55 protein-coding genes, 1 tRNA gene and 1 pseudogene are annotated in these 55,962 nt (G+C 60.7%); 23 read left to right on the top strand and 34 right to left on the bottom strand.

The features are described from left to right. Window positions 1-56: 56 nt before the first annotated feature. The 5 genes from ACWGTO_RS23685 (at window position 57) to ACWGTO_RS23665 (ending at window position 4,162) form a co-directional block, all read left to right on the top strand. Window positions 57-818, top strand: coding sequence for a 3-hydroxyacyl-CoA dehydrogenase (locus tag ACWGTO_RS23685; RefSeq protein WP_454577213.1), 762 nt, complete (start codon window positions 57-59; stop codon window positions 816-818). Between the two features lie 6 nt (window positions 819-824). Next, window positions 825-1,997 (top strand): CaiB/BaiF CoA transferase family protein, encoded by a 1,173-nt coding sequence (locus ACWGTO_RS23680; RefSeq protein ID WP_454577212.1) that lies wholly within the window; start codon window positions 825-827, stop codon window positions 1,995-1,997. Between the two features lie 36 nt (window positions 1,998-2,033). Further along, a complete protein-coding gene (locus ACWGTO_RS23675; RefSeq protein ID WP_454577290.1) occupies window positions 2,034-2,804 on the top strand; it encodes a HugZ family pyridoxamine 5'-phosphate oxidase in 771 nt (256 codons plus the stop codon). A 158-nt stretch (window positions 2,805-2,962) separates the two neighbouring features. Beyond that, a complete protein-coding gene (locus ACWGTO_RS23670) occupies window positions 2,963-3,301 on the top strand; it encodes an ArsR/SmtB family transcription factor (protein ID WP_454577211.1) in 339 nt (112 codons plus the stop codon). A gap of 57 nt (window positions 3,302-3,358) precedes the next feature. Further along, window positions 3,359-4,162, top strand: a complete 804-nt coding sequence (locus tag ACWGTO_RS23665) for a TrmH family RNA methyltransferase (RefSeq protein ID WP_454577210.1) — start codon at window positions 3,359-3,361, stop codon at window positions 4,160-4,162. 35 nt (window positions 4,163-4,197) lie between these two features. Here the strand turns inward: ACWGTO_RS23665 and ACWGTO_RS23660 are convergent, their stop codons facing one another. Further along, window positions 4,198-5,355: a hypothetical protein gene (locus tag ACWGTO_RS23660; RefSeq protein ID WP_454577209.1), complete on the bottom strand. Its 1,158-nt coding sequence runs from the start codon at window positions 5,353-5,355 to the stop codon at window positions 4,198-4,200. 155 nt (window positions 5,356-5,510) lie between these two features. Beyond that, window positions 5,511-6,047 carry a DUF1134 domain-containing protein gene (locus tag ACWGTO_RS23655; protein ID WP_454577289.1) on the bottom strand — a complete coding sequence of 179 codons (537 nt, stop codon included), beginning with the start codon at window positions 6,045-6,047 and terminating at the stop codon, window positions 5,511-5,513. Between the two features lie 391 nt (window positions 6,048-6,438). Here ACWGTO_RS23655 and chpT point away from each other — a divergent pair, with 391 nt between their 5' ends. Both chpT and ACWGTO_RS23645 read left to right on the top strand, forming a co-directional pair. Then, window positions 6,439-7,068 carry a histidine phosphotransferase ChpT gene (chpT, locus tag ACWGTO_RS23650; protein WP_454577208.1) on the top strand — a complete coding sequence of 210 codons (630 nt, stop codon included), beginning with the start codon at window positions 6,439-6,441 and terminating at the stop codon, window positions 7,066-7,068. A gap of 260 nt (window positions 7,069-7,328) precedes the next feature. Then, entirely contained in the window at window positions 7,329-7,697 is a 369-nt protein-coding gene (locus tag ACWGTO_RS23645) for a response regulator transcription factor (protein WP_454577207.1), read from the top strand. A gap of 85 nt (window positions 7,698-7,782) precedes the next feature. On the opposite strand, the gene ctrA is transcribed toward ACWGTO_RS23645, so the two are convergent. Then, window positions 7,783-8,478, bottom strand: coding sequence for a response regulator transcription factor CtrA (gene ctrA / locus ACWGTO_RS23640; RefSeq protein WP_006203583.1), 696 nt, complete (start codon window positions 8,476-8,478; stop codon window positions 7,783-7,785). 450 nt (window positions 8,479-8,928) lie between these two features. On the opposite strand from ctrA, the gene ACWGTO_RS23635 reads away from it, so the two are divergent. Beyond that, window positions 8,929-9,306: a flagellar export protein FliJ gene (locus ACWGTO_RS23635; RefSeq protein ID WP_454577288.1), complete on the top strand. Its 378-nt coding sequence runs from the start codon at window positions 8,929-8,931 to the stop codon at window positions 9,304-9,306. A 100-nt stretch (window positions 9,307-9,406) separates the two neighbouring features. Here the strand turns inward: ACWGTO_RS23635 and ACWGTO_RS23630 are convergent, their stop codons facing one another. Continuing rightward, window positions 9,407-9,811 carry a winged helix-turn-helix transcriptional regulator gene (locus tag ACWGTO_RS23630; protein ID WP_454577206.1) on the bottom strand — a complete coding sequence of 135 codons (405 nt, stop codon included), beginning with the start codon at window positions 9,809-9,811 and terminating at the stop codon, window positions 9,407-9,409. Between the two features lie 91 nt (window positions 9,812-9,902). On the opposite strand from ACWGTO_RS23630, the gene ACWGTO_RS23625 reads away from it, so the two are divergent. Continuing rightward, complete coding sequence (locus ACWGTO_RS23625; protein WP_454577205.1) at window positions 9,903-10,829, top strand: NADP-dependent oxidoreductase; 927 nt, start codon at window positions 9,903-9,905, stop codon at window positions 10,827-10,829. A 66-nt stretch (window positions 10,830-10,895) separates the two neighbouring features. Here ACWGTO_RS23625 and sciP read toward each other — a convergent pair whose 3' ends face one another. Beyond that, window positions 10,896-11,171 carry a CtrA inhibitor SciP gene (gene sciP / locus ACWGTO_RS23620; RefSeq protein WP_013529904.1) on the bottom strand — a complete coding sequence of 92 codons (276 nt, stop codon included), beginning with the start codon at window positions 11,169-11,171 and terminating at the stop codon, window positions 10,896-10,898. Window positions 11,172-11,428: 257 nt separating this feature from the next. On the opposite strand from sciP, the gene mnmA reads away from it, so the two are divergent. Next, complete coding sequence (gene mnmA / locus ACWGTO_RS23615; protein WP_454577204.1) at window positions 11,429-12,619, top strand: tRNA 2-thiouridine(34) synthase MnmA; 1,191 nt, start codon at window positions 11,429-11,431, stop codon at window positions 12,617-12,619. A gap of 55 nt (window positions 12,620-12,674) precedes the next feature. Here the strand turns inward: mnmA and ACWGTO_RS23610 are convergent, their stop codons facing one another. Continuing rightward, window positions 12,675-13,634: a Gfo/Idh/MocA family protein gene (locus ACWGTO_RS23610; protein ID WP_454577203.1), complete on the bottom strand. Its 960-nt coding sequence runs from the start codon at window positions 13,632-13,634 to the stop codon at window positions 12,675-12,677. A 73-nt stretch (window positions 13,635-13,707) separates the two neighbouring features. Here ACWGTO_RS23610 and ACWGTO_RS23605 point away from each other — a divergent pair, with 73 nt between their 5' ends. Together ACWGTO_RS23605 and ACWGTO_RS23600 are read left to right on the top strand one after the other, a co-directional pair. Continuing rightward, window positions 13,708-13,947 (top strand): hypothetical protein, encoded by a 240-nt coding sequence (locus ACWGTO_RS23605; protein WP_454577202.1) that lies wholly within the window; start codon window positions 13,708-13,710, stop codon window positions 13,945-13,947. Window positions 13,948-13,974: 27 nt separating this feature from the next. Next, a tRNA-Met gene (locus ACWGTO_RS23600) sits at window positions 13,975-14,051 on the top strand. On the opposite strand, the gene ACWGTO_RS23595 is transcribed toward ACWGTO_RS23600, so the two are convergent. The 4 genes from ACWGTO_RS23595 to ACWGTO_RS23580 all read right to left on the bottom strand — a co-directional run bounded on the left by ACWGTO_RS23595 (window position 14,008) and on the right by ACWGTO_RS23580 (window position 16,820). Further along, a complete protein-coding gene (locus tag ACWGTO_RS23595; RefSeq protein WP_454577287.1) occupies window positions 14,008-15,282 on the bottom strand; it encodes a recombinase family protein in 1,275 nt (424 codons plus the stop codon). The two genes, ACWGTO_RS23600 and ACWGTO_RS23595, sit on opposite strands and share 44 nt — an antisense overlap. 88 nt (window positions 15,283-15,370) lie before the next feature. Next, window positions 15,371-15,697, bottom strand: coding sequence for a recombinase family protein (locus ACWGTO_RS23590; RefSeq protein WP_454577201.1), 327 nt, complete (start codon window positions 15,695-15,697; stop codon window positions 15,371-15,373). Beyond that, window positions 15,694-15,924, bottom strand: a complete 231-nt coding sequence (locus ACWGTO_RS23585) for a hypothetical protein (protein WP_454577200.1) — start codon at window positions 15,922-15,924, stop codon at window positions 15,694-15,696. Before ACWGTO_RS23585 ends, ACWGTO_RS23590 begins: the two co-directional genes overlap by 4 nt. A 227-nt stretch (window positions 15,925-16,151) precedes the next feature. After that, entirely contained in the window at window positions 16,152-16,820 is a 669-nt protein-coding gene (locus tag ACWGTO_RS23580) for a hypothetical protein (protein ID WP_454577199.1), read from the bottom strand. A gap of 12 nt (window positions 16,821-16,832) precedes the next feature. Here ACWGTO_RS23580 and ACWGTO_RS23575 point away from each other — a divergent pair, with 12 nt between their 5' ends. Next, window positions 16,833-17,231: a helix-turn-helix transcriptional regulator gene (locus ACWGTO_RS23575; RefSeq protein WP_454577198.1), complete on the top strand. Its 399-nt coding sequence runs from the start codon at window positions 16,833-16,835 to the stop codon at window positions 17,229-17,231. Window positions 17,232-18,458: 1,227 nt separating this feature from the next. Here the strand turns inward: ACWGTO_RS23575 and ACWGTO_RS23570 are convergent. Beyond that, on the bottom strand, window positions 18,459-18,668 hold the full coding sequence (locus tag ACWGTO_RS23570) for a hypothetical protein (RefSeq protein WP_454577197.1): 210 nt from the start codon (window positions 18,666-18,668) through the stop codon (window positions 18,459-18,461). A 421-nt stretch (window positions 18,669-19,089) separates the two neighbouring features. On the opposite strand from ACWGTO_RS23570, the gene petA reads away from it, so the two are divergent. The 3 genes from petA (at window position 19,090) to ACWGTO_RS23555 (ending at window position 21,360) form a co-directional block, all read left to right on the top strand. Further along, window positions 19,090-19,572 carry a ubiquinol-cytochrome c reductase iron-sulfur subunit gene (gene petA / locus ACWGTO_RS23565; protein WP_454577196.1) on the top strand — a complete coding sequence of 161 codons (483 nt, stop codon included), beginning with the start codon at window positions 19,090-19,092 and terminating at the stop codon, window positions 19,570-19,572. Window positions 19,573-19,588: 16 nt separating this feature from the next. Next, window positions 19,589-20,860: a cytochrome b gene (locus ACWGTO_RS23560; protein WP_454577195.1), complete on the top strand. Its 1,272-nt coding sequence runs from the start codon at window positions 19,589-19,591 to the stop codon at window positions 20,858-20,860. A 185-nt stretch (window positions 20,861-21,045) separates the two neighbouring features. Beyond that, a complete protein-coding gene (locus tag ACWGTO_RS23555) occupies window positions 21,046-21,360 on the top strand; it encodes a hypothetical protein (protein WP_454577194.1) in 315 nt (104 codons plus the stop codon). Between the two features lie 11 nt (window positions 21,361-21,371). On the opposite strand, the gene ACWGTO_RS23550 is transcribed toward ACWGTO_RS23555, so the two are convergent. After that, the gene (locus ACWGTO_RS23550; RefSeq protein WP_454577193.1) at window positions 21,372-22,022 is read right to left on the bottom strand and encodes a sensor histidine kinase; all 651 of its coding nucleotides are present in this window, start codon (window positions 22,020-22,022) and stop codon (window positions 21,372-21,374) included. 267 nt (window positions 22,023-22,289) lie between these two features. Beyond that, window positions 22,290-22,937, bottom strand: coding sequence for a hypothetical protein (locus tag ACWGTO_RS23545; RefSeq protein ID WP_454577192.1), 648 nt, complete (start codon window positions 22,935-22,937; stop codon window positions 22,290-22,292). A 576-nt stretch (window positions 22,938-23,513) separates the two neighbouring features. On the opposite strand from ACWGTO_RS23545, the gene ACWGTO_RS23540 reads away from it, so the two are divergent. The 5 genes and pseudogenes from ACWGTO_RS23540 to ACWGTO_RS23520 all read left to right on the top strand — a co-directional run bounded on the left by ACWGTO_RS23540 (window position 23,514) and on the right by ACWGTO_RS23520 (window position 29,034). Continuing rightward, on the top strand, window positions 23,514-23,726 hold the full coding sequence (locus tag ACWGTO_RS23540) for a DUF680 domain-containing protein (RefSeq protein ID WP_454577191.1): 213 nt from the start codon (window positions 23,514-23,516) through the stop codon (window positions 23,724-23,726). Window positions 23,727-23,906: 180 nt separating this feature from the next. Then, window positions 23,907-25,094 (top strand): annotated as a pseudogene (locus ACWGTO_RS23535) (ABC transporter ATP-binding protein/permease); the annotation flags it as partial. A 349-nt stretch (window positions 25,095-25,443) separates the two neighbouring features. Then, window positions 25,444-25,806: an SPW repeat domain-containing protein gene (locus ACWGTO_RS23530; protein ID WP_454577190.1), complete on the top strand. Its 363-nt coding sequence runs from the start codon at window positions 25,444-25,446 to the stop codon at window positions 25,804-25,806. Window positions 25,807-26,430: 624 nt separating this feature from the next. After that, complete coding sequence (locus ACWGTO_RS23525) at window positions 26,431-27,141, top strand: response regulator transcription factor (RefSeq protein ID WP_454577189.1); 711 nt, start codon at window positions 26,431-26,433, stop codon at window positions 27,139-27,141. Window positions 27,142-27,192: 51 nt separating this feature from the next. Further along, window positions 27,193-29,034 (top strand): PAS domain-containing sensor histidine kinase, encoded by a 1,842-nt coding sequence (locus ACWGTO_RS23520; protein ID WP_454577188.1) that lies wholly within the window; start codon window positions 27,193-27,195, stop codon window positions 29,032-29,034. Between the two features lie 18 nt (window positions 29,035-29,052). Here the strand turns inward: ACWGTO_RS23520 and ACWGTO_RS23515 are convergent, their stop codons facing one another. The 20 genes from ACWGTO_RS23515 to ACWGTO_RS23420 all read right to left on the bottom strand — a co-directional run bounded on the left by ACWGTO_RS23515 (window position 29,053) and on the right by ACWGTO_RS23420 (window position 52,551). Further along, window positions 29,053-30,042 carry an ABC transporter permease gene (locus tag ACWGTO_RS23515; RefSeq protein WP_454577187.1) on the bottom strand — a complete coding sequence of 330 codons (990 nt, stop codon included), beginning with the start codon at window positions 30,040-30,042 and terminating at the stop codon, window positions 29,053-29,055. Then, window positions 30,043-30,906 (bottom strand): ABC transporter permease, encoded by an 864-nt coding sequence (locus tag ACWGTO_RS23510; RefSeq protein ID WP_454577186.1) that lies wholly within the window; start codon window positions 30,904-30,906, stop codon window positions 30,043-30,045. After that, entirely contained in the window at window positions 30,903-32,705 is a 1,803-nt protein-coding gene (locus ACWGTO_RS23505; protein ID WP_454577185.1) for an oligopeptide/dipeptide ABC transporter ATP-binding protein, read from the bottom strand. The genes ACWGTO_RS23510 and ACWGTO_RS23505 overlap by 4 nt, the downstream gene beginning before the upstream one ends. Before the next feature lie 49 nt (window positions 32,706-32,754). Next, window positions 32,755-34,311: an ABC transporter substrate-binding protein gene (locus ACWGTO_RS23500; protein ID WP_454577184.1), complete on the bottom strand. Its 1,557-nt coding sequence runs from the start codon at window positions 34,309-34,311 to the stop codon at window positions 32,755-32,757. 638 nt (window positions 34,312-34,949) lie between these two features. After that, on the bottom strand, window positions 34,950-35,933 hold the full coding sequence (locus ACWGTO_RS23495) for an alpha/beta fold hydrolase (protein ID WP_454577183.1): 984 nt from the start codon (window positions 35,931-35,933) through the stop codon (window positions 34,950-34,952). A gap of 163 nt (window positions 35,934-36,096) precedes the next feature. Then, window positions 36,097-36,372: a hypothetical protein gene (locus ACWGTO_RS23490; RefSeq protein WP_454577182.1), complete on the bottom strand. Its 276-nt coding sequence runs from the start codon at window positions 36,370-36,372 to the stop codon at window positions 36,097-36,099. Between the two features lie 218 nt (window positions 36,373-36,590). Beyond that, window positions 36,591-37,280: a response regulator transcription factor gene (locus tag ACWGTO_RS23485; RefSeq protein ID WP_454577181.1), complete on the bottom strand. Its 690-nt coding sequence runs from the start codon at window positions 37,278-37,280 to the stop codon at window positions 36,591-36,593. Beyond that, window positions 37,270-37,659: a response regulator gene (locus ACWGTO_RS23480; RefSeq protein WP_454577180.1), complete on the bottom strand. Its 390-nt coding sequence runs from the start codon at window positions 37,657-37,659 to the stop codon at window positions 37,270-37,272. Before ACWGTO_RS23480 ends, ACWGTO_RS23485 begins: the two co-directional genes overlap by 11 nt. Continuing rightward, window positions 37,646-38,302: a response regulator transcription factor gene (locus tag ACWGTO_RS23475; RefSeq protein WP_454577179.1), complete on the bottom strand. Its 657-nt coding sequence runs from the start codon at window positions 38,300-38,302 to the stop codon at window positions 37,646-37,648. The genes ACWGTO_RS23480 and ACWGTO_RS23475 overlap by 14 nt, the downstream gene beginning before the upstream one ends. Next, entirely contained in the window at window positions 38,299-41,934 is a 3,636-nt protein-coding gene (locus ACWGTO_RS23470; protein WP_454577178.1) for a PAS domain-containing protein, read from the bottom strand. The genes ACWGTO_RS23475 and ACWGTO_RS23470 overlap by 4 nt, the downstream gene beginning before the upstream one ends. Before the next feature lie 324 nt (window positions 41,935-42,258). Beyond that, window positions 42,259-43,869 (bottom strand): MDR family MFS transporter, encoded by a 1,611-nt coding sequence (locus ACWGTO_RS23465; protein ID WP_454577177.1) that lies wholly within the window; start codon window positions 43,867-43,869, stop codon window positions 42,259-42,261. Between the two features lie 130 nt (window positions 43,870-43,999). After that, entirely contained in the window at window positions 44,000-45,244 is a 1,245-nt protein-coding gene (locus ACWGTO_RS23460; protein ID WP_454577286.1) for an HlyD family secretion protein, read from the bottom strand. Window positions 45,245-45,981: 737 nt separating this feature from the next. Continuing rightward, window positions 45,982-46,419: a CBS domain-containing protein gene (locus ACWGTO_RS23455; protein WP_454577176.1), complete on the bottom strand. Its 438-nt coding sequence runs from the start codon at window positions 46,417-46,419 to the stop codon at window positions 45,982-45,984. A 38-nt stretch (window positions 46,420-46,457) separates the two neighbouring features. Further along, window positions 46,458-46,868 carry a cupin domain-containing protein gene (locus ACWGTO_RS23450; RefSeq protein ID WP_454577175.1) on the bottom strand — a complete coding sequence of 137 codons (411 nt, stop codon included), beginning with the start codon at window positions 46,866-46,868 and terminating at the stop codon, window positions 46,458-46,460. A 90-nt stretch (window positions 46,869-46,958) separates the two neighbouring features. Then, on the bottom strand, window positions 46,959-47,795 hold the full coding sequence (locus tag ACWGTO_RS23445; protein WP_454577285.1) for an alpha/beta fold hydrolase: 837 nt from the start codon (window positions 47,793-47,795) through the stop codon (window positions 46,959-46,961). Between the two features lie 487 nt (window positions 47,796-48,282). After that, window positions 48,283-49,041 (bottom strand): SDR family oxidoreductase, encoded by a 759-nt coding sequence (locus ACWGTO_RS23440; protein ID WP_454577284.1) that lies wholly within the window; start codon window positions 49,039-49,041, stop codon window positions 48,283-48,285. Window positions 49,042-49,796: 755 nt separating this feature from the next. Next, on the bottom strand, window positions 49,797-50,711 hold the full coding sequence (locus tag ACWGTO_RS23435; RefSeq protein WP_454577174.1) for an MBL fold metallo-hydrolase: 915 nt from the start codon (window positions 50,709-50,711) through the stop codon (window positions 49,797-49,799). Window positions 50,712-50,813: 102 nt separating this feature from the next. Next, window positions 50,814-51,293: a VOC family protein gene (locus ACWGTO_RS23430; RefSeq protein WP_454577173.1), complete on the bottom strand. Its 480-nt coding sequence runs from the start codon at window positions 51,291-51,293 to the stop codon at window positions 50,814-50,816. Window positions 51,294-51,346: 53 nt separating this feature from the next. After that, window positions 51,347-51,559 (bottom strand): (2Fe-2S)-binding protein, encoded by a 213-nt coding sequence (locus tag ACWGTO_RS23425; protein WP_454577172.1) that lies wholly within the window; start codon window positions 51,557-51,559, stop codon window positions 51,347-51,349. Window positions 51,560-51,621: 62 nt separating this feature from the next. Continuing rightward, on the bottom strand, window positions 51,622-52,551 hold the full coding sequence (locus ACWGTO_RS23420; protein WP_454577171.1) for an MBL fold metallo-hydrolase: 930 nt from the start codon (window positions 52,549-52,551) through the stop codon (window positions 51,622-51,624). A 508-nt stretch (window positions 52,552-53,059) separates the two neighbouring features. On the opposite strand from ACWGTO_RS23420, the gene ACWGTO_RS23415 reads away from it, so the two are divergent. Further along, window positions 53,060-53,890 carry an alpha/beta hydrolase gene (locus ACWGTO_RS23415; RefSeq protein WP_454577170.1) on the top strand — a complete coding sequence of 277 codons (831 nt, stop codon included), beginning with the start codon at window positions 53,060-53,062 and terminating at the stop codon, window positions 53,888-53,890. A gap of 201 nt (window positions 53,891-54,091) precedes the next feature. Continuing rightward, window positions 54,092-54,967, top strand: a complete 876-nt coding sequence (locus ACWGTO_RS23410; RefSeq protein WP_454577169.1) for a DUF5996 family protein — start codon at window positions 54,092-54,094, stop codon at window positions 54,965-54,967. 215 nt (window positions 54,968-55,182) lie between these two features. On the opposite strand, the gene ACWGTO_RS23405 is transcribed toward ACWGTO_RS23410, so the two are convergent. After that, window positions 55,183-55,608, bottom strand: coding sequence for a hypothetical protein (locus tag ACWGTO_RS23405; RefSeq protein WP_454577168.1), 426 nt, complete (start codon window positions 55,606-55,608; stop codon window positions 55,183-55,185). Window positions 55,609-55,962: the final 354 nt, after the last annotated feature.

Genomic DNA, 55,962 nt, shown 5'->3' with positions numbered 1-55,962 from the left:
TTGCACCATGCCGGCGACCTCCGTAGCATGATCAGGAACAGCACGGAGGACGCCACATGAACCCGAACGGCCAGATTGCGATCGTAACCGGTGGCGGCTCCGGCCTCGGCGAGGCAACCGCCCGCGCGCTGGCCGACAAGGGCGCCCGCGTCGCCATTTTCGATATCGGCATCGACCGGGCGGCGAAGGTGGCGGGCGACATTGGCGGCACGGCCATCCAATGTGACGTCAGCAGCGCCGAAAGCGGTGCGGCCGCGGTCGCCGAAGTGGAAAAAAGGCTTGGGCCGGCGCGCATCCTGGTCAACTGCGCCGGCATCGCCATCGGCGTTAAAACCATCGGCAAGGACGGTCCGCACCCGCTCGACCAGTATCGCAAGGTGATCGAGATCAATCTGATCGGTACCTTCAACATGATCCGCCTCGTCGCCGACCGCGCCGCCAAACTCGAGCCGCTGCAGGGCGGCGAGCGCGGCGTCATCGTCAATACGGCATCGGTGGCCGCCTATGACGGCCAGATCGGCCAGGCCGCCTACGCCGCCTCCAAGGGCGGCGTCGTTGGCATGACGCTGCCGGTCGCCCGCGATCTCGCGCGTTCCGGCATTCGCGTCTGCACCATCGCACCCGGCATCTTCAAGACGCCGATGATGGCCGGCATGCCGCAGGAAGTGCAGGATTCGCTTGGCGCTGCCGTGCCTTTCCCGTCTCGTCTCGGCGAGCCGTCCGAATATGCGGCGCTCGCCCTGCATATCGTCGAAAACCAGATGCTCAACGGCGAAACCATCCGCCTAGACGGGGCGATCCGCATGGCGCCGAAATAGACGGCCATGGTGGCCGGCGCAGCGGTGGTGAAGACCGGCCCCCTTGCCGGCCTCAAAATCATCGAGATGGCCGGGCTCGGGCCGGTGCCGTTGGCCGGGCTGATGCTGTCGGAAATGGGCGCCGAGGTGCTGCGCGTCGAGCGTTCAGGTTCGGACCAACCGCTGCTGCCGCTCTCCGATGCGCACAATCTCGACCGTCACGGCCGCTCCATCCTGCGCCTCGACCTCAAGCAATCATCGGGGATCGAGCTGGTGCTGCGTCTCGTCGAGAAAGCCGATCTGCTGGTCGAGGGCTTTCGTCCCGGTGTCATGGAGCGGCTAGGCCTCGGCCCGGATGCCGCGTTGGCGCGCAACCCGGCGCTGATCTACGGCCGCATGACCGGCTTCGGCCAGGACGGGCCGCTCGCAGGCCGCGCCGGCCACGACATCACCTACCTCGCCTATTCCGGTGTGCTGCATGCCATCGGCCGGGAGGAAGGCCGGCCGGTGCCGCCGCTGAACCTGATCGCCGACAATGGCGGCGGCGCCATGATGCTGATCGCCGGCGTGCTCGCCGCGCTGTTTGAGCGTTCGCGCTCCGGCAAAGGCCAGGTGGTGGACGCGGCGATGGTCGAAGGCGCTTCGATGCTGGCGGCGCCCATACACGCCTTCATGGCGGCCGGTCTGTGGAACGACCGGCGCGGCGCCAACCTGCTCGATTCCGGTGCGCCCTTCTACGACACCTATGAGACGGCGGACCAACGTCATGTCGCGGTCGGGTGCCTGGAGCCGCGCTTCTTCGCCGAATTCGCCAGCCTGCTGCCGCTCGACGCGCATTTTATCCGCGGCCAGTACGACAGGGCGTTATGGCCCCAAATGCGCGCCGCCATTGCCGACCGCTTCCGGCAGGAGACACGCGACGACTGGGATGCACTGTTTGCCGCAAGCGACGCTTGCGTCGCGCCGGTCCTGTCATTGACCGAAGCCAGGGATCATCCACACGTCAGCGCCCGTCACGCATTTGTGAAGACAGGCGCGCTTGAGCGCCCGGCGCCTGCGCCACGCTTCTCGGCCTCACAGCCGGCGCTTGCCACCATGCCGGACAATGATGACCAGCGGCCGCAGGCCGTGCTGACGCGCTTCGGCTTTTCGGCTGATGAGATCAAAGCGCTTGTCAAATCCGGTCTGATTGGCCAATAACTGGACGAGGAAAATCAACTTAATCCGGTGAGCATCTTGGACGAGCCGAAGAAGGACGTCATTCGCGCGACGGACGCCGAGGCGGTCAGGCTGGCTGGCACCTTGATTCGCAGCGCCCGTTTCGGCGCCCTGGCGGTGATCGAGCCGAAAACCGGGTCGCCGCTGGCCTCCAGGGTGGGGGTCGCCACCGACACCGACGGCGCGCCGCTGATCCTGGTCTCGGCGCTCTCCGCCCACACCGGCGCGATCCTTGCCGAGCCACGCTGCTCGCTGCTTGTCGGCGAACCCGGCAAGGGCGATCCGCTGGCGCACCCCAGGATAACGCTTGTTTGCCGGGCCCGGCCGCTTGAGCGCGGCTCGAGCGCGCATGCCCGCGCCGAGCGGCGCTATCTCAACCGCAATCCCAAGGCAAAGCTCTATTCCGGGCTCGGCGATTTCTCGATCTTCCGCCTCGAGCCTGAGCGCGCCAGCCTGAATGGCGGCTTCGGCAAGGCCTATCTGCTCGACCGTGCCGATCTCGTCACAGATGGGCCGATCGTCGACGAGCTGGCGGCCAGCGAACAGTCCGCCCTCGACCACATGAATGCCGACCATCTCGACGCGATCGCCGTCTATGCGCGTCATTTTGCCAGGGCCGAAGGTGATGGCTGGACCGTGACCGGCTTCGATGCCGACGGCATGGACCTGGCATCGGGCGACGCCGTTTGCCGGGTCTATTTTCCGCAACCATTGAAGACTGCGCGCGACCTGCGGCCCGTCCTTGTCGACATGGCCAGGGCCGGACGTGCGCCGGCTACGCAGGGTTAGCAAGGATAATCGTCATGAATCAAAAGCATGTCTTGAGATTTGGGCGAAATCATCTACGATTCATACGACGCTGAATCAGCAGCGCGATCCATCGCTGAATTATAGCACCTAACGCTATTTGCCCCCATAGCGTTCGGATGAGCAGGGAAACATGGGGCATGGTCTCGACCAAACTAATCGCCAATGCCGAATCGGCGGCGACATTTCTGACCCTTATGGGCAACGAAAAGCGGCTTTTGATCATGAGCTATCTGGCCGACGGTGAGATGTCGGTCGGTGCCATCGCCGAAAAGGTGGTGCTCAGTCAGTCCGCTTTGTCGCAGCATCTGGCCAAGCTCAGGGCGCTCGATCTTGTCGAGACCCGCCGCGACCGGCAGATGATCTACTATTCCTGCAAGTCGGAAGCCGTGCGCGAGCTGTTGCGCATGCTGGACGGCGTTTTCGGGATAGGCGACTTGTCCCAGATGGCAACGCGTCTGCGCCGCGCCGGGACTTGACCTGCGGCTCCGATCGCTCCTTACCTCGCTGACGATTTTTCGCCGGCCGAGGTATTGATGGATCCGATCCAGATCGACGACGCGCATGATCCGCGGGTCGCCGCCTATCTCGACATCCGCGAGCGCGATCTCACCGGCCGCCATGGCCGGTTCGTCGCCGAAGGCAAGGTGGTGCTGGACGTCCTGCTGTCGACCGGACGCTTTGCCGCGGAGTCGATCCTGGTTCTCGAAAACCGGCTGGCCGGGCTCGACGACATTCTGCGCAAGGCCCCTGCGGACCTGCCGGTTTACGTTGCGGCAAGCGACATCATGGACAGGATCGCCGGCTTCCACATGCACCGCGGCATATTGGCGATCGGCAGCAAAGGCGCGCCGCAGGCCGCGGAGGCCTTGCTGGAGACGTTGCCTGCGCATGCGTTGGTCGTGGTGCTCGTCGGCATCGCCAACCATGACAATATGGGATCGATCTTCCGCAACGCCGCCGCCTTCGGCGCCGATGCCGTGTCTATCGACGCCACCTGTTGCGACCCGCTGTATCGCAAGGCGATCCGCGTCTCAGTCGGCGCCGCGCTGAAGGTCCCCTTTGCGTCCTTCGGCGACACCGAAGCTTTTATCGCGAAGCTCGACGAGTTGGGCTTCGGCCAGGTCGCTTTGTCGCCGCGCGGTGAGGCTGACATCCGCGATGCCGCGAGGCCGAAACGACTGGCGCTCTATCTCGGCACCGAAGGCGAAGGCCTGCCCGAGAGCCTGCTTAACCAGCTACGTACGGTGCGGATCGCGATGTCTGAAGGGTTCGACAGCCTGAATGTCGCTGCCGCCTCAGCGATTGCGCTGCATCATTTTTCGACTGGCAAATCGTAGTCGCCCAGGATTTTCGAAAGCCAGCTACCTGAAGCTCAGCCCGCCGAGTCTGCCCTCTGCAGCGCCCGGACGCGATCGGCGAGGCTGGTGGTGCCCGACCGCGCTTCCTGTGGCGCCGCCAGCGCCTTGGTGATCGGCGATTCGGGTCCTTCGAGCTTGGCCGTAAGGCTGACGACCTCTGCCGCCAGGGTGTTCATCTGTTCGCGCAACGCATCACCGGCGCTGCGCCTGTCGTCGCCATTTCTCGTGGTTTCGGAACCGCCAAGCTCCGTCTTCAGCCGCTTGTTCTCACGGGCCAGCGTGGTCAGCCTGGCTTCCAGCCGCTCGCGATCGCCTTCCAGCTTGGCTAGCACTTTGTCGAATTTGTCGACGTCTTCGCTCCTGGCGGGGGCACTGTCCTGCGCGCCAACCACGCCGGCAGCCACGACGCCCGCAGCCTCGCCCTTCAATCGTTCGCGAAGCCGCGCCAGCTCCTTTTCGCGGCGATCGAGCTTGTCCTCGCGATCGGCAAGCGTGGCGAGCAGGCGCTCGAGCTTCTTCTCGAGATCGGTGGTTCTTTTCTTCTCGGCCTTCAGGGCGTCGCGCGTGGTCTTGCCCTCGGCGACGACTTCCTGATAGCGCTTGTCGGCCTCCTTGCGCTGGCCGCGCAGCACCGAAATGTCGTTGGCAAGCTTTTCCAGCTCGGATTCGCGTGCCACCAGTTCGATCTGCCGGTTGCTGGAGGAGAAGGAGGCGTCGTCATACATTTGCTCGAGCTTTTCCAGCTCGAGCGCGCGCTTTTCCATCATGCGCTCGGCTTGTACGAGCTTGTCCATCAGCTGCTGTATCTGCTGCTCGCGATGCTGCAGCAGATCGTTTTTCTCTCCTAGCTCCGAAAGCGCCTGCTTCTTGTCCTTGCGCTCGACCGCCAGGCCTTTCAGCGCCTCGTGCCCGCGACCGATCTCGACGAGTTGCTCATTCACCTGCTCGCGCAGCGTCTTGACGCTGATTTCGAGCCGGCGTGTCGTCATGGCGAACTCGGCCCGCAAGCTGTCCTTGTCGGCCTGGATCTCGGCCAGCGTTCGCGGCACCGACGCCTCGACACGCTTGCGCGTCAGCGCGACCGCCCGCCGCCAGATGGCCGGCGCAACCAGCAGCGCCAGAAAGCCGGCGCACAGAAAGCCGAGGGCGAAGAACAGGATCGACTGAACCAAGGTGACTACCCGTTACGGGCGGGCCGCTATCCGGCAACCGCCAAGTCTGGACTTTGCCACGTTCGCATGACGCAAATCCAGCGCTGCGGCAAGAGTATGCCGCAGCTTGATCGGGTCAGAACCTGTTGATCGGGTCGAACTGTGGTCGGAATCGCTCAGAAGGGATTCCAGGTCGGCCCCTGCGTCAGCTTCAGATAGCCGAGATTGACGCCAAGCCGCGCGCCGACGCCGGTGCGGATCGGCACCAGCAGTACCCGGTTGTTCTGCAGCACGTTAAAGCCGACGCCTGCCACGACATAGGCAGAACCGGCGACGCCGCCGAACCGGTTGTAGAGATTGCTGACGTCGTCGAGATTGTAGACGAGCATCATCACCCGCGATCCCTCGCCGCCGAAATCCCAGCCGAGCGACGGACCTTGCCAGAACACCTTATGGTCGCCGGCATTCTTGGTGTAGAGCGTGCCCTCGCCATAGGTCAGGCCGCCGATCACCGCGCCAGAACCCTCTTCGCCGAGCAAATAGCCATTGGGCAGGCCGTAGGAGGCAAAAATCTTCTCGACGACGGTGGCCAGACCGCCCGACGTCGCGCCGAAGAACTTGTGGCCGGAATCGACGATCTCCTGAGCGGTGTATTCCTGCGCCCGCGACGCAGAGGTTGAGAAGGCGAGAGCGCCCATGAGGGCAATCGCCATGAAGAGGACACGGACAAAGGTCCGGTCGTAGAATCGGGAAACCATGCTTCCAATCTCCGTCAGGGAGCACTTTCGCCGACGCCTCGTACCCCGTACGGCTCTTTAGGCGGCCGTTAAGGATGACTGTTACGGGCAAACTATGCCGTAATCCTTTTTCAACCATTAACCTTCCACATGAACATGGCGGTTCGAAGGCTGTCTGACCGTCTGTGCGGGCTCCCATCCTGTGCAAACACGCCATTTTTGCTAACGAAAATTGTGGATTTGTTGCTGCACGCTCGGGCGCTGTGTATTCAGAAGCGCTGGGGAAAAAGCGTGATTCGGGTGGGTGAGGCGCGGCGGTAGGCCCCGTGGCCACCAGGATGTGAATTTTTAGCAGGGATTTTCGCCGATGGCCGAGCTTTTCTCTCTCTCCGCACCCGATCTCGCAGCCTTGTTGTGCAGCCGAGTCTGCCACGACATCATTTCGCCGGTTGGGGCCATCAACAACGGCCTTGAGCTCCTCGACGAGGGCGGCGCCGACGAAGACGCCATGAAACTGATTCGCCAGAGCGCCAGAAACGCTTCGGCCCGCCTGCAATTCGCCCGCATCGCTTTCGGCGCCGCCGGTTCGGCCGGCATGATGATCGACACCGGCGATGCCGAGTCCGTCGCGATCGCTTTCCTGAAGAACGAGAAGCCGGAACTGATCTGGAACGGGGTTCGCGCCCTGCTGCCGAAAAACAAGGTCAAGCTGCTGCTCAATTTGCTGCTCGTCGCCAACGCTGCCATCCCGCGCGGCGGCAAGCTGGTGGTTACGCTGGAAAACCTCGAGACAGAGCCGCGCTTTGCGCTTGCGGCAAGCGGTCCGATGCTGCGCGTCCCGCCGAAATTCCTCGAACTGCATTCCGGCAACAAGCCCGAGGAGCCGATCGACGCCCATTCGGTCCAGCCCTATTACACGCTGCTCTTGGCGCGTGAGGCCAATATGACGATCTCGATCCACGCGACCGCCGAAGAGATCGTGCTGTCCGCGGCCTGACGATCCGAAGCCGTTTGCCGGCTCGTCCGGCTGCCAAGAACAAATCAAGTATCTTTTGCCACTGATATTTGCGGCTTTGGCCGAAATTCAGAACAGCGAAGTTTCATCGTCGGTGACGCGCCCGCTGGGGACCGCACGCAAACGGCATTTTTGCAAAAACTTTACCTAACGGCTTTTCGGCTTCTTTACCAGATCGGTCTAAGGTGCATCCCGATACCCCGGATGCCGCCGGTTCGCACCAAGACAAAGAGGACCCGGAAATGAAGCGCTGCATGTTTGTCGACGATTCAAGTGTGATCAGGAAGGTCGCAAAAAGAATTCTTGGCGGCTCCGACATGGTGGTGATCGAAGCGACCACCGGACTTGACGCGGTCGAGATGTGCGCGGCCGAAATGCCCGATGTCATTGTCATCGACGGCGCCCTGCCCGACATGCAGGCGGTCGATGTCATCCGCCAGGTCCGCGCCATGGAAAGTGCGATCAAGCCGCAGATCCTGATTTCGCTGGTGGAGGTCGACGTCGCCTCGATCATGAAGGCAAAGCGCGCCGGCGCCCAAGGCTATCTCCTGAAGCCGTTCAACCGGCCGCAACTGCTCGAGCGCTTTCGTACTCTGAAGATCGCCGCCTGATTCGGGTCATACTCGAACGGAAGGGACAGAAAAAACCCGGCCTGAGCCGGGTTTTTTGCATTGAATTCAATCAGATGCTGTTCGTTCAAGCGCTGACGCGAATGTCTTCCGGCTCGCGCAGCACATAGCCGCGGCCCCAGACGGTTTCGATGTAGTTCTGGCCACCGGACGCAGCGTCGAGCTTCTTGCGCAGCTTGCAGATGAAGACGTCGATGATCTTCAGTTCCGGTTCGTCCATGCCGCCATAGAGGTGGTTGAGGAACATTTCCTTGGTCAGCGTGGTGCCCTTGCGCAGCGAGAGCAGCTCCAGCATCTGGTATTCCTTGCCGGTCAGATGCACGCGCTGGCCGCCGACTTCGACGGTCTTGGCGTCGAGATTGACCACCAGGTCGCCGGTGGTGATGACCGACTGGGCATGACCCTTGGAGCGGCGCACGATGGCGTGGATGCGGGCGACCAGCTCGTCCTTGTGAAATGGCTTGGTCATATAGTCGTCGGCTCCGAAGCCGAGGCCGCGCACCTTGTCCTCAATGCCGGCCATGCCGGACAGGATCAGGATCGGCGTCTTCACCTTGGAGAGGCGAAGTGTCCGCAAAACTTCATAGCCGGACATGTCGGGAAGGTTGAGATCGAGAAGAATGATATCGTAATCATAAAGTTTACCGAGATCGACACCTTCTTCGCCGAGGTCGGTCGTATAAACATTAAAACTTTCGGATTTGAGCATCAGCTCGATGCTCTGAGCGGTTGCACTGTCGTCTTCTATCAGCAGAACGCGCATTTCATTCCCCTTTTCTGCCGCCGGACCATGTCACGACCCATCCGGGACCGGAGCAGTGATTGCCTGAACAGAAGGCTGCCATCGAATGGTTAACAAAACCTAATTCCGCACCCAGGACGGTACCAGATTTTTTAACCGCTTTCTACACCCTCTTGAATCTAATGATGAATCACAGAACCAAATCGCTAATGCAACACATTAATAAGTTGGACTAAGTGACTCAAGGGACTCGCTGGCCGGCTTCCGTATCGGGAGCCGGAATTTTTACCCGGCCTTAAGTCCTCGCCCTTATGATTAACAATGCCCGTAAACGAATGGTTACCGTCGGCAAAAAACTTTAGGAATTTGTTTCCCATAGTTCGGGGAATGCCGGTGGATACGGGTGGCGCCAGACCCTGGCGGGCGGATTGGACGATATGTGCAGGTGTGCGTTTCCGGGAGTACCGAATCATGAAGTCACGTGAAAACCTCGTTCGGCTGAAGCAATTTCAGGTGAATGAGAAGCGGCGGCAGCTGCTGCAACTCGACACGATGATCGCCGAGTTCGAGCGCATGGCCGTCGAACTGGAGCTTCAGATCACCGCCGAAGAAAAGAAGGCCGGCATCACCGACATCAATCATTTTGCCTATCCGACCTTCGCCAAGGCGGCGCGTCTGCGCCGTGATAACCTCAGAAATTCGCAAAGCGACCTCGCCCAGCAGCGAAGCGCTGCCGAATCATTACTCGGCGAAGCTGAAGCGGAGCTTTCCAAGGCCGAGATGCTGGAATCGCGCGACACCAAGATCCGCGACGCTGAACTCGGCGGCCGCAGCGCCATGATCGGCTGAAGACCGGGTTTCACCCAACCGGCGCCTGACACCATGCTTTGAGTGTAGCCGCGCCAAAAAAGCCGGGCGCTGCTGATCTGGCCGCAAGGCGGCCGCAGCTTCAGGCCTGCGCCTGCAAATCTCCCCCCTGCTCCGCCGCTGCCCGCGCCCGCGCTTCCTTGATGTCGGGCACGTGCTCTTCCGACCAGGACCGTATTTGGGTGAGCAGCCCCGCCAGGTTCTGGCCAAGTTCCGTCAATTCATATTCGACCCGCGGCGGAATGACGGGAAAGACTTCGCGCCGCACCAGCCCGTCGCGCTCGAGGACGCGCAGCGTCTGCGTCAGCATTTTGGGCGTAATGCCTTCGAGCTTGCGCGCCAGTTCGCCATTGCGCATCCGGCCACGGCGCAGCGCGCAAACCGTCAGATAGACCCATTTGCTGGCCAGCATCTCAAGCACGGCGTGCGAAGGACACGTCCGCTGGAAGGCGTCATAGCCGGAGCCGCAATCATTATCACTATCCATGAGGTACCTATATATGGAAAAGGTACATACTAGACAAGGGAAATATTACTATCCAAATGATAGTGGCATCAACAGAGCAGGAGAGAATTCCATGCGTGCCGTTATCCAGAATTCCGTCGGCGGACCCGACGTCCTCGTCATTGCCGATCGGCCCAACCCGACGCCAAAAAACGGCGATGTGCTTGTCCGCGTCAAGGGCGCCGGCATCAATCCGGTCGATGGTGCCGTACGCGGCGGCTACTACCCGCTTCTCGGCGAGCCGCCCTTCATCCTCGGCTGGGATATTTCGGGGACCGTCGAAGCGCTCGGCGCGGACGTGACGGGCCTCAAGGTCGGCGACGCCGTGTTCGGCATGCCGCATTTTCCCAGACAGGCAGCGGCCTATGCCGAATTGGCCGTCACGCCCGCCGATGAAATCGCACTAAAGCCCGCAAGCATCGATCACGTCCATGCCGCAGCATTGCCGCTGGCCGGATTGACAGCCTGGCAAGGCCTTGTTCGCCATGGCGGATTGAAGCATGGCCTGCGCGTGCTGATCCATGCCGCCGCCGGTGGCGTCGGACACCTGGCGGTACAGATCGCCAAGGCGCGCGGCGCCTACGTCATCGCCACCGCCAGCCCGGAAAAGCTCGATTTCGTCCGCTCGCTCGGCGCCGACGCGGTGATCGACTACACCGAGAGCGATTTCATCGCCGAAGTTGGCGACATCGACCTGGTGCTGGAGCCGGTGGGCGGCGACCATGCAGACAAATCGCTGGCGGTGCTGAAGGACGGAGGCGTCCTGGTGTCGCTGCTCGATGTCCACGATACCACCCGAGCCAAGGCCAAGGAGCGAAACATTCGCGTTGAGCGCATGTCCGTGGTGCCCGACCGCGAGGGCCTTATAGAACTCGCCAAACTGGTCGATGCGGGCAAGCTCGCCGTCCATGTGGCAAAGGCGTTTCCGCTCGAACAGGCGGGAACAGCGCATGCCTTTCTGGCCACCAGGCCGATCGGCAAGGTCGTGCTGACGGTCTGAAGCCAACGTAGCGGCAAAGCAAAAAAGGGCGCGGTTACCGCGCCCTTTTTTCCGCTGAGATCGGCTCTAGTGCCGGTATTGCTGGATACGCGTCGTGCGCAGCCCGGCAAGGCCATATTCGTCGATCGACGCCTGCCAGGACAGGAATTCCTCGGTGGTCAGCTTGTAGCGCTGGCATGCCTCATCGAGGCTCAAAAGCCCCCCGCGCACCGCAGCAACCACTTCCGCCTTGCGCCGGATAACCCAGCGACGTGTATTCGTCGGCGGCAGATCGGCAATCGTAAGAGGGCTGCCGTCAGGCCCGATAACATATTTGACTCTCGGTCTAACAAGATCGGTCATCGTACTCTCTACAAAAAACTCAAAGACCCAATCCCCACCACATTACCGCCACAGCTTTAAAAATTGCCTAAGCGAACCCTAATGACTAGGTAAGGATCATGAACGCCGCGTTAGTCTTTTCGTCGGCATTTGAGTGAGCGGCCGGCAGACGCACAATTTTCCCGCCAAATCGGCGCTGCCGCAAAGCTGGCGCCGCTGATGTGGTTGACCTATATTCGCGCCACTGCCATTGAAGCGCCGCGCAGAACGAAAGAACCATGAACAGCCTCGATCTTCCCGCCAGCCCGCAAAACACCCGCGTCGTCGTCGCCATGTCGGGCGGCGTCGATTCGTCCGTCGTTGCAGGCCTTTTGAAGCGCGAAGGCTATGATGTCGTCGGCGTCACGCTGCAGCTCTACGACCATGGCGCGGCAACGCATCGCGCCGGCTCGTGCTGCGCCGGCCAGGATATTGACGACGCCCGCCGCGTTTCCGAGACGCTGGGCATCCCGCATTACGTGCTCGACTATGAAGAGCGCTTCCGCAAGGCGGTGATCGACCCGTTCGCCGAGAGCTATGTCGCCGGCGAAACGCCGATCCCGTGCGTCTCCTGCAATCAGACGGTGAAGTTTGCCGATCTCCTGGCGACCGCCAAGGACCTTGGCGCCGATGCGCTCGCTACCGGCCATTATATCCGCTCCGGCGCCAACGGCGCCCACCGCGCACTGTTCCGGCCGGTCGATGCCGACCGCGACCAGAGCTATTTCCTGTTTGCCACCACGCAGGCGCAGATCGACTATCTGCGCTTTCCGCTCGGCGGCCTGTCGAAGCCGGCGGTGCGGGCTATCGCCGAAGAGATGGGACTGACCGTCGCCGCCAAGCAGGACAGCCAGGACATCTGCTTCGTACCGCAGGGCAAGTATTCCGACATCATCGCCAAGCTGAAGCCGGCTGCCGCCAATCCGGGCGACATCGTCCATATCGACGGCCGCGTGCTTGGCCGCCATGACGGCATATTGCGCTACACGATCGGCCAGCGCCGGGGCATCGGCATCGCTTCCGGCGAGCCGCTTTACGTCGTCCATCTCGATGCCGACCAGGCCCGCGTCATTGTCGGCCCGCGCGAGGCGCTGGAGACGCACAAGATCTACCTGCGCAACATGAACTGGCTGGGCGATAGCGCGCTGTCCGACATTCCGGCGGCCGGCATGGAACTGTTTGCCAAGGTCCGCTCGACGCGGCCGCCGCGGCCGGCGGTGCTGCATCACCGCGCCGGCAGCACCTTTGTCGAACTGGTCGACGGCGAGTCCGGCATCGCGCCAGGGCAGGCCTGCGTGCTCTATTCCGACGATGGCAACGAAGCCCGCGTCTTCGGCGGCGGCTTTATCGAGCGCTCCGAGCGCGGCGCCGAGGCCGAGGCCATGCTGACGCGGCTCGCCGCCAGGCCGGCGCAGGTTCCCGCGGAATAAGCGCCATCCTCTCAGAGACTGTCTCTCTGGCCTTCAGCGCAGCTTCCAAACGGTCTCAGGATTTGGTGTGCGTGACCGTGCCCGCGGTCAGGATGCGCAGCACCCTGATCGCTTCCTCGCCGCTGGTGCGCGGCTCGGCCCGCGTCTCGATGCACTGGATGAAATGCTCCAGCTCGCGCGTCAGCGGCATGCCCTGGCCGACCGCGACATAGGACGGCTCGTTGGTGGTAAAGGCCCACTGGCCGCTGTCCTGCCACACTGCGTGGCGGTAGACGGCAAGCTTGCGCTCCCATGGCTCGACATCGTCGAACACCGCCATCGCCTTGGTGCCGACCACGGTCAGCCGCCGCTCGCGGTAGGGATTGAGGCGCGAGGTGAAGAGATGGCTGCGCAATCCGTTGGGAAAGCGCATGTGCAAATGCGCGAAGTCGCTGAGGCTATCGAGCAGTGCCGCACCCTCGCCTCTGACCTCGATCGGCTCGGTGCCGGTGATGGCCAGGATCATCGACAGATCGTGCGGCGCCAGATCCCACAGCGCGTCGTTCTCGGTGTGGAACTTGCCAAGGCCGAGGCGATGCGAATGGATGTAGCGGACTTCGCCAAGTTCCCCATTGTCGATCAGCGCCTTCAGCGTCTCGAAGGCGGGATGGAAACGCAAGACATGGCCGACCATGAACACGCGGCCATTGTCTTTTGCCGCCTGCACCGCGCGCTCAGCATCTGGCACCGTCAGTGCGATCGGCTTTTCCACCAGCACATCCTTGCCGGCCTCAGTGGCGCGCACGGCGAGATCGGCATGAAATTGCGGCGGCAGCGCCATGACGATGGCGTCGATATCGTTACGCACGAACAGCTGGTCGGGCTCGATCGCCAGGCAGTCCTGCTCGCTGGCAAAACCTTCGGCCCGCGCCCGGTTGGCATCGGAAACCGCATGCAGCGCGCCAAGCGCCTTGAGGGTGCGGATGTGGTTTGAGCCCCAGTATCCGCAACCGAGGACTGCAATGCGCGGCTTCATCAGCTTAAAACTCTAATTTCTTGGCCGAGACATAGCGACGTGCCCCGTCGAACTCAACCCCGGCGACCAGAGCATGGCCCCAAAAGTGGGAACCGGTTTTTCGGAAAAAGACCATTCTCAAACAAAAGACCAGAGCCCCATCCCCGTCTCCATCGGGATTGAACAGGCTCTTGCCTCAGATGTCTGCCCGGCAAAGCTTTTCGCCAGCGGCAATATGCCGGCGCGCCTGACGCATCGATGCTTGACAGGCTCGCCCTCCCAACCTTATATCCGCGCGACCTTGGCGAACGCCCCGAAATGCCTTTCGATTTAAGGCGGATTTCGGGCCTTTCGCCGCCCTGGCGGGGTAGCTCAGTTGGTTAGAGCACGGGAATCATAATCCTGGGGTCGGGGGTTCAAGTCCCTCTCCCGCTACCACTTCAAACCCACTATCGTACGTAACGTTTGGGTTGCGGCGGCCGCCTGATGAGGCCCGCTTTTCAGCATAGCGCGCGTTGGGAAATGCCGCCCCTCCAATAAGGGCGGCAAGCTTGCCCTTGACCTCTATCTCGAAGCCCTCTCGGGCAGGCTTGGGGTGCACCGTGACACTGTGAACAAGCCCCCGAAAATTTTGGGTGAGCGGGCCACGGTCATCGGCGGCAGTTGCGTGGTCAGCCAGCACCTTTGAAAGAGTATCGACGGTTTCTGTATAATGCTGCAGGGTCGCTGGGTGGAGAGCCACGGTCGAGGGCGGTTCATCGAGGCTGTCGAGCTGTGCCTCAATCTGAAGGAGCTGTGTTTTGAGTTCAGCAATGCGTTCTTTGGCATCCTCTTCAGCAATAACACTCCTGATCACTAGGTCGATCGTGCGCTGTCGTTCGCCTTCTACGCGATCGCGCTTGATCTCCAGTCCTGTGCGCATGACGTTGGCTTGCGCAGCCAAGCCCCGACGCTCATCATTGTATTTGCGGATGTAAGCTTCGATAAGTTCCGGTGCTTTCAACTGTTCGCCCATGCCATCGAGGACGGCCTTCTCGATGTCGGGTAGGTAAAGCAGGCGCCGGTTGGAGCAACTCCCGCTTTCACGGACCGCAGAGCACCGGATACGTGTCTTACCGGTCTTATCACGATCATGAACCGACAGGCCCGATCCGCAGACGCCACAACGAAGCAATCCGGACAAAAGATGCGTGGGTCGGGCCTTGAAATGAGAAAATTGCTTCGCCCTCGTGGCCTTGAGCGCCTGGGTCTTCTGCCACGTTTCGTCATCGACGATCCGCAAGTGCGGAACTTCTTTCGCCTGCCATTGGTCCTTGGGATTTGGCCGAGAGACGCGCTTGCCAGTATCGGGGTTCTTTACCATCCGGACCTTGTTCCAGACGATACGTCCAACATAGAGTTCGTTGAGAAGCAGCCCTACCCCGCGTTGAGTGTTCCCGTTGATAGTGGAACCGTTCCAACGTGTTCCCCGGGGTGGCGCTACCCCTTCCCGGTTGAGATCGCCAGCCAAGTCGCGCGGGGCTCGACCTGCCGCGTAGGCGGCAAAAACGCGCCTGACAACTTCTGCCTCCTCTTTGACAATCTCCAGTTCCCCAGGGCGGCCCAAGATTGCTCGATAGCCATAGGCGCGGCCTCCGGCGTGACGTCCGTCCCGGACGACTCCAGCCATGCCCCTACGCACTTTCTTGGCGCCATCTTCCCTCTGCATCTGACCAACAAGTCCTCGAATGCCGATCAGGACCGCATCGGCAATACCGTCATGGACGGCCTGGATTTCTATACCCAGAAACCAGAAAAGAGAGCCGTTTGTGAAGGCCTGCGAGATCCGCCATGTCCCGTGACAGGCGATCGAGCGCTTCTACGACTAAGGTATCAAACCTATTTTGGCCCGCCGCCTCCATCAGTGCCAGCAGCCCGTCACGACCAAACATCGACGCTCCGGAGCGCGCCCTATCCTCATAGACGGCAACAACATCAAGGCCGTTGCGAACTGCGTAAGCACGGCACAACGCAATCTGGTCTTCGGTGGACCTTTCGTTCTGCAGCTCCGTCGAAAAGCGAGCGTATATAGCTGCCCGGGTCATGTCTTGTGAGCCTTCTTGACGTGCGATGAATCAACCTTGAAATTTTGGTCAATCGAGTCACGGTCGGCAAGAAGATGATCGCGTCTGGCATCCGCGATGGCAAGCGCTTCGACGAACTTAAGCATGGCAACACGAAGCTCCCCCGGCGCCAACGCTAAGACGTTTTCGCTGGGAGGTGGACCATCGCAGATGTCTTGTGCCGGCTTCACGAAGCCGAGCATCTTCATAACACACGGCGAGGAAAGAGCCGCGTTCTACAGATCGTGCATTGGGAATGCTGCAGCGTAGAAATCGGATGGATACTGAACTAATGAAATTGGCCCGCGAAGGTGGTCGCAGTCTCGTGCGGAACCCTATGGGAGCGATTTGCGAAGCGCCTATCAGCGTTTTCATCCACTGCTCTCATCGCAATGACACGCAACAGTGAAGTCGGCCTTCCCCAGCCATCCGCGATCTAATTGCTGACGGGTTCTTCGGGAAACACCTGCTCGGGCACCATGTCCTTGCCGATCCGGATCAGGTCATCGCGCACCGAGCAGATCAGTGGCCAAGACAAATCACCAACGTCTTCCGAAGCTTGTCCGTCGAGGAGCACAGCATCGAGCTTCGCCAGCACGCCGGCAAGAGATGTGGCTGGGGTCCTGGACAGAATGCCGAGCAGTTCCTCTGCTCGCTCGCCCGCTTCACGTTCGGCACTCAAGGTTGCAGAATAGCCAATCTCCTTGTCAGCGACATCCCAGCGCGCCTGATGAGCCGTGAAGTCACTTTCAGCCTTTGCCCGAGCTGGGTCTGAGGGATCATTGCTCCCTATTCTGCGAAGCATCTCAAGAGAATGCAGCGTCACGCGCTCACCACCGGCCAGCTGGATTGTCACATGAGGAAATCCGACAGACTTGACGAGCCTTGTCTCTAAACGCTGTTGCTTGCGGCATAGGCGATAGGTCAACCGGTGAATATTTTGCCACACGCGCCAGACTTCCACAGCGGGATCGAACGGCGCGGCTATTCCCACCCCCGGAGTGACCGCATTCTCACGCAGGGTCAGCATTGCAATTGAGGCTCCGGTCAGTACCTTCCTGCGGGTGACGAAAGACAAAGGCATGCTATTAACGGAATCAGCCATGATCCGAGCTCCTTGCAGCTTGATTGTGGTCAGGCTGACCAAGGTGTTCGCGCACCTAGTCAGCCGGATGAGGCCAGTTTGGAACGGGCTCAAAATATTGATAGAAAAAATATCAATTCGGTCGTGTGGATGTCAATAGAAAATCTATCAAATCGAGATGTGCCCGTGACCACAAGGCAGGTAAAGGCCGCCCGCGCACTGTTAGGATGGTCTCAAGGCGATTTAGCTGAGCACTCGGATATTTCTGAACCAACGATTGCGCGTTTAGAAGCTGAGGACGGGCCGCTGGGTGGCCGCCCTGAAACGACAGCGAAGATCATAAATGCACTGGTTGGCGCAGGCATCGAGTTCATCCCGCAAAACGGTGGCGGGGTTGGCGTAAGGCACTCGCGTAGGTCTGCAGTCAAGTGAAGGCGATTTTAACCGTGCAGTCGTGGCGAAACTGGAAAGCAGTTTGGTGAGAAGCCTCGCCTTCGCAAACCACATCAACTTGCCACCCCCTTGCTAATCGGATCCCTTTTTTTTGACGCAGCATCGGGACTGTCGGCATTTAGCCGATGGCAGGTGAGGGACCAGGCTGTGGGTTTAGTTTCCGTAGCAGCCAGCTCTAGGATCCGGTTTGGAGGACCGATTTGGGGCCTTGTATGGACGGCTCTCCGTTGGCAAGGGGATATCTGAGCTTCGCCGTTGCTGGTTGGTGCGGCCATGTATCCGACCTATAGATGCTGCCTTTCACGCGCCGCCGGCCATAATGCCATTCACGCGGCTCAGGTCCCGATCGAAAGCTCGCACTCGAAGTGCACGACCTCAGTGGGTTTTCCCGATCCGGCGGTTTCAACCGGCTTTGTGCATTAGCTCCTGTCCGCCCTTTCCAACCTCGTCGGCGATTGCTCGCCTTGTTTATGCGATGACCGGCTCCCTGTAGCGCTCACCGCTGGTCATCAAAGCCCAGACCATCCGGGCAGTCTTGTTGGCGAGCGCAACCGCTGCGACCGCTTTTGGGCAGGTGTGCACACCGCATCTGGATACTACTCTGGTGACCCCTTGAGGGGTGAGGAGCAATGATTTTATTGGTTTTTTCGTGGGCCTGAACCCTCAAATCTCCCCCATTGTTCCGTATCATCCGTCAACGAATTGGCGACTGGAGGGGATCGAGGAAACGCTATCGCCTCGCGCCGCGGGCAACTCGCCTCGGAATCTAAAATTCGAATGCTAAGCTTGCTGCGCCACGATTGTCCCTGGCGCCAAAACTTATGAACTAGCGACGCCAAATGCAGGAGACGATGCCTCAGATATTGGCCAGCGTAGCCAGCATCGCGATAGTCCGTAATGAAGGTATCGAGATCGGCACGCTTGGACGCGGCTTCCACCTCGTGGCCCTTGCGTTGCAACTTCTTGACTGTGCTCGCCCTGACGTAATGTGAGCCACCAATGACTACAATTTTCATATCGAAGCTCCTTGTGACCATTGAGTCTGAGAGTGCTCGAACGACGATGCGGCTAACGGTGGCCGGCGGCTCCGAACAACATGGTCTGTCGCGAGCAAAGGACGCGAGTGCGTCAACCCCAACAGAGGTGCCGCCATTGCGGGCCCCGCAAAACCGGCCTCGATGATCGTCATCGCCGATTGACGAACTGTCAGCGATAACGCTCCGCATATTTCGAACTCGAACCCAACGCCGTCACGGTTGTTACGCCCTCTTCCTCAACCAAGCCGGCCACCGGCTGTTGATTGTCCAGCAAATCCAGGTTGAGGACGTCCTCGATTTGTCTCCGCAGAAATTCGGGGCGCAATCCATCGCCGCGCTTGGCAGCGATTGGATGAAGTGCCTGCAAGAACGCCAGCATGGCGTAACCTCCTTGTTTGGCGCCGGTCATCCCAGATGGCGCACCGAAAACTGGCACTTGGCAGGGAGGACGGCTACGACGCCGACAGGTAGGCACGCCTGTGCCGAGGTGTGATCGGGCTGAAAACAATTGTTCTTTGATTGCCGCGCACCTACGCCCGACATGAGGAATGGTACCTGGAAGAATCGAGAACCCCCCTCACCACGCATGGCATCCTGCGGTTGCATGCCAGTCGTTCGCTCAGGAAATTATAAACGAAAGTATTGGACGCCCGTGCCCTTGGCACGATGGCTCACATCCCGCCACGGCCTGCATGGTTCAACCAGGCATCAGGAAACTCGAGGGCGACGGCTGCAGCCTTGCTTGCTCGATTGCCGCCGGCGCGAAGAAGCAGCTTTTCCAGCAACAGGACTCCGTCATCATGACCGATCCTTCCGAACTCGAAAGCGGCTCCGCCGAGCTCGCATTGCCTGCCGAGGCAATTACCTTGGTCGAGGTCGACGTCTCTTCGCTGACGCCTGGAATGTCGCTGGTCGTGCAATGGCGCAGCAAGCCGGTCGTCGTGCGTTACCGCACCAGGCAGGAAATGAAGGACGGCGAGGCCGTCGATCTTGCTACCCTCAAGGATACGATTGCCCGAAACGCCAATCTGCCCGCCGATGCGCCCGCCACGGATGCCAACCGCACCGCGCCCGGCAAGGAAGCCCGGCTGGTGATGGTTCAGGTCTGCACTCACCTTGGATGTATCCCGATTGGCCAGGACGGCGAATTCGGCGGCTGGCTCTGCCCGTGCCACGGCTCCCGATACGACAGCGCGGGACGCATCCGCAAAGGTCCGGCGCCCGAGAACATGGCGGTGCCGGTGTTCCGGTTCATTTCCGATGCCAAGATCCGTATCGGCTGACGCAAAGGACATTTCGATGAGCGAGGGACATTCGACCTACAAGCCCAAGACAGGAATCGAGCGCTGGTTCGACGCCCGGCTGCCGCTGCCGCGGCTGGTGCATGATTCCTTCATCGTCTATCCCGTGCCGCGCAACCTGAACTACGCGTATACGTTCGGTGGCATTCTGACGATCATGCTGGCGTCGCAGATCATAAGCGGTGTCGTGCTGGCGATGCATTATGCTCCCGATACGGCGCTGGCCTTCAATTCGGTCGAGAAGATCACCCGCGATGTGAATTCGGGCTGGCTGCTGCGCTCACTGCATGCGAACGGTGCATCATTCTTCTTCATCGCCGCCTACATCCACATCTGCCGCGGGCTCTATTACGGTTCGTATAAGTCGCCGCGCGAGCTTCTGTGGGTGCTCGGATGCACCAACTTGCTGTTGATGATGGCGACAGCCTTCATCGGCTATGTGCTGCCCTGGGGCCAGATGAGCTTTTGGGGCGCCACTGTGATCACCAGCTTCTTCAGCGCCATTCCGGTGGTTGGCGACTGGATCCAGCAGTTGCTGCTTGGCGGCTTCGCCGTCAGCAACCCGACGCTGAACCGCTTCTTTGCGCTGCACTACCTGCTGCCATTCTTGCTTGTCGTCGTGGTGACCCTGCACATCTGGGCGCTTCACGTAGTTGGCCAGAACAATCCAACCGGGATCGAGGTAAAATCGACAACCGATGTCGTCGACTTCACCCCCTACGCCACCGTCAAGGACGCCGTCGGCATTATCGTGTTTCTGTTCTTCTTTGCCTATTTCGTATTCTACCTGCCGAATTTTCTCGGCCATCCGGACAACTACACGGTCGCCAACCCGCTGAAGACGCCTGCGCATATCGTGCCGGAATGGTACTTCCTGCCGTTTTACGCGATCCTGCGCGCCATCACCTTCAATGTCGGACCGATCGATTCCAAGCTCGGCGGCGTGCTGGCGATGTTCGGCTCAATCGCAGTGCTGTTCCTGGTGCCGTGGCTCGACAGCTCCAAGGTTCGCTCGGCGGTCTATAGGCCTTGGTACAGGCTGTTCTTCTGGATGTTCGTGGCCGACGCGCTCTTTCTCGGCTGGCTCGGCTCACAGCCGGCAGAAGGCGCCTACGTCACGATGTCGCAGTTGGCGACGCTCTACTATTTCGCTTTTTTCATCATCGTGATGCCGCTGCTTGGGCAGATCGAGACACCGCGCCCTTTACCGCGCTCGATCACCGAAGCGGTTCTCGAAAGCAATGCGGTGCGCTCCAAGGCAAAAGAGTAGAGATTGCGGTCACGGCGATGTGGTCTGATAAGCTGTCGACCTTTGGCGGTAGCAGCATTCCAGGGCAGTAGCACACGAGTTCCAAATCTGCGCTGCTCAAGGCCATTCAGACGGTCTTTTCGCACTGTTCCGTTCAGCAGCGTTTGAGCAACTCGTCGACGGGACATGTACAAGGATCGATATCCATGACTAACCGCCAAAGCAGCATCGCTGGCATCGACACCGCCATTCTTCCAGAAACCCGTGACCTGACCGATGGATTCAAGGTGCAGCGCGCAGTGCCGCCTTCCGCGAATTGGCGCATGATCGGACCCTTCATCCTATTCGACATTTTGGTCCCGAAGAGCTTCATGCAGTTCATGGTTTCGACACGCGGCCACATCCTTCGGCGGCGATCGGCAGATCGAAGCGATGCAGCCGAATATTTTCAACCTCTGCATGCATCTTGTGATACGCGATATTGCGCGGCGGGCCGGTCCGAGTATGGGATATTCATCTGAGGCGCCGTTATCTATCGTATCGCAGGCAATCGCAACGTCACCGTCGTGCCAGCCCCGAGTGTGCTCTGCACAACGACGCTTCCGCCCGACTCCTCGGCAAAGCGCTTCACCATCGGCAAGCCAACACCGCCAAGGCCTTCTCCTTTTGTGGTGAAGAAGGGATCGAATGCGCGAACCATGGTCTCGCTGGTCATTCCAATTCCGTTGTCCACGACACGAATATCGACCTGAGTGGACCGTTCAGAGACCAAGGCGTCCACCGAGATCAGACCGCCGTCAGGCATCGCATCGCGCGCATTGAGCAGAAGATTCAGAACCGCGTTTTGCAACCCGATCCGATCGCACCTTACCAAGGGCAGATCGGACCCGACCTGCACCTCGAAACGGATCTTAGTGTCCCAAGCGCTTCGAATAAGCGTTTCGATCTCAGCCAGGCAAACGCCCACATTCGCATGCTCGATTTCCACGTGGCTTTCTTGAGCTTTGCTGATGGTCTGCCTGACAAGGCCGCCAGCTCGCTCCAAGGCGGTTCTCGCACCGGCAATAACGGGACGAAGGGCGGGAGCCGACGAGATGCTGGGGTCACGGGCCAAGTGGTTCAACGCGGATGAGGCCACCTGAATGAGATTGCCTAAATCATGAACGATGCCGACGGTCGACATCTGCCTGGCTGGGCTACCTCGATGAGCACCGGCCGGGAGGTCGGAGACATCCACTTTTGGCTCTAAGCGTGACATTCCCTAGCCCCGTTTCTCGGTTGAAATTTGGCTTGCCAGAAGACGCTGAAATACAGAGCGTCTGCGTCGTATTGGATCGATTATAGAGCGAGCGGTACCGACGTATTCCTTGCGCTATTGCTTTGACGCGACGTTTATTGCAAGGCGGTTCCGGGTATCTGCCGAGGCGAAAGGATTGCTCCGTGGCGAGAATCAGCTTTCGAATGCTGTGTTCATCACAAAATCAACGGACGAAGGGGCTCTATAACCGGGGACAAAGCGCTCGCCGAAATCCCGGGCAAAGTTATCGTAGGTCGTTTCTGGGCTGACTTTTGCGATATGGCAAAAGCATCGCGTCATCCGTTGCTTCATTCCCAGCCTTGGGAATTCGCTCACGATCGTTGCCATTTCGGTTGAAGAAATGAGGTTGTATTGCAAGCCGACGACATCAAGGCAGATGCCGGCGGTACACAATGCCACCTCAGCCTCCTTGTAGAGTCCAATTGACGGCGTTGAGTTGAGAGCCACACTGTCCCATATCAATTGGGCACGACGCTCATCGAAGCCGCCTTCCCGGACGAAGGTCCGAGCAAGATCGGCGCCCACCACTTCGAAACGACGAGGGCCAGTGAAGTTCTCGTTGAGGGTCACGTCGTGGAGCAGAGTTCCGACAGCAACCACTTCCGCGTCATGCTCGATGTTCTGGAGCTGTGCGATCCGTGCCGCGAAAAGCCAAGACCGGACGACATGGTTGAATAAATAAGGTTCACATTTTTGGCGGGCGTATTCGATCGCCCGATCGACGAGTGGCGCGTCGGGAACCGAAATCCCCGCAAGCATCCGGCTAGCAATCCTGTTCATGCCAGTAACCCCTTTATCCCAGGCGTACTGCGCCCCGATTGACCGGGGCGCCTTCCGACTTCATTTCCTGTACGTCGTCAGGTTCTTCTCGTTGCTCGACGACGAACGCCGGCAGACGCGCTCTGTTTTGCGGAAAGTACGCCGGAGCGGCCGGCGAACCTATTCTACGGAAGGGTCTGCCATGCGATGCCAAAGTGCAGGGTAGACCGGTTTGACGGCCAGGGTCGCACGGCAGCGACTTTTCGCATTTCGGCCTGAAAGCGCTATCGCCGGTGCGAATGGCGGCAGCAGCCAAAATAGGCATTGAAAATGCGAACAATGAAGACGGGGCAGGCATGTTACGGCCCTTTGTTGGCGAACCAATTATGCGCCCGAGGCCAAGAAAGAGCGCCGGTGAGGCGCCAGTGCCAAGGCAACGAAGCCTCTCGTCAACGATAGCGTCGCCTGGCTTTTGGCCTGCATAGCCCAATGCATTTGGATGGGTCAATCAGCCTGCCGGTCTGATCGCGTGGCAGGTGCCACGCCCATATGTTTGCCGGGCAAATGCCATCAAAATTAACCTTCGGAGTAACTGAAATGAAGAAGATCCTTGTTATCGCCGCTCTCCTCGTTTCAGCGGGAGGCGCAATCGCCGGAAGTGACCATTATGGGTCGGGCGTCGATCCGCAGCGGCCCGCGACTACCACTGACACCGTGCATACTGCATCGACCAAAAAGGGCGGGCCGCAGACCGTGCGCAGGCCGATCGTTCCCAACGAAGAATATGGCCAGGGCTTCTGGGGCCATTAATCCTGATGGCAGAAATTTCAAGGACCGGGCGAGAGACCTCGGTCTTTTCGCCGTCTCACAACGCCAATCGAAAAACGCCAATGTGCTTACCGTGAGGATATTCACGAAGACGCGGTTGGTTGGGAGTCTGGCCCGCAATGCCGATGTCGCGGCGAGCGCCCGCAAGCACGGATCTCATGTATGGCTGACCAAGCGGATGACAAGTCCGGTGTCGAGAAGGCCGCCGTCGCGATCGAGGCCAGCAGCCTCAGCGATCAACTGGCGACGATCAAGCTGGGCTTGAAAGCGTCGCCGGTCCGCAACTGGCTGCTTTGGACGTCGGTTAGCATCGTGGTCGTCATTGTCGCGACATCGATCGACCAGGTCCTGCTCAACAGCTGGAACCGGCCCTTCTACGATGCGCTGGCGCGCCGCGACATGGCGGATTTCCTACATCCGCTTTTGGTTTTTGCCGTCATTGCCGGCGGGCTTCTGGTGCTCAATATCGGCCAGACCTGGCTCAACCAGATGATTCGGCTGAAGTTGCGCGAGGCGCTGACGCTCGACCTGATCGACCAATGGATGCGCCCAGCGCGGGCTTTGCGGCTAGCAAATGCCGGCGCTATCGGGGTCAATCCTGATCAGCGCATGCAGCAGGACGCCGGGCATCTTTCCGATCTGTCGACGGACCTCGGCGTCGGACTGCTCCAATCGTTTATCCTGCTTGCGTCTTTTGTAGATGTGCTCTGGCAACTTTCTTCCGGCTTCGTCTTCCAGATTGGCGGTTATTCCCTGGCGATACCAGGCTACATGGTATGGGCGGCATTGCTTTATGCCGGCGTCGCATCGTGGCTGAGCTGGCTGGTCGGGCGCCCGCTCATCGATCTTGACAGCGATCGCTACGCACGCGAAGCGGAACTGCGCTTCTCCATGGTGCGCGTCAACGAGAACGTCGATGCCATTGCACTCTACCATGGCGAAGCCGACGCCAGGGGACGGCTCGAAATCGACCTAGGCACGGTGCTGGGAGCCGTGCGGCGCATCTACACCGCCCAAATCAACCTATCCTGGGTGACCAACACTTACGGCTGGATCACCGTCGTTGCCCCGATCCTTGTCGCATCACCTGTCTATTTCTCGGGCAACATCGGCTTCGGCGGACTGATGATGGCAGTCGGCGCCTTCAACCAGGTGAATTCCTCGCTGCGCTGGTTCATCAACAACATCGGCAGCATCGCCGACTGGCGCGCCACTTTGATGCGCGTAGCCGATTTTCGCATCGCGCTGAACAAAACCGATGTGCAGATCGACAAAGAAAGGCGCACCGAGTCCGGCGACAATGCCGATGGCAGCTTGACCTTCAAGAAACTCGAGGCCAGCTATCCCGAATAGAAAGGGCGGAGAGTCTTTCTTTGGTACTCGTGATGAGGTTGATCCACCCCTCCCCTAGTGCACTGCGGTTTGAAAGCCATAGATAGCCGCCAACTTACAATATCTGGCGAACTGGCTGAACTCTGTTGCTCCTCGGAGCGGCGGACTGCCACATGGCACGTAGACCCGGGCATTGCCCTGCCCTGACGGCGGTGACCCGAGCGCTTCGATATCTCCTACAATCACCGCGCATGGCCGCCCTAGACTTTAGCATTGACGGACAGGTGCCTGCGTAGAATATGCTGGTGCACCGGACTGCCTCATCCTCTCCGTACCGGCCACCTCCGTGGTACGGCTGAAGAAGGAGATGAAGATGAGAAGTGATGTGCCAAGCAAGGGGTTGGAATGGACCAACCTTATTCTCGGCGCTGGTTTGGCCTGCGCTGCAATCATGTTCGTCGGGCTGCCTGCTGCGGCTTGGAACGCTGGGGTCGTGGGCTCACTGATTGTGTGCAGTTCTGCCGCCGCCCTCTATCGCTATGGGGATTGGGCGGAATGGTCCAACCTCACCTTAGGGTGTTGGGCGGCGGTAGCTCCGTTCCTGCTCGACTTCGGATCGGCGCCGGGTCCGATATGGACGCATGTCTTGATCGGGATTTGCGTAGCGACGTTCGCCGCCTTGCAGCTTGTGGCAAGTCGCAGGGCGCGGGCGGCCTCGAGCACCAACTAACTTCGAATACAGGGGCGTCGTGGTGCGGTTCAGCAAGAGGAACTCATCGGCTTGCTCCTGTGCCTCGGCGCCTCTTCCAGTGCCGTCGCCGGTGACAGGCCGCCTCAGCCTCGATCGCCAAGCTCGCTTTGATCGACGTGGCTTGATTGTATCCGCCGCAACTCAACGGCGCTCCTCGGCAGTCGAGTTGAATCCTGCGATCAGGCCTCCGACCGCCGCGCGCTTGTCAAGCGCTGTGAGGCTGATCGTCCCGATTGCCTTGCGGCGACAGCATTCTGGCATCTAGTTGAGTGTCGTTCCGGAGAGAGAGATCCCCGGTGTGGCGAACGCCCTCAAGCCTAACCGCTGCAGACGCCCTATACCTAAGTCTAGATTAGCCAATCAAATCTTCAGGCACGGATCGCCCTTTGTCCTGTTGCGCGGACCTCCATCATTCCGTTACGTCAAGGCTCTGAGGGAAAGGTGCAATATCACCACGCTATATCCTGGCTATCGGTCGCATGCGAGTTTTTCGCCAATAGATGCAGGCGCAGATTGGTTGACGTGTGAAGGACGCGGGGTTGATAATAGCCGCGCGAACCCGGTCAATTCATGTCCAGCAGAAATCGCCCCGAGGTGAGGATCATGGGCTTAGCAAATTCGCAAACCGCAGACAGCCCCTTGGCAATTCTGGTTGACGATGATGCGGAGGTACGTGACTCCTTGGAGGAGTTGCTAAGTTCGGTTGGCATCGACTCGATATCGTTTTCCTCGGCCCAAGAAGTGCTCGGCTCAAAGCTTCCGGACCGTCCTGGCTGCATTGTTCTCGATGTTCGAATGCCCGGTCTGAGCGGCATGGATCTCCAGCAGCTCCTTGCAACCAAAGAGATACTGACCCCGATTGTATTCTTGACGGGTCATGGTGACATTGCCATGAGCGTCGACGCTATGAAGGCGGGCGCAGTGGATTTCCTGACCAAGCCGGTGCGCGACCAGACATTCCTGGATGCCGTGTCGACAGCCATCGCTGCCGACATCGCTCGAAGGGCGGCGTCAGCCGTAGCCCGAAAGAATTCGGCCCTGTATGAGACACTTACGCCCCGCGAGCGGGAGGTTCTGAGATTTGTGATCTCCGGCGCGATGAACAAGCAGATCGCCTTCGATCTTGGTATTAGCGAAATCACGGTGAAGCTTCATCGCAGCAATATGATGAAGAAGATGGATGCTCGGTCTGTCTCTCATCTATTCAACGTCTGTCAGTCGCTTCCAGCCGACATACTGAACCGACTGAAGATGGCTTCCAATGCAGGGAAGACTGTCACACGATCAGAGTCAGGGGCGCATTTAACTCATTAAACGGGGCCGCGACGGCGAGCCGATCGGAGAGGCGGTCTCGAGAGGTCTCGAATGGAACTGACGTCATCGCATCAGCGTCGCGTCGTGGCTGCGGCGATAGGAGCGGCGAGCGTCTTGCTTGCTTGGTTCGCACACGAGCCATCCAGCCTGCTGGTCGCGGTTACAGCCGTGTGCATCTGCGTCGGCTGGCAGGCGGGATTGGCGTCGGTGGTGGTGGCCAGCCTGCTTGCAGCAGTTATCCTGCTGTCACCGGCACACGGCGCAGGAAACAGTCCCGTCCAACTCGCGGCGTTTGTTGCCGGAGCGTTTGGGCTGTGGGTGGTGGTCAAAATCTTCAGAACCATCAGCTTCTATGACCGGGTATACCAAGGTTCTGGGTTCAATTTCACCGACACTCCGGGCCTCGGTTGGTCCGCCTATCCGGATGGACGCCTTCGGTTCCTCAATTCCGCAGCCCTCGAGTACGTTGGCGTGACGGCCGAAGAAATGCGCGAGATCATGAATGCCGACGACTTTTCCTGGTGGCGGAGATTTGTCCATGCCGACGATGTCGAGACAAGCATGGCGCAATGGCGCCACAGCTTAGAGACGGGCGAGCCGATGATCGAAGAGAAGCGTTTGCGCCGGTTCGATGGCACCTATCGATGGTTTCGCGATACGGGTGTTGCCTCGCGCGATGAGCGGGGGCGAATTGTCGGCTGGTATGGCCATACCGAGGACATCGACGACCGGCGCAAGGCGGAAGCCGCACTCCGTCAGAGCGAGAGGGAGCTCGGGCTGCTGGTCGATACGGTTCCCACTATGATCTGGCTGATGACGCCGGCGGGATTGCCGTACTATTTCAACAAACGGTTCGTCGACTGGGCGGGCATCGACTCGGCCAAGGAGATACCGCGAGGCACGCGGCAATTCGGCTCGCATGTGGAGTTGTTCCACCCAGACGACAGGGCGGCGGTCAAGGCGGTGTTCCAAAAGTCCTTTGCCCGTGGAGAGCCACTCCAACACAAAGCTAGGCTGTGCCGGAAGGATGGAGTATATCGCTGGATCGACTCGCGCTTCGAACCCCTACGCGACGAAGACGGCACTATTCTTCGCTGGTACGGCGTCAACTTCGATGTCGACGACGAGGTCCGCGCCCAGGAATCGCTGCGTCTGGCGGACGAACGGCTCGCGCTCGCCTTGCGCGCCGCCAGCCTGTCCGAACTGTCGGTGTCGATTGCGCACGAACTCAACCAGCCGCTGCAGGCGGTCGTGGCCAACGCCGGCGCGTTCCAGAGATGGCTGAACGCCGATCCGCCAAACTTCAATCACGCCAGTCGGGTCGCCCAAAAAATCATCAGAAACGCCGACGCGGCCGCGCAGGTGATCAGCCGCATCCGGGCGCTGTTCAGCAAGACCGAAGGCGAACCGCATGCGATCGATCTGAACGCGGTGATCCACGAAGTGTGTGATCTCCTGGGTGATAGGCTCGCATCGAGCAGCGTCAAGTTGGACCTTCAACTCGATCCCCGCCTTCCCGCGACGGCTGCCGATCACGTTCAGATGGAGCAGGTAGTCCTCAACCTGGTCCGCAACGGCATCGAGTCGATGCAGGACGTCAGCATCAACGCGCGAAGCCTGCGGATCGTGTCGCGGCGTCAGGATGACGGAACAGTCGAGGTCGAGGTGCGAGATCGCGGCCGCGGGCTTAGCGATCTGGAACGGATTTTCGATGCGTTCTACACAACCAAGCCGGATGGAATGGGTATGGGCCTGGCAATCTGCCGCTCGATCGTCGAGGCACACTGCGGACGCCTCTGGGCGGAAAATCTCGAGACCGGTGGGGCATCCGTAACCTTCAGCCTTCCCGTCCGTGCTGCCGACTCGACCAAGACACCACTGCCGCGACGGTAAGCGCCTGAGGGGGCGTTTTCAGAGGCTGATGCGGGGATCGGCTATCGATTGCGCGATCTCGATGAGGGTGTTGGCCAGGATGTACAAGATCCCGAAAACGAGGGCGACGCCCAGCACTGCCGGGAGATCGGCGCTGGCAAAGGCCTGGACCGTGTAAAGACCCAGACCGGGCCACCCGAAAACGCGCTCGACGACAAGCAAATTGCCAAAGAGAAGGCGGATCTGCAGGCCGAGCATCGACAGTGGGGGCGTGGCGGCATTGCGCAAACCGTGGTGCAATAGAACCTTTGTCTCGCTGAGACCTTTGCCGCGTGCTGTCCGGACATATGCCTGACTCATAACCTCGTGTAGCGCACCGTTCAGGCTTCGCCCAACCGCGACGCCAATGGGCAACGCCAGTGCAAGCGCGGGTAAGATCATGTGCAGCAGCGCATCCACGCTGACTTCGGGCCGGCCGACTAGCATCCCATCGATGACGTTGAGTCCCGTGGGGCCTGCGAAGTCCCGGTAGGCAAGCCGACCCGCGCCGGGAAGCCAATTGAGTCGGAACCAGAAAAAGTAAGTGAGAAGTAAGGCTGACAGAAAGATCGGTGTGGAACCCACCCCCACCATAGCGAGCCTTATGCCGCCCGATCCCGGAATCAGGAACTGAAGCGCTGCCATAACGCCGGCAAGTACCACTCCTAAAGCGATAGAAGCCAGTCCGAGTTCAAGCGTAGCGGGAAGATATTGACGTATGTCGTCAGACACTTGCTGCCGGGTTCTTACCGACGTCCCCAGATCACCATGCGCGAGGCGCAATAGAAAGCGCCCGTACTGAACGACAGCTGGGTCGTCCAGTCCGAGCTGCACGCGCATTGCTTCGACCGTTTCGCGTGGAGCGTTCGGGCCCGCAATGGCCCGCGCTGGATCTGCGGGGATCATGCTTTGGAGAGCGAAAACGATGAAGCTCATCACCAGGAGAACCACGACGGCGCCGACGATGCTTTTTGCGAGATATGCCAGCATCTACGCTCCCCTCAGCGCGGCGCGAACGCCGTCGCCCGCAAGGTTGGCGAGGACGCAGAGGAGAAAGATGATCGCGGCCGGCAGGATCGGCAGCCACCAATGGACGGTGAGACTGTCGAGGGTGCGCGACGTCATCGCTCCGAGTTCAGGCGCCGGTGCAGGCAGTCCAAGGCCGAGGAACGACATCAGCGACAACGTCATTATGATGTTGGCGACATCCAGTGACGCCCCGATGAGCAAGGCCGGGACCACTCCCGGCAACAGGTAACGCAGCAGCAGGCGCGGACCTCGGACTCCGGCGATCTGCGCCGCCTCGACATGAGGACGGGCCTTGAGGCGACGAATTTCATCACGGGATATGCGCGCGTACCAGGGCCACCAGAAAATGGCGAGCGCGATCATCGTGTTAACCAGGCCGGGACCGAGCGAAGCCACGACAGCGAGCGCGATGAGCGTTCCTGGAAGGACCAAGAACAAGTCGACGATTCGATCAATGACCAGATCGACCTTGTCTCCCATCAGGCCCGAAATCAGTCCCACCAGGGAGCCCAAACTAAGACTGAAACCGATAACTGCAAGCCCCGGCAGCCACGTATTTTGAACGCCGAGTATGACGCGCGAGAACAGGTCGCGGCCGATCTCGTCGGTGCCGAACCAATGTCCGACCGAAGGCGGCAGATAGGCCGCGGCGACGCGCAGTTGCGGGTCGAACGGCGTGATCCAGTGCGCCAGCACGGCCACAATTGTGACGACAGGCATGCCGACGATGCCAACGCTTTCGAGCCAACCGGCACGTCGGAAGAAATCGCGCCAGTTGAACCGAGGCCGCGCAGGCAGCGTGTCGTGGATCGGCCTGCCGGTCATCTTCCGCCTCCGCTCTGCAGGCTCGGCATCGCCGCGATGAGAGACCGGGTGTAGGAGGACTGTGGTGCGGCAATGATGGCATCCGGATCCGCAATTTCGACCAGCTCGCCGTCCTTCAGCACCGCGACGCGGTCGGCGATGATCCTGGCGGCCGCCAGATCGTGGGTCACGAACAGCATGGCCATGTCGAGCCGTCGCCGAAGGTCGCTGAGAAGGTTCAAGGTGGTGGCGGCCAGCGACACATCCATGGCGCTGATCGGCTCATCGCACAGCAGAAGCCTTGGGGGGACGATGACCGCACGAGCCAAAACCGTGCGCTGGCATTGCCCGACCGACAGTTCGGCCGGCAGCGCGTCCATCAAGACCGGATCGAGACCGACGATCTTCATCGCCTCTCCGACGCGACGGCGGCCGTAGTCGCTGTCCAGGGACACGGCCCGCAGGCGCCCGCCGATCTGCTCGCCGATCGTGAGCCACGGCGTCAGCGCCGCCACGGGGTCTTGAAACACGACTTGCGGAGGAAGCTTGTCGAAGCGTGTAACAGTGCCGCTCTCGGGTACCACGAGCCCGGCCGAAATCCTCAGAAGGGTAGTCTTGCCGGCGCCACTCTCTCCCACCAGGGCCACGCACTCGCCAAGCTTGATCGAGAGATTGACCGACCTGAGAACGGGCTGCGGTTGACGCCGTCCCCAAAACGATCGGGGGCCCGTCGCATATGTTTTTCCGACGTTGGACAGCCTCAGCGCGGCGGTTTCCTGGATCGCCTGGGCCGGCCATGGTTTTGCATCAGCGCGCAGCGCTGACAAAAATGGGGTTTGTTCGTGGTGAAGGCAGGCGACTGCGCCGCCGGGGACGGAGTGAGGCTCCAACGGTGGGCGGATCGCCGTGCAATCTGGCTGGGCGATCGGGCAACGTGTCGCGTAGGCGCAGGCGCTCTCGACATTTATGGAGGGCGTGCGCTCGGACGGGAGCGTGGGAAGCGGGCGCCGTCGATCAGAGTCCAGATCGTATCGAGCCGCGAGCAGACCGGCGGAATAGGGGTGCGTGGCATTGTGGGCCACGTCCTGCATGCGGCCCACTTCAACGATGCGTCCGGCGTAGAGGACCAGGACTCGGTCAGCCAGCGAAGCCGCCACACCCAGGTCGTGCGTAACGAACAGAATTGCCGTCTGCTGATCCCGGGCGAGATCGCGCAACAGGTCGAGGATCTGCGCTTGCATGGTGACGTCGAGCGCGGTGGTCGGCTCGTCGGCGATGAGCAGCTTCGGTCTTGCCATCATCGCCATTGCAATAAGCACGCGCTGACGCTGTCCCCCCGACAGGCGATGCGGAAGCGCATCGGCGATGCGGTCAGGGTCAGGCAGACCGGTTCGGCTGAGCCAGTCTTCGATCGATCCCTCGGATCCCCCATTGGATTCTCGCATCTGGCGGCGGATCGTCATCGTAGGGTTAAGCGCGCCCATCGGATCTTGTGCGATGGCGCGGACGAGGTGTCGGCGGGCCGACTGCCAGGTGCGCCTTCTCGCGCCGACAAGCTCGATCCCCGCTAGCCGAATCGAGCCTGCAATCTGTGGGAGATGTTCGCGCGGCAGGAGCCCCTGAAGCGTCAGCCCGATGCTTGTCTTGCCGGAACCGCTTTCCCCGACCAGCGCGATGATCTCGCCCGGAAACATGCCGAAACTGATGCCATCGAGGACACGGGAAGGACGGCCTTCGCGGCTGAGAATGACTGAGAGCTCTTTGACGGCGAGGACGGACTCGGTCACTGGTTCCGACATTCGGTGCGCAATCTTGATCATCTGCGGTGCGAACCTGACCTGCTTCCGGAATGAACCGAGTGGCCGGAGTTCAGGGTCCCCAGCGAACGGTGGCGAAGTCGATGTTACCGGGTGGGTACACGGGACGGAGTCCAAGGTCTCTTAGACCCTTGGCGTGGACAACCACGTCGTTGACGTCAACAAGCGGGATGACGATGCCGGCGTCGAAATACATCTGCCCCGCCCTCTCGTAGAGCGCATTGCGTTCCTTGACGTCGGTCAACTGCCCGGCCTTGTCCACGATGGCATCGGCTTCCGGCAGCACCCGGCCAAAAAAGTTGAGGGGACCGTCCTTTGTGAAGAACACCTTGGCCTGGCTCTCCGGATGCGCGGCGTCCGGGCCCGCGATCGTGAGGAGCAAATCGGGAGGGTTCGGGTCATCCTTCAGCGTGTAAGCAGCTCCGGAGGGCAGCACGTACGCCGTTGCCTTTACGCCGATCGACGCCAGCTGCGCGATCATCAGGTCGGCGATGCGGCCGTAGCTCGGGTTGGCGCTATGGAGGCCAATGACCAGATTGACCGCGCCATGTTTGGCGATCGCGGCTTTCGCTGCCTCGAAGTCGGTGGGGAACCGGATCGGATTCACCGGGTCGAGCATGACGTTCGGATAAACCGACTTCGACAGGCTCGCGAACTCTCCAAAGGCGTCCTTGACCCACAGCGCGGGGTTGACCGCGGTCAAAACCGCGTGGCGGACCTCCGGGTCGTCGAGCGGCGAGTTCGGCTTTAGGAAGAGATCGTACGGTATCATGCTCGGGGCGGTAGTGATCTCCAGACCCGACGGCAGGCTGGTGAGCTGCGCGAACGGATAGTTGATCGGCACGGCGTCGATCGCACCCGCCTGCAATTGAAGTATCTGCTGGCTGATATCGGGCACGACCGAAATCTGGATCTGCCGGAAGAACGGCTTGCCGCCCCAATAGTCATCGTTGCGTTCGAGCACATAGCGCTCACCTCGCTTGAACTCGGCGAGCTTGAATGGACCGGTACCCACCGCGTGCTCGTTGAGCCACGTCTTGGCGAAGTCACCTTTGTCATGTTCGGTCAGCGCCGCCGGGCTGATGACCTTCGGGCCCCAGGCGCTGGCGAGGCTGTCAAGGAGCGAGGGCTGAGGATGGCCGAGCGTGAGCACGACCGTCGAACCGTCGGGCGCCCTCATGTCCTTCACGTTGGCCAAGGAGTAACTCAGGATCAGTCCACGATCGCGTCGGCGTTCGAACGACTTTATGACCGCCGCCGCATTGAAGGGCGTGCCATCATGGAACTTGACACCGTCGACCAGGCGGAAGGTGTAAGTCAGCCCGTCGTCCGAGATCTCCCAACTTTTAGCGAGCAGACCAACGATCTTGATAGAACCCGGCTCGTACTCGACGAGACCTTCGTAGACGTTGTCGATTGCGCTCATCGCGCCGGTCTCGAACCCGTTGTCCGGATCGAACGTGCCTATATCGGCCACGTAGGGTATGCGGAGCACCCCCTCAGCGTAGACTGGCGCTACCGAAAGCAGCAAGCCGACCGCAAGCAGCAGCATCCACAGATAGAAGCTGCGCTTGCCGGGTCGTTTGGTTGGGTAAGCGTATATCTGCATGAGCATTCCCGTTGGCTCGGTCTCTCAGCGATTGCAACAAGGCCGCCCGCAATCAATGCAGTGGCCAACGAGGCATCTCTGGTTCTTGTGAACCCGGCGTGCGCCGACCCGATGATGGCTTTTCAATCGTTGATAGCTATCCTCGCGGTTGTAACCAAGCGGTGTACCGCTCCGACGGTACTACTGCCGGTCGGTCGGGGTCTATAGAGTCCTGGGCACTGGTTATCCTATGCCTAGGCATAGGATGCTGGCACGTCGCCGGGCCGCCCATGGCCGCTCAAATGGGATTGGCTGCTACTTCGCTGACGGGTTGCGCGTATGCACAGGCCGCCTATTCGGCAGGAATTTCATGCCTTAGCGGTTGTGGCTCCATTGATCGTCCATCCGCCATTCCGCCTCAGTCGGCCTCCCGCGCCTGACCCAGCTCGCCAGTTCGATGGCGCAGTGGTTCGGTTCTACAATCCGAGACATAAGCCGACAGAACCAGCAATCGGGCTGTCGTTCAGCAATGCGAGCGCACAACGTTTGGCCTCGCGGGCCGCCTGACATGCGATTCAAAGTGCGCGAAAGGTTGCCAAAAAAGGTCATTGTCGCCTCCAGGGAGTCACTGACGCCCCGAGTTCGTGATTGAAAGAACGCTATCCTTTGATGAAAGCGAGCAGGTCAGCGTTGACCTGATCCTGGTGCGTAGCGGTGATGCCATGCGGCGCCCCGGGGTAGTAGATATCCTTGGCGCCTTTGATCAACCGGGCCGACTTGACCGCCGAGTCCTTGACGGGAACGATCTGGTCGTCCTCGCCGTGCAAGACCAGGGTCGGCACGTCGAATTTCTTCAGATCCTCGGTGAAGTCGGTCTCCGAGAACGCCTTGACGCTCTCGTAGGCGTTCAAGAGACCCGCCTGCATACTCCAGAGCCAGAACTGGTCCAGAGTCCCTTGGGAAACCTTGGCACCGGGCCTGTTTGCGCCATAAAACAACGGTGCCAGGTCCCGGTAGTACTGCGAGCGGTCCTTGACGAGGCCGGCCCGTATGCTGTCGAACGCCTCGATCGGCAAACCCTCAGGGTTCGCCGGCGTCTTCACCATGATCGGCGGCACAGCTGCGATAAGAACGGCCTTGGCGACCCGCGTGGTCCCGTGCCGTCCAATATAACGAGCGACCTCGCCTCCCCCAGTGGAATGTCCAACCAGCGTCGCGTCCTGAAGGTCCAGGGCCTCGATTACCGCTGCGAGATCGTCGGCATAGCCGTTCATGTCATTGCCAGACGAGGCTTGGCTGGACCGGCCATGGCCGCGCCGGTCGTGCGCCACCACTCGGAAGCCCTTCTGCGCGAGGAAAAGCATCTGGCCGTCCCAAGCATCGGAACTCAGCGGCCATCCATGTGAGAATGTGATGACCGGTCCCTTGCCCCAGTCCTTGTAGTAGATTTCGGTGCCGTCCTTGGCTGTGATGGTGCTCATCGTCTTGGTACCTTTGTTTGATTGAGAGGTGGAATGGCTTTGCTTTCGAGTAGCACGAGCCGCAGCAGCAACAGGCAGTCCCGCCGCAACTGTGGCGATCAGGCCGGCCAACAAGACATCGCGGCGGGATCCGCCAACGGAGAAAAGTCCATCTTTAGTCATCGTTTCCACCCGTGATGTGTGGCATTGAACGTCCGGCTCACCATCACGATCATCAGGTCGACCTGCGCAGCCGCACTCGGGAGGGCGGGCGAAGGAGCGATCGAAACTCGACAGTCGTGATGGCTTGCGAGGATGATGCGCCGATCCGGGCCGCGAACCTATTCTACGGAAGCATCTCTCGTGCCATGCCAAGGTGCAGGATAGGCATGCCAAGATGTCCGGAGGCCTTCGCGGTGAGTAGACTAGGCCTACGGTGCTCGGTATCGGACAACCTGCCGTTCTTGCTGACCAAGCCTGACAGCGGTGCCATGGAGCAGGTTGAGCAAGGACCTTCCCGCGCCGCGATGAACGCGGCCACCGTAATGGCCGGCAGCGGGACGCGCCAGCCGATGATCCAAGCGAATTCCAGTCGCGACAGGAATGCAGGATCGAAGTTCATTGCTCGATTTCCCAGCCTGAGGCGAGACAGGTGTTGGGTCACTAGAGTGGATCCCATGCTCGGCTCAACGCAGTCGTCTTACGCTGCTTTCTGAAAATTTGGGGAAGGTCGTGAGCCGACGCACCGCTGAACTGGCGATGGCCGCAGCTTTTCACGAAGAATGGTCCACGGCGCAGGGCAATCATTGGCCCGAGGCATGGTTAGGCTAATGCCAGGGTCTAGGTCGCGCTATCTTCGCGCATCGGCGCGGGCAGTGTTTCCCATGCCCGGATCAACTCGCCGATGGAAGCGGCCTCCATCTTGCGCATGACATTGCCGCGATGCAGCTTGACCGTCACTTCACTGATGCCGAGGTCGAACGCGATCTGCTTATTGAGCCGCCCGCGCGCGACTTCACGCAGTACCTCGCGCTCGCGTGGCGTCAGGGTCTCGACGTGCTCGATGTTGCGCTTGACCACCACGGCTTGCGCCCGCCGCGCAGCATCCATCGCAATGCCCGCGATCAGAGCGTCAAGCAATGTTTGGTCGCGCACCGGCTTGGTGAGAAAGTCCACGGCGCCGGCCTTCATTGCCTGGACAGTCATCGGAATGTCGCCATGCCCGCTCAGAAAGACGATGGGTTTAGGGTTTCCGCTTTTCGCCAGATGACGCTGCAGATCGAGACCGCTCGCTCCTGGCATCCGCACGTCGACGATCAGGCAGCCTGGACTGTCCAACACATCGGCGTCAAGCAATTCGCGGGTCGAGGCAAAGCAGACGGGCTGGAAACCCGCAGACAGGATCAATTCCGACAACGCCTCCCGAACAGATGCATCGTCATCGACAATAATGACGAGTGGCTGCTCCGCTTCATCTTTCCGCTGCACTGACGGCGCCGATCTCCGTAAAAGCGGCTGGTCAACTCTCATGTCCGTCCTCCGTATCATGGTTGCGCAAAGTCTCGCCGACGATCGCAAGCAAGGCGTGGGCATCGAAGGGCTTGCGGAAGAACCCGCTGATGCCTTGCGCGCGGTCCTGGTCGGCTATCTCGTGGCGGCCTGTGATCAGGAAAACCGGCAGTTCCGGACGCGCCCTCCTCACCAGGTCACGAAGTTCAAAGCCATCCATGCCAGGCATCCCGATGTCGGTGATGAGCACGTCCAGCCCCGATAGCCCGCTGATCAACAATTGTCGCGCCGATGAGAAACTGCGGGCCACATAGCCGGCTGACTCAAGAAGTTCCTCCATTGACTCGAGGAGTCTTGGATCGTCGTCGACAACCGCCACTACAAGTTTATGCTTGCTCACGCTCACTCCCTCCCGCTCGGCGCGAGTGGGTTATCGGTATTTCCAGTCGCTCCGCGATACGCACGAGATCGGCTAGGGACGCCGCCATCATCTTCTGCATGACGTTCCTTCTATGGATTTGCAAAGTGACCTCGCTGATCCCCAGTTCGGCGGCGGCCTGCTTGTTGAGCAGGCCACTCACCACCAGCGGCAGCACCTCACGTTCGCGTGGCGTGAGTTCCAGATAGCGCTGTTTCAACACGCCAAGCTCAGCACGCTCCGATCTGAATTCCCGATCCAGTGTGATCGCCGCATGGATTGCAGCCATGAGGTCGGCATCACTGAAAGGCTTGGTCAGGAAGTCCACGGCGCCGTGCTTGATCGCACGCACCGAGGACGGGATGTCGCCATGGCCAGTTATGAAAACGATCGGTGGATGATCCCTTTCCGAGATCTGCCCCTGCAGATCGAGGCCGTTGATATCCGGTAACTCGACATCGAGGACCAGGCAGGCTGGGACGTTCGGCTTATCAGCGTTGACATAATCCCCTGCCGATCCGAACGCGACGGCACGCATGCCGTGTGAAGCCAGCAACTCTACGAGCGCCTCCCGGATACGCGCATCGTCGTCCACGATCAAGACGATATGGTCATCCGTCATCATGCCGCCACTTGCGCTTCTACCGGCAAGGTGAAAATGAACTTCGCGCCGTGCGGCTCGTTCTTCTCCACCGACAGCCGCCCGCCGTGCGACTCGACGATTGATCTGCAAATCGCCAAGCCCATACCCATCCCATGTTCCTTCGTCGAAAAAAAAGGCTCGAAGATCTTGTCGGGGAACTCGACGCCCCACCCGCGATCGCTGATCTCGGTTTGGATCGCGTCCTCCATCCGGCGCACGCGCAGGCCCAGAACTCTGCCATCCCCTATGGAATCCATCGCTTCGGTGCCGTTGCGCATCAGATTGATCAACACCTGCTGAATCTGAATACGATCGAGCACCACGGGCGGAAGATCCCTTTCGATTTCCGTATTGATGCGAACACGATGCCGCGCCGCCTCCTCGGCCATAAGATCCAGCGCTTCGGCTATGACGCCATCGAGCGCCATAGAGCTCCTCGTCGCTGTGGATGACTTGAACAAGGCGCGGATGCGGCTAACGACCTCGGCGGCGGCATTTGCGTCGCGGATGATGCGGTCCACCGTTTTCTGCGCCCGCTCGATGTTGGGCGGATCCGCCATGAGCCAACGCTGGCACGCATGTGAGTTGGCCACCACGGCCGCCAAGGGTTGATTGACCTCGTGCGCGATCGAAGCGGAGAGTTCGGCAAGGCTCGCCGCCTGGCTCGCACGGGCAAGGCTCTCTCGCGCTACACGAAGCTCGTCCTGCGCCCGAACCTCGCTATCGATGTCCAGGCAGATCACGTTCCACTGCACGATGGCACCTTCGGCGTTGCGCATTGGCGCCGCGCGCGTCTCGACCCAACGATATTCGCCGTCGAAACGCCTTAGCCGGTGCTTTCGCGCATAGGGCTCACCGGTGGACAACGAATGGGCATATCTGTCTTTGACACCCGCCAGGTCATCGGGATGAACGCCCGCATCGAGTGTGCCGGCCAACCGGGACTTTCCAGTTCCGTCCAATTCTTCAAGGTGGTATCCGAGGAATTCGCGGAGCTGCTGGCTGCGATATCTCGGCTCGCCATCCGGCGCGGCGCAATCGATCATTGCCGGTAGCGTTTCAACGAGCTGCCAGAGAGACCGCTCTCTCTCGTGTAGCGCCTCCTCGACGCGCAGCTGATCGTCAATGTCATGCGAGAGGCCGTACCACTGGACGATGCGCCCGCTCTCATCCCGCAATGGTTCTGCCGTGCCTTCCACCCAGCGATAGACGCCGTCTGCACGCCGCAGGCGGTACTTCTTGGTGAAGCGCTCGCCGGTGACGAAGGAATGCTTGAGCGTTTCCTTAAGGCTAGCTGCATCATCAGGATGGACCGCGGCTTCCATGAAGGCCGCCAGCCGGCTCATGCCCGGCTTGTCTGCATCAGCTGTGTCCAGGCCGAGAAAATTTATCAGGCGCTTGTTGAAGAAGGTCGGCTCGCCCTCCGGACTCAACCGCCAGAGCAGGCTCGGAACCAAATCCACGAGTTGCGAGAGCTCCCGCTCCCGGTCGCGCAGCGCTTCCTGTGCGCGCATCTCATCGTCGATGTCGATGGAAACTACGTACCATTGCACGATCGCTTCGCTTTGATCTCGCAGCGGTTCCCCGCGGCCATCAACCCAGCGATAGACACCGTCGGCGCGGCGCATGCGATATTTCACGGAGAAGGGCTCGCCTGTGGCGAAGGAGTGGCGGGCTGTCTCCAGCAGGGTACCTGCATCATCGGGATGGACGAGGGTCCCTATGATTGCAGCCAGCCGGCTCATGCCCGGCTTGTCCAAAGCCGCTATGTCGTCCAGGCCGAAAAAGTCCAGCAAGCGCTTGTTAAAGAATGTCGGCTCGCCGTCGGGTGTCATACGCCTGATCTGGACCGGGACCATGTCCACGAGCTGCGAGAGTTCGCGCTCCCGATCGCGCAACGCCTCTTGCGCACGCACCTCATCATCGATGTCGAGAGAAACCCCATACCATTGCGCAACCGCTCCGACTTCGTCGCGCCGAGGCGCTACCCTGCATTCTGCCCAGCGATAGGCGCCGTCTTTCTCCCGCCAACGAAACCGCATGGCGGACGAGCCGCCAGTTTCGAAACAATGCTGTAATGTGCGCTCCACCTCGGGACTATCGTCGGGATGAACCAGTTCTTGCAGCAAATTTTCGATGCGCGGTTCTTCAAGAGTTTCGAAATTCGCGATGACGTCGCGGAAATGATCGACGTATCGCTTGTTGAAATAGACCTGCCCGCCCGTAGGCATTGCGCTCCAGATCCGGACCGGTACGGCGTCGACCATCTCCTGGAGCTGCCGCTCGCTTCGTCGGAGCGCTTCCTCGGCGTTCACTTGATCGTCTATGTCATGGCACAGACCGTACCACTGGACGATGCGCCCGACCTGGTCCCGCATTGGCTCCGCCCGGCTCGACATCCAGTGGTAGACCCCGTCGGCGCGACGCAGGCGATAGCGCATCACGAAGCTCTCGCCAGTGTCGAGGCAGCGATGGAGCGAACCGCCGAAGCCTGCTGCATCGTCTGGATGGATAGTCTCCATAACCGCTTCGAGCCTGCTCATCCCAGGCTTGTCCAAATCGGCGACATTCAGGCCGAGGAAATCGACCATTCGCTTGTTGAAAAAAGTCGGCTGGCCTTCGGGCGTCAATCGCCAAACGTGGCTCGGAACCATGTCTACGAGCAGCGAGAGTTCTTGCTCGCGGTCGCGCAGCGCCTCCACGCTTTCACCCAATGTGAGCAGTGCCAGCTGATGCTGTCGGGATATAGCGGCCACGATCAGTGCTGATAATGCGGAGATCCCCAGGAAAAGCTGCAGCATAATCTGGTTGTGCTTTAGGGCCTCGGGATCACCGGCAAATTCGCCAGCGCCGAATGCTGTGAATACCCCTGTGACCAGAGCAAGGAGGATCAAGGCGACGGCTGCGCCCTTGAAGTCAAAGCGCACCGCCGCCCAAAGAAGGGGCGGCAAGATGATGTAGGCGAAAGGCAAGTAACCGCTCAAGGAAAGTGCGGCGACACCCAGAAAGATCAGCCCCAGGACGCAAACTTCCGTCCATCGCGCGGCCGAGAGGTGCGCCTTGGCTCGCCAGTTCTGGAACACAACCAGCGCCAGCGGCGCGACGATCAGAACCCCAGTGGCGTCTCCGATCCACCATAGGGGCCAAGCCCCCGTGAAGGTTTGCGATTGCATGCCAAACCAAGCAAGTGTTGCGCTTCCGACCGTCGCGCTTACGACCGGCGCAATTCCAGCGGCAAGCACGACGAACGCGAGTACTTCCTGCAGGCTATCCAGTTCCCCCGGCCGCTTGCTGGTCCGGTTCACGAGCCAGGCGCCGACTGCCGCCTCAAGAGCGTTGCCGACAAAAATCAGCAAGGCCGCGGCCGGCGGACTGTGGAACCAAAGGTAATTGCTGAAAAGTTCAGCCAGGCAGCCGGACAGCACCCACCATGGCCAGCTGCGCCTGGAGGTAACAACAAGCGTGGCAATGAAAAGCCCGCTCGGAGGCCAAACGGAAATGCCTGTTCCAGGTACGATTGCGAGCAGCTGAGCAAAACCGCAGCCCAAGACGTAAGCCGCGAAAAAAAGCCCCAAATGTAAGAATTTTGGACGGTGCGACCAGGCGCGCATCATCGGCTTCTCCTGCCTACAAGGACGGCGCGAGGACCGTCAGCGCTTGGCGTAGCACCTACCTGGGCGCGCGAATTCACACCGTATTATCCTAGTGCCACCATATCAAAGGCGCATCCTATGGAAATCCATGCATTGCGCGCTACTGGCCTTGGGGCACGAACCAGCGAATGTCCTTTGATAGCGTCTCGCGCTCCGCGCTGGTAGGAGCGCGAATTCCCCTTACCTTACCACGATAATCGCGGACCGGATCCCAGATAAGAACGGAGACTTTTACTGACTGCTCACGCCTACGGGCTTCGGTCCCATCTTGGCGATCACAATGTGTCAGTGGGCGCCGCCGGCTGTCACGTGGCCGGGCTTCTTCAGCAGCAGGACCGCCGCCAACGCGATCGTCAAGCTGACGCCCAGCAGGAGGAACGTGTCATTGAAGGCCATGACGTAGGCCTGCTGGCGGACCCTCAGCGCGATGGCAAGAATCGCTTTTTGTGCGGCGAGTGCCTGGTCGTTGATGCCATGCGACAGGAAGTAGGTGGTGAGCCGCGCAATGCGGACGCGGGTTGCGTCCTGAAACACGGACACCGATTGTACTAGCACGTTCGAATGGTACTGCTCGCGCTTGGTGAGGAAAGTTTGCAGCAGCGCGATGCCGACGGCGCCGCCGAGGTTGCGAGTCATATTGAAAAGGGCCGAAGCCGAGCCGGCATTTTCCGTCTCGATACCTGACGTGGCGATCGCCGAGAGCGGCGCCAATATAAGGGCCTGGCCGATGGCGCGCACGATATTCGGCCAGAACAGCTGGTCGCTGGCATATGATCCGCTCATGTGGATGTTCATGAAGTTGGAGGCGGCAAACAACGCAAAGCCGATCGCGATGACGAGACGAATGTCGAACCGCTGCATGAGGCCAGGCACCAGCGGGATCAGGACGAGCTGCGGTAGGCCGGTCCACGCAAGCACCAAGCCGATCTGCTCGGCATTGTAGCCCTGAATGCGGGCGAGATAGACAGGAACAATGAAGACCGAGCCGTAGAGCGCAATGCCAAGCAGGAAGTTGGCGAGGATGCCGAAGCCGAAGTTGCGGCGGACGAGCAACCTGAGATTCAGTAACGGATGGCTCGAGGTGAGCTCTATCCAGACGAACAGCGTCAGCGACACGACTGCGACGATCGCCAGCCGCGCGATAAAGGGCGAACCGAACCAGTCTTCCTTGTTGCCCTCCTCGAGCACGGTCTGCAGCGCAGCCAGCCCGAGGGCCATCGTGGCGATGCCCGACCAGTCGCCCTTGCCGAGCAGGCCAAGCCCCATCGGCTTTCGATCGAGCGAGAACCACAGCATGCCGACCATCAGCGCCCCGGGCACCAAGTTGACGTAGAAGATGTACTGCCAGCCCCAGTTTTCAGTGAGATAGCCGCCGATGGTCGGGCCAATCGCCGGCGCGAACGTAGCCGACAGCGCGAACAGCGCCAGGCCGATCGGCTGCTTGGCTTTCGGCAGCAGTGTGATGACGATGGTGAAGGCGAGCGGGATGAGTACGCCACCGGTGAAACCTTGGATCGCTCTTAAAACAATCATCTGACCCAGGTTGGCGGCGAAGGCGCAGGCGACCGAGAACGCGAGGAACAGCACCGCATTGGTGATCAGATAGGTACGCAGCGAGAAGACCTGGGACAGCCAGCCGGTTAAAGGGATCACCACAATCTCCGCAATGAGGTACGAGGTCGAGATCCAGCCGCCGTCGTCGATCCCGGCCCCAATCGCCCCCTGGATGTCGGCAAGCGAAGCATTGACGATCTGGATGTTGAGCACGGCCATGAATGCGCCCAGGGCAGAGCCGACCACCGCCACCCAAACCCGTGCCGAATTGGCGGTACCAACTGTCCCGGCAGCGCTCTGGGCGCGAGCCGAAGTTGGGAACGAGGAGACAGCGGAGGTCATGATTGCGGGTCCTTGAACTCATGGAAGAATGGGCATGACAGCGCGTGTCAAACATCGCGCGAACGGTGGAAAGGTCGTCAGTCCGCACCGTCGGATTGGCGTTTTTGGCAAGCTCGGCTTGATTTGGCGCTCAACGCTCTTCTACCCGGGCGCCGTCCGCGGCCGCCTCCGTGTTGCCGGCGAATGTGTCGGCCTCGGCGAACCTGCCTGCTTCAGCCAGCACGGTCGCCTTCGTGTCGATGGTCGGCTCGACGGACATGCCAGGCCTGAGCAGCCCGCCGAACTCGTGATTGTCGATGGCGATCCTCACTGGGATACGCTGCACGATCTTGGTGAAGTTGCCAGTTGCGTTGTCGGGCGGCAGCAGCGCGAACTCCAGGCCGCTCGCTGGCGACAGGCTGTCGACGTGCCCCTTCAGTTGGACACTCGGAAAGCCGTCGACGGTAACGCGCACCGGCTGACCGTCGCGGACATGGGCGAGCTGCGTCTCTTTGAAGTTGGCGACGACGTAAACAGCATCCATCGGCACGACAGCCATCAGTTGCGTGCCTGATCCCACATACTGCCCGACCCTAAGCGTGCGCGCGCCGACCGTTCCATCCACCGGTGCCGTGATCGTAGCGTAGGAAAGGTTCAGCCGGGCCTGCTCGGCGGCTGCTTCGGCACGGTCCATTTGGGCCACGGCACTGTCGCGCTCGGTGGCGAGCACATCGATCTTGGCTTGCGCTGCAGCCACGGAAGCCTCGTCGCGCTGCAGGCCGGCGACGAGCTGGTCGGCTTGGGCGCGGCTGGCTTGGGCTTTCTGGGCGGTGCCAGTGCCGCTCTTGGCCAACGTCGTATATCGATCGGCGTCGGCGCTGGCGAACGTCAGCGAGGCCTGCGTTGCGGCGGCCGTCGCCTTTGCCTGCTCGATTAGCGAATGTTGGAGCGCAATCTGTGCGTCGAGGTTACGGACGGCCGCCTCGGCGGCCTTGACCTCGGCATACGCCTGGGCAAGCGCGGCACGGAAGTCGCGGTCGTCGATGCGGGCGAGAATCTGCCCTGCCTCGACCATCTGGTTGTCACGCACCAGCACGGCGGCGATATAGCCCGAAATCTTTGGGGCCACAGTCGTGTAGTCGGCCTTCAAATAAGCGTCGTCGGTCGACTCCAGATACTGGCCCGTGGTCCAGTAACCGTGCCCCCAATAACCGCCGCCAATTATGCTGGCCAGAAGTGTGGTCGCGAGAGCCATGCGCTTGAAGCGGCGCCTCGGCACCGGCGCAACGACTCCACCGGGAGTAACCTCCCCGCGAACCGGTAGAGATTCGAGCTGTTCGGCGGACGGGCTCGCCGGTCGCTCGACGAAGGCCGCCGGCTGCTTCCCCGGCACCATCTCGGTTGCGTTTCCGAAATCTGTTCGGGACATTTCGGACATCTCATTCGTCCTGTCGTTCATGGCGTTTTCCGCCAGATCTGCCGTTGGACGGGCGATACTCCCCAACAGCTTCCGACTCCCCTATGCTCGCCCTTCACCTGCCTGGCTTCAACATCGGTTGCGCGACGCGCACGGACCGGTGCCGCGCGCCTAATGCAGAGGAGGCCGGGCCTGTAGCGCGGTGAAATGAAGTCGCGCGCCCCAGATGGCAGTTGGATGAATTCCGACATCGCAACGATGGCACGGCCAATGAAAGCTGGCACGGCCAGGTGGGCCCGGTGCGACGGCATTCCAATGGCACTGCGCATTGCTTTCCTCCGTCAAAGCTTCGTAGTCAGTTACAGGGAGCAGAATGCCCCGCCACGTCATGCAAAGACATTCTACGTGAGTATCTGAGACCCTCTGCAAAGGTGCAGGATGCACGCGCCCCAGAGATTGGAAATCGAGGCCCAACGGATCCAGTCCCGATGGCTTCAGCGGTGCCCGGTTCCATTGCGCTTAGATCGCCGGTTTTGCGGACGAACCCATGATTGCCGGAGCGGCAATAGCCAGAGCGGCTAATTTTAAGCTCGCGGATCGCAATCCTAAAGAAAGGCTTTGACATCGGGATCTTGGACAAGGTCATCACGCGCGCTAACGCCTAGCCCGGCAAGGTCGTGGTCGCGCTGCGGCAGTACCTCCGTTACAGAGACTATCTACCGGTATCCAACGCCCGTGACGTAATTGAAGAGCATCTGCTCCTCCACCTCTTCTTCACGGAAAAGAGCTCTCATCGCATCACGTATATCCAATATGCCGAGAGGCTTTGCGCCGACATCGAGCACAGGGAGGTTTTGCAAGCTTCGCGAAGCCATAGTCTGGTAGACGGTGTGAAGATCGTCCTGCGGACCGCATGACACGATTGAGCTGGTCATGAGGGCCGAGGCCAGCGGCGCCGGCGATCCCGGGCTGGTAAGGTGGCGGATGAGGTCGGATTTGCTTAGAACGCCTGCCGCCGCTCCATTGTCGTCACACACAACGACAAGGCCAATACCGGGCTTCGAAAGCGAAAGAGCGGCGGCTTGCACCGCCGCATTGGCGTCGATCACCATCAGGCGAGCCTTCGTCATCGCGTTGAGTTGTTCGATTTGCATCAAAATCCTCCGAGAGATCGCCTTTCCTTCGGTCGAGCTCACTTGTCGAAGGTCGTCAGATTGGTGTCTTTCGTATCGACGACGAATACGGCAAGCATCCGAGCGCGTTCCGTCTTGCTGGCATTCTCCTCGAAGGTGTGATGATCACCCGGGGACTCGGAAAAATTTTCGCCGGCCCGATATGTTTTCACCGGACCGTAGTTGACCTGAGTATTGATTGCTCCTTCGAGAACCGTGGCATAGATGAAAGCCGATTTTGCGTGAGTATGCGCCTGGGAACTTCCGCCAGGCCCGTATTCGACGAGCACGCCCTTGATGCTCTTTCCTGGCACGTTGGGCAGCGGCTGGTCGTAGACCAGCGTGGCCTTGGCGCCGTGCGAATCGTCGGCCAGGGCGCCGGTTGCGGAGATGGCTGCGACGGCAGCGATGAAGAGGGTCGTTCTGATCATTTTCTTGGCTCCTGTTTGTGAAAGGGGATCGCCGGCCGATGGGAGGGGCGGCCGGCGATCGGGCTCTTGCCGGGGGGACGCGGCGCGAGCCTATGACCTGATGAAGGCGAGCAAGTCCGGGTTCACTGTATCGGCATGGGTCGTGCACATGCCATGCGGGAATTTCTCGTAAACCTTGAGTGTCGCGTTTTTCAGAATCTTGGCCGAGAGCAGCGCCGAGTCGGCAATGGGAACAATCTGGTCGTCGTCGCCATGCATCACGAGCGTTGGCACATTGATGGCCTTTAGGTCGTCGGTGAAGTCGGTCTCTGAAAAGGCCTTGATGCCTTGATATTGTGCCTTGGCGCTGCCCATCATCGCCTGCCGCCACCAGTTTTGAATGACGCCCGGAATTGGCTTCGCGCCCGGCCGGTTGAACCCGTAAAAAGGACCGCCCGAGAAATCGAGGTTGAACTGCGCCCGATTGTCCGCAAGCGCCTTGCGCAAGCCGTCAAAAACTTCGATTGGCAGGCCGCCTGGGTTGGCAGGCGTCTTCACCATGATCGGCGGCACGGCGCCGATCAGCACGAGCTTGGCTACACGGTTCTGATGCTGACCATGCCGCGCGACATAGTGAGCAGCTTCGCCGCCACCGGTGGAGTGACCGACATGAACGGCATTTTTCAGGTCGAGATGTTCGAACACGGCGGCGGCATCAGCGGCGTAGTGGTCCATGTCGTGACCTTCGCTCACCTGTGCCGAGCGGCCATGGCCGCGCCGGTCATGGGCGATGACGCGGTAGCCCTGGCCGAGAAAATAGAGCATCTGCGTATCCCAATCGTCGCCGCTCAGAGGCCACCCGTGGTGGAATACGATCGGCTGGGCATCCTTGGAGCCCCAGTCCTTGTAGTAGATTTCCGTGCCGTCACGGGTGGTGATCGTGCCCATGCTCGTTGCTCCTCTGCTTGCCGCGGTAGATGGAAGGATTTGGTGCTCCGCCCGAGCGGGTGTAGCGCGGACCAGACCGGCCGCAACCGCGGTGGTAAAGGCGCCCAACAAGACATCACGGCGCGACGCGCGATGACTCAGATCGTGTTCGAAGTCGCCGGCATCATGGGACTGATGCTCGAACCTATCGCGCAGTACAAGTTTGCCGCTACTTCTGCGGCCCCGCATGACGGTCGTGCGGTCAGCCTTTGCCATATAGCGCCCTTCAGTCAGGGTTTCGATGTAACGCTCGGCCTCCCAGCCCTCGATCCACGGCCCGGCGACGTAATTTTCGTCGTTGTAGACGTAAAATCCAGTAAGTCCGTCTGTGATCGCCTGCTCTTTCACGTGGTATGTCATCCGATTTTCTTCTTTCTTATTTGTCAGCACGTTGTGCCGCTTCACATTTTACTTGATGATCGCGGCATCGAGGACATGGTGCAGCATATCAATGCCGCTGGAGCGGGGCGTGGCTGAACCAGTCTTCGAAGCGCGTTGTGCCGATGCGCGGATGGTCGCCTGGCACGAGCGAGCGGTCGTCCAGCTGCGTGCCAAAATATTGCGCGTGGGGATCCGCTGTTACTTTGCGCGGATCGTTCGTAGCCTTAAAAAACCGCGCGACCATCTCACTCATGCGGATCGGTTCCGGGCCTGCGATCTCGATCACGCCGTTGACCGGCGGTGAGAGCGCGACGTCGGTCATGATGTCCGCGACGTCGTCAGATGCGATTGGCTGAAAATAGGCACTCGAAACTGTTGTGGTGTCCCCGACTGTTCCTGACTGAGCGATGCCGCCCAGAAATTCGAAAAACTGCGTTGAGTGGACGATGGTGTAAGGGATGCCGGAGCCCCGGATAAGCTTTTCCTGGGCCATCTTGGCGCGCATATAGCCGCTGTCAGGCAGACGCTCGGCGCCCACGATCGAAAGTGCGATGTGGTGCTTGACGCCCGCCACCTTTTCGGCCGCGAGCAAGTTCCGGCCGGAGGTCTCGAAGAACTCCAGAACCGCCTTGTCCTCGAAGGAAGGCGAATTCGCCAGGTCGATGACGGTCTGCGCTCCGGTGAGCACTTCGGCGAGGCCTTCGCCGGTAATCGTGTTGACACCGCCGTTCGGTGACGCGGCGAATACTTCATGTCCCTTCCTGCGCAGCCTCTCGACTGTTTTCGAGCCGATCAGCCCGGTGCCACCAATAACCACGATCTTCATCATGAAACCTCCTCGTTCGTGTTTCAGGGTTGAGTTGTCTGACCGGGCCAACTGCCTGGCGCATCGGCTGTCTTCGCTCCAGACGATGCACCGGAGCTGCAGGTCCAGACTATCGAACGGAAGCATCTGTCATGTGATGCCAAGGTCTAGGATAGATGCATCCGTCGATTGGGGACCCTAGTCAGCAAGGAGACACCGTCTCATGTGCTAGCCAAACCAACATGCCGTCAGGAGTGATTGGAAGACCGCATTCAGCAGCTAAGTCGCTGGAAGGCAGCTTTCGGCAAACGCCAAAATCTCCTCGAACAAGATGTGGCGCAAAGCCGTTCGCGTCGTGGAAAACGTGCGTCGGCTTCAGGTCAGACTTTCCCCTTCCACACAGCTCTTTGCCGAAGGGAGACAGGTCATCACGCCTAACACTATAGAAAAATATCGCTGGATCCCCGAGCGTGGGGAAAGGCGGTGGCGCTCAGTCAAATCGACACCCGCGCACACTTTGCAGTGCGACAGCGCCCGTGATCCATGTCGTCAAAGCCGCGAACCCTTGCCGCTCGAGGCGACGGATGGTATGCACGCAGCGGCCCAACTTGGGCCTGCAGCCGAGACAGCCATAGACATGACTGACCGAGCACGTCCGCTCCGCCTCGACCACGGAGCGGACATCCTGATCGCTAACACATTGCATGACCAGATGATCATGGCGCGATAGTTCTCGGACGGAGATCGTATCGCGGCTCGTTCGGCCCTGCGCGCGGTCAGTAGTCCCACCAGGCCGGCACCCAACGGAAGAGGTTGCCGACGGCCGCCACGCGGCCGATGGACGGAAACGGCATGTGCGTGGATACCAACCACGCGCCGGTCTCCGCCAACTCCCGCATCAGACGGAGCCGAACGTGGGTCGCCTCCTCGGGGTCGTGTTCGAATCCGTTGTGCCATTCGGGGTGGTCGAACGAGACCGGGAAAATCGCGTCGCCGGCAAACATCAACCGGTCACCGCCGGACGTGATACGGACCACGCTGTGCCCCGGGGTGTGGCCGCCGGTGCGTTGGACGACCACGCCCGGCGCCACCTCGTATTCAGCCTCGAACGGCCGTAGCTGGCTGTGGTACTCGTCCAGGAAGTGCTTGGCAGACCGGCGCGCCACGTCCGAGAGCATCGGCCCCATGGCGGTGCGGGAGAAATCGGGTGACTCCCAGAACTTGGCCTCGGCAGCGGCCAAGTGAATCCGCAGGTCCGGGCGCAACTGTTCCTTCACCCCGTCGACGAGCAGCCCGCCGACGTGATCAAAGTGCATGTGGGTCAGCACCACGTCGGTCACGGACGCGAGCTCGACGCCGACGGCCGCTAGTCGATGTCCAAACTGCCCGGCCCGCGGGAAGTCCGGGACCTCCCCTCCTATTCCACTGTCGATGAGGATGACCTTGCCGCTGCTGCGCACCACCACCGCGTTCAGCGCCCAATCGAACGAGTCCCGCGACAGGAACATGTCATCCAGCCAGGCCCCCCGGACGGCCGGGTCGGCGTTGGTGGCCATTGACTCGGCTGGCGGCGTTACCACCCCATCGCTGATCACCAAGACGTCAATGTCGCCGACCCGCACGGCATAGCGCGAGGGAACCAACTCGTCGGGCCCCTGCCGAATGCCGTCCATTTTCGTGATCACGTTCATTGTCTGTGTCCTTTCGTCATCTTTCTGTTCATGGGTTTGTCGAAGTGCGCCAGATTGGCGGGTGGTGGGTTGCCGACCGGAGTTGCCGGCGGGTGACAGAGTTCAGCCAGAGAGGTCCTCCGGGCGCTTCACGGCGAGCTTGCCGTGCGGCAGGCCGGTGGACTGGCCGACCTCGATGAGGTAGCCGTCCGGGTCACGCATGTAACAGCGAATCTCCGCTCCACGATCGATGGGAGGCGTGACAAACTCCGCCCCCTTTGCTTTCCATTCCACGTAGCAGGCCTGGATGTCAGCGACCCGCAAGTTAAGGAAGATCGAGGTGGTATTGCCGGGCTGGTAGTCGACCACCGAGATGCCCGGCTTGTCGCCGGTGGGCGGCCCGCCGGGGTTCATGATGATCCACGAATTGGACAGCTTAACCATGCACGGGTTCTCGTCCAGGACGACGGTGCCCCCTAGCACGCGCGAGTAGAAGTCCCGGGACCGGGCGACCTTGCGCACGGTGATGAACAACGTCACCAAGATGCCCTCGGATGGCGCGGGCAGGTTGGCGAAGTCGATGTGGGGGGCAGGGTCTGTCATGGTTGCTCCATTTCGGCAGCGTTACTCCCAGAGGTCGGCTGGCGGCGGCCCCGTCAGCATTCGGAGGACCGCGCGCAGCCGTTACAGGATGCACACGCGCTGCCGAGCGCCTCGTCCATGAGGCGGCGGATGGCGCGCGCACAATGGCCGCACTTGGGCCTGGAGCCGAGACAGCCATAGACCTGACTGATCGAGCGCGTCTGGTCCGCCTCGACGGCGGAGCGGACGTCCTGATCGCTCAACACATTGCATGAACAGATGATCATGTCGGGACAGCCCTCTCGATGACGACCTTATCTAGGCTGGTTCGGTTCTCACACGGTGGCGGTCAGTAGTCCCAGACAGCCGGTACGCAACGAAAGGCGTCGCCATCCACAGCCACATGGCAAACCGAAGGGAACGGCAGGTGGGTGGCCACCAGCGGCTCGCGGTTCGCCGCGAGCTCCCGCATGAGACTGACGCGGACGCGTGCCGCTTCCTCTGGGTCATGTTCGAAGCCGTTGTGCCAGTCGGGATGATCGAATCCGACCTGAAACACGAGGTCCCCGGCGAATGTCAGCCGGTCACCGCCTGACGCCAGGCGGACCACGCTGTGCCCGGGGGTGTGGCCGCCGGTGCGTTGGAGGACTACGCCCGGCGCCAATTCGTACTCCTGATCGAACGGACGCAGCTGGTTGCGGTACTCGTTCGCGAACCGCTCGGCTGCCCGCCGAAGTGCGTCTGGGAACCCTTCCGGCATGGAGACGCGGGAGAAATCAGGCGACTCCCAGAACTTTAGCTCGGCGGCCGCCACGTGTATCCGCAGGTCCGGACGCAGTTGGTCCTTCACTCCGTCTATGAGCAGCCCGCCAATATGGTCCATGTGCATGTGGGTCAGCACCACGTCGGTCACTGACCCGAGATCGATGCCGGCAGCCTTCAGACGATGGATCAACTGCCCAGCCCGCGGCAGATGCAAGTCCGGGTCCGCGCCCAGGCCAGCATCGACGAGTATGGTCTGGCCGCCGCTGCGCACCACGACCACGTTCAGCGGCCACTCGAGCATCTCCGGAGACAGGAACTCGTCCTCCAGCCAGGCTGACCGGACGGCCGGGTCGACGTTGTATGCGATGGTCGGGGATGGAATTGGCAGGATCCCGTCGCTGACAACCAGCACGTCAATCTCGCCAACCTTCAGCGCGTAGCGCGACGGAACGAGTTCGTCGGACCCAGGTCGACCGGAGTGTGAAATGTCGTCCAGGCTCATGTTTACGTTCATGTTCGTCTCCTGTTGATCGCCTTTCCCACGGCCATCGACCGCCTCCGCCGTTGACCCCGTGGGTTGGCAAATGCTTCCAAGGACAGCCACCCGGCGTCTGCGGAGATTGCGCCGCCGTTGGCATGCGCGACTATCAAACGGAAGTATCGGTCAGGCAGTGCGAAGGTCCATGGCAGACCCCGTTGCAAGCACGGGTGATCTGGCGGAAGCGTCGGAAGACACCGCTCGAGCAGGCAACGACGGCTGTGCCTCTTGCATCTCGGCGGTACGCCGGTCGCGTAGGATCACGATCAATCCTATACTGCGGTATGGGTCGTCCACGGCCTTGATGCAGTCGACTGCACGCGCGCTCTCGACATAGCGTTCTCCACATGAATCCGGTCGGCACGCTGGTCGATCGGCAAACATGGAGCACGGGCGTGTGGCACCGACAGACGGCTCGGCCCGATTGGTGATGGCGCTGCGCACCGGTGCCCACGGCTATCAGGCAGAACCGACGGAGCGACCAATGTCCAAGACCATCATGCTGATTCATGGCGCCTGGCTGAACGCCCACAGTTGGGAAGGCTTCAAGGCCCGCTATGAGGCCAAGGGCTATGCGGTTGTCGCTCCGTCGTGGCCGCTCGACGACCGTACTCCGGCCGAGCTACGTGCGTCCCCAAATCCCGCTCTTGCCAAGGTCGGCATCAACGAACTCATCAATCACTACGATCGCCTCATACGCGCACTGCCCGAGCCGCCCATCTTGATCGGGCACTCGTTCGGCGGCACCGTTACGCAGCACCTGCTTGACCGCGGGCTCGGCGTGGCCGGCGTCGTCATCGACCCCGCGCCGACTTCTGGCGTGCTGGTCGGGTGGCAGACCATCAAGTCGACTTTCCCCGTGTTCCTTTCCTGGGGAAGCTGGCGGCGCGTCATGACCATGTCGCGCAGGTTCTTCAGCACGCGCTTCGCACAGGTCGTGCCGCTGGCGCAGGTCGATGGCATGTATGACCGCTACATCGTCCCCACGCCTGGGAGAATCTACTGGGACGGCCTGGTCTCGGCCGCAGGGAAGATCCGCTGGGACAACCCTAATCGCGCACCTCTGCTTCTCATCGGCGGCGGCATCGACCTCATTGCCGAGGCCAAGATGACCAAAGCCATGTTCGAGCAGCAGAAACAGGCGCCGTCGAAGACCGAGCTCAAGATCTATCCCAACCGCGCCCACTGGACCTGTATTCAGCCGGGCTGGGAGGAAGTCGCAGACTTCGCGCTCGACTGGGCGGTGAAGAACAGCCGCCGCCAATATTCTGCTTCTGAAGGCCGTCCTGCTGCCCTAAAAATCGCCAAGTCTTGATCGGTGATGAGCTATCAAAAGGCGCAAATATCATCAATTAAGCAAAACGTACTCGACATTGTGCTGATAGCACCTGCTTACCAATGTTCGGAACGCTGAAGAAACATCAGGACATGGAGCCGGTCGGATGAGCCAGCACTGCAAGGACGTCTGGCCCCCTTTGCCCTACGGCGACTGGGCTGAGACCTGCACCGCGCTGCTATGTGGACGCAGATCGTCGGCAAGTACCGTCTCGCGCACGCGCCTTGGATGAACCACTCCTGGCACGCCACGCTCTACGTCACGCCACGCGGCCTGACAACTGGTGCGGTGTCTGACGGAGAGACGGCCATCGCCTTGACCTTCGATCTTCGGGAGCATGTTCTGGTCGGGGAGACGCACAACGCTCGCGAGATTTTCCCCCTAGAGGCGATGAGCGTTGCTGATTTTCTGGACCGGACCGCCGCGCTGGTCGCACGGCTTGGCGGGCGGATGGACATTCACGGCGTTCCTAACGAGATCCCCGATGCGATGCCATTTGTGCAGGATGCTGCGCTGCGGCCCTACGACAGAGCGGCCGTGCAGCGCTTCCACGAGGCGCTGGTGCGGATCGACCGAGTGTTCAATCGCTTCCGCACCGGATTTCTCGGCAAGGTTTCGCCGGTGCACCTGTTCTGGGGATCCTTCGATCTTGCCGTGACGCGATTCTCTGGTCGCAGGGCGCCGCTCCATCCGGGTGGGATCCCTGGACTTCCCGATACCGTCACGCAGGAGGCATATAGCCACGTGGTATCCTCGGCCGGCTTCTGGCCCGGGGGAAGCGGCGTGGACGAGCCGATGTTCTATTCCTACGTCTATCCGGTACTGGACGGATTCGCCGACCGGCCCGTCGCGCCGAGCGCGGCCCGCTTCGAGCGATCCCTGGGCGAGTTCCTGCTGCCATACGAGGTCGTGCGGACCAGCGCCGATCCTGAGGGCGATCTCATGGCGTTTCTGCAATCGACCTACGAGGCGGCGGCCGAGACGGCGAAGTGGGACCGGCAGGCGCTCGAATGTGGCATCGGTGTCCCTCGGGTACCACGTGATGTGCGCGCCTGAACAAGGTAGCGGTTCAGTCTCGGTGGTCCCATCGATCGCCAGCAAATGAGACCGCGCCAGCAATGTGCGTATTCAACGGCGAGGTCTGATTCAGGATACGAAGAGGCTGATCTCAAGTCCGATATTAGGCGCGAAGCGGACGTCGGTGAAGCTTCGACGCGTCTGCTGGCCGGCGAGCTTTGGACGATTTGATAGAGGCTAGTCGGCGGCCGATCTCATGTCTTAAACATTGTCGAACGAAGAAGAGCCTGCATGTGCTCTGGCAGGTCGAACTCGCCGCGCGCCTCGATCTCCAAAAGATATCCGGCCTTGGCTAGGCGATCGCCTTCGCTGATCGCAGGATAAGCGCAGATTGCCAGCAGCGCTCTCTCCTCCTCTCGGCCGGCTTTGGCATAGTCGCGGCTGCTGCCGCCGATTTCGTAGACGGCTTCGCCGAACGCGGCGTATGCTGCCGTGTGCTCCTCAATCAATGCCCGCAGTTTGTCGGACGCCACTCGGTCTCGGCGCGGTTCTGCGGCGAGAGCCGTTGCCGTCGAGGCCATGACGGCGCTGCCGGAGTGGAAGAGCAAGGCGCGGCGGTTGATCCTGGACGTGGCGACTTTCTCCTTGATTTGGTGGCAAGCCAAGTTGGTGTTCTGCACTTCACTGGCACCGTAACATAGCGGCTCGCGCATTCATGTCAGGATGGATAGGCCCATTGTCGAGACTAGCGCCGCCACCTCTGGACGCGCCCCCTTCCCGGCCACAGCCCCTGTTGGTCATCGCCTACGCAGCGCACATTGCGTCAAACAACGGAAACCATTGAGAAATCGCCATCGCTGGAATGTGCAGGGAGTATTCACACATTGTGAAATCGCCTTGTAACTCATTGAAACAAAACGACCGAAATAGGCCGCACATTTCGGGCTTTTATCTAGCCATCGGTCTTCGGTCCGTAAGCGTCCGGTCTCTGCACCCAGATTGAGTAGTGCATTCGCGCGACATGTCGGGCTCCT

It is taken from the genome of Mesorhizobium sp. PL10 (genome assembly GCF_053714315.1).
Note: the sequence above shows the minus strand (reverse complement) of the source record. Positions and strands in the feature narration are given on the sequence as shown.

Bases quoted from the DNA above. Each gene is read 5' to 3' on its own strand.
- ACWGTO_RS23410 (WP_454577169.1), top strand. From the start codon at position 54,092: ATGTGGACGCAGATCGTCGGCAAGTACCGTCTCGCGCACGCGCCTTGG.
- ACWGTO_RS23585 (WP_454577200.1), bottom strand. From the start codon at position 15,924: ATGAAGATGCTCGGCTTCGTGAAGCCGGCACAAGACATCTGCGATGGT.
- ACWGTO_RS23570 (WP_454577197.1), bottom strand. From the start codon at position 18,668: ATGCTGGCGTTCTTGCAGGCACTTCATCCAATCGCTGCCAAGCGCGGC.
- ACWGTO_RS23560 (WP_454577195.1), top strand. From the start codon at position 19,589: ATGAGCGAGGGACATTCGACCTACAAGCCCAAGACAGGAATCGAGCGC.
- ACWGTO_RS23495 (WP_454577183.1), bottom strand. From the start codon at position 35,933: ATGACTAAAGATGGACTTTTCTCCGTTGGCGGATCCCGCCGCGATGTC.
- ACWGTO_RS23435 (WP_454577174.1), bottom strand. From the start codon at position 50,711: ATGAACGTGATCACGAAAATGGACGGCATTCGGCAGGGGCCCGACGAG.
- ACWGTO_RS23475 (WP_454577179.1), bottom strand. From the start codon at position 38,302: ATGATGACGGATGACCATATCGTCTTGATCGTGGACGACGATGCGCGT.
- ACWGTO_RS23625 (WP_454577205.1), top strand. From the start codon at position 9,903: ATGCGTGCCGTTATCCAGAATTCCGTCGGCGGACCCGACGTCCTCGTC.
- ctrA (WP_006203583.1), bottom strand. From the start codon at position 8,478: ATGCGCGTTCTGCTGATAGAAGACGACAGTGCAACCGCTCAGAGCATC.
- ACWGTO_RS23485 (WP_454577181.1), bottom strand. From the start codon at position 37,280: ATGAGAGTTGACCAGCCGCTTTTACGGAGATCGGCGCCGTCAGTGCAG.
- ACWGTO_RS23555 (WP_454577194.1), top strand. From the start codon at position 21,046: ATGACTAACCGCCAAAGCAGCATCGCTGGCATCGACACCGCCATTCTT.
- ACWGTO_RS23610 (WP_454577203.1), bottom strand. From the start codon at position 13,634: ATGAAGCCGCGCATTGCAGTCCTCGGTTGCGGATACTGGGGCTCAAAC.
- ACWGTO_RS23515 (WP_454577187.1), bottom strand. From the start codon at position 30,042: ATGCTGGCATATCTCGCAAAAAGCATCGTCGGCGCCGTCGTGGTTCTC.
- ACWGTO_RS23520 (WP_454577188.1), top strand. From the start codon at position 27,193: ATGGAACTGACGTCATCGCATCAGCGTCGCGTCGTGGCTGCGGCGATA.
- ACWGTO_RS23500 (WP_454577184.1), bottom strand. From the start codon at position 34,311: ATGCAGATATACGCTTACCCAACCAAACGACCCGGCAAGCGCAGCTTC.
- ACWGTO_RS23670 (WP_454577211.1), top strand. From the start codon at position 2,963: ATGGTCTCGACCAAACTAATCGCCAATGCCGAATCGGCGGCGACATTT.
- ACWGTO_RS23605 (WP_454577202.1), top strand. From the start codon at position 13,708: ATGGCCCCAAAAGTGGGAACCGGTTTTTCGGAAAAAGACCATTCTCAA.
- chpT (WP_454577208.1), top strand. From the start codon at position 6,439: ATGGCCGAGCTTTTCTCTCTCTCCGCACCCGATCTCGCAGCCTTGTTG.
- ACWGTO_RS23545 (WP_454577192.1), bottom strand. From the start codon at position 22,937: ATGAACAGGATTGCTAGCCGGATGCTTGCGGGGATTTCGGTTCCCGAC.
- ACWGTO_RS23645 (WP_454577207.1), top strand. From the start codon at position 7,329: ATGAAGCGCTGCATGTTTGTCGACGATTCAAGTGTGATCAGGAAGGTC.
- ACWGTO_RS23425 (WP_454577172.1), bottom strand. From the start codon at position 51,559: ATGATCATCTGTTCATGCAATGTGTTGAGCGATCAGGACGTCCGCTCC.
- ACWGTO_RS23635 (WP_454577288.1), top strand. From the start codon at position 8,929: ATGAAGTCACGTGAAAACCTCGTTCGGCTGAAGCAATTTCAGGTGAAT.
- ACWGTO_RS23455 (WP_454577176.1), bottom strand. From the start codon at position 46,419: ATGCAAATCGAACAACTCAACGCGATGACGAAGGCTCGCCTGATGGTG.
- ACWGTO_RS23470 (WP_454577178.1), bottom strand. From the start codon at position 41,934: ATGATGCGCGCCTGGTCGCACCGTCCAAAATTCTTACATTTGGGGCTT.
- ACWGTO_RS23440 (WP_454577284.1), bottom strand. From the start codon at position 49,041: ATGAAGATCGTGGTTATTGGTGGCACCGGGCTGATCGGCTCGAAAACA.
- ACWGTO_RS23580 (WP_454577199.1), bottom strand. From the start codon at position 16,820: ATGGCTGATTCCGTTAATAGCATGCCTTTGTCTTTCGTCACCCGCAGG.
- ACWGTO_RS23420 (WP_454577171.1), bottom strand. From the start codon at position 52,551: ATGAACGTAAACATGAGCCTGGACGACATTTCACACTCCGGTCGACCT.
- ACWGTO_RS23510 (WP_454577186.1), bottom strand. From the start codon at position 30,906: ATGACCGGCAGGCCGATCCACGACACGCTGCCTGCGCGGCCTCGGTTC.
- ACWGTO_RS23680 (WP_454577212.1), top strand. From the start codon at position 825: ATGGTGGCCGGCGCAGCGGTGGTGAAGACCGGCCCCCTTGCCGGCCTC.
- ACWGTO_RS23460 (WP_454577286.1), bottom strand. From the start codon at position 45,244: ATGGTGCCGGGGAAGCAGCCGGCGGCCTTCGTCGAGCGACCGGCGAGC.
- ACWGTO_RS23430 (WP_454577173.1), bottom strand. From the start codon at position 51,293: ATGACAGACCCTGCCCCCCACATCGACTTCGCCAACCTGCCCGCGCCA.
- ACWGTO_RS23655 (WP_454577289.1), bottom strand. From the start codon at position 6,047: ATGGCGATTGCCCTCATGGGCGCTCTCGCCTTCTCAACCTCTGCGTCG.
- ACWGTO_RS23415 (WP_454577170.1), top strand. From the start codon at position 53,060: ATGTCCAAGACCATCATGCTGATTCATGGCGCCTGGCTGAACGCCCAC.
- ACWGTO_RS23630 (WP_454577206.1), bottom strand. From the start codon at position 9,811: ATGGATAGTGATAATGATTGCGGCTCCGGCTATGACGCCTTCCAGCGG.
- ACWGTO_RS23595 (WP_454577287.1), bottom strand. From the start codon at position 15,282: ATGGCTGGAGTCGTCCGGGACGGACGTCACGCCGGAGGCCGCGCCTAT.
- ACWGTO_RS23525 (WP_454577189.1), top strand. From the start codon at position 26,431: ATGGGCTTAGCAAATTCGCAAACCGCAGACAGCCCCTTGGCAATTCTG.
- ACWGTO_RS23540 (WP_454577191.1), top strand. From the start codon at position 23,514: ATGAAGAAGATCCTTGTTATCGCCGCTCTCCTCGTTTCAGCGGGAGGC.
- sciP (WP_013529904.1), bottom strand. From the start codon at position 11,171: ATGACCGATCTTGTTAGACCGAGAGTCAAATATGTTATCGGGCCTGAC.
- mnmA (WP_454577204.1), top strand. From the start codon at position 11,429: ATGAACAGCCTCGATCTTCCCGCCAGCCCGCAAAACACCCGCGTCGTC.
- ACWGTO_RS23465 (WP_454577177.1), bottom strand. From the start codon at position 43,869: ATGACCTCCGCTGTCTCCTCGTTCCCAACTTCGGCTCGCGCCCAGAGC.
- ACWGTO_RS23550 (WP_454577193.1), bottom strand. From the start codon at position 22,022: ATGTCGACCGTCGGCATCGTTCATGATTTAGGCAATCTCATTCAGGTG.
- ACWGTO_RS23685 (WP_454577213.1), top strand. From the start codon at position 57: ATGAACCCGAACGGCCAGATTGCGATCGTAACCGGTGGCGGCTCCGGC.
- ACWGTO_RS23590 (WP_454577201.1), bottom strand. From the start codon at position 15,697: ATGACCCGGGCAGCTATATACGCTCGCTTTTCGACGGAGCTGCAGAAC.
- ACWGTO_RS23530 (WP_454577190.1), top strand. From the start codon at position 25,444: ATGAAGATGAGAAGTGATGTGCCAAGCAAGGGGTTGGAATGGACCAAC.
- ACWGTO_RS23665 (WP_454577210.1), top strand. From the start codon at position 3,359: ATGGATCCGATCCAGATCGACGACGCGCATGATCCGCGGGTCGCCGCC.
- ACWGTO_RS23490 (WP_454577182.1), bottom strand. From the start codon at position 36,372: ATGAACTTCGATCCTGCATTCCTGTCGCGACTGGAATTCGCTTGGATC.
- ACWGTO_RS23450 (WP_454577175.1), bottom strand. From the start codon at position 46,868: ATGATCAGAACGACCCTCTTCATCGCTGCCGTCGCAGCCATCTCCGCA.
- ACWGTO_RS23445 (WP_454577285.1), bottom strand. From the start codon at position 47,795: ATGGGCACGATCACCACCCGTGACGGCACGGAAATCTACTACAAGGAC.
- petA (WP_454577196.1), top strand. From the start codon at position 19,090: ATGACCGATCCTTCCGAACTCGAAAGCGGCTCCGCCGAGCTCGCATTG.
- ACWGTO_RS23505 (WP_454577185.1), bottom strand. From the start codon at position 32,705: ATGATCAAGATTGCGCACCGAATGTCGGAACCAGTGACCGAGTCCGTC.